This is a genomic window from Desulfogranum japonicum DSM 18378 (assembly GCF_000429945.1).
In the GTDB taxonomy this organism is placed as follows: Bacteria; Desulfobacterota; Desulfobulbia; order Desulfobulbales; family Desulfobulbaceae; genus Desulfogranum; species Desulfogranum japonicum.
Genome location: NZ_AUCV01000004.1, coordinates 1 through 56,289, shown reverse-complemented (window position 1 = coordinate 56,289; position 56,289 = coordinate 1). Strand labels below are relative to the sequence as shown.

The window sequence follows — 56,289 nt, the reverse complement described above, 5'->3', positions numbered from 1 at the left end:
TGTTCCTCCCTTGATTGTAAATAAAGAGGAAATAGATCAGGTCGTTGACATTCTGGCCCGTATTTTTTCAGATATTCAGTAAGCAGGACATATTGCAGTGAATTGGTGGGATATGATTGCCATATCCGTGGCCTTGGCCATGGATGCATTTGCCGTTGCAATGGCCGCTGGAGCAATCCTGCGGCCATTGACGTTTCGCCCCTGTTTCAGGCTTGCTTTTCATTTTGGCCTGTTCCAGGGGATGATGCCTGTAATCGGCTGGCTGGCCGGGCTGACTATTCATGGTTTTGTTCAATCCTGGAGCCGGTGGATAGCCCTTGGTCTACTGGTTGCCATTGGTGGCAGAATGGTCCACGAAGCCTTTCAGCTCGAAGAAGAGAGCGAAAAGCGTTCAATGGATCCAAGCAGGGGGATGACTATGGTTGGGTTGGCCGTAGCTACCAGCATTGATGCCTTGGCTGTGGGGTTGACCCTTGCCATGATTAACGTGCAAATCTGGGTCCCGGCGATGGTCATCGGAGTGGTCGCCTGTCTTTTCACCATATTTGGTTTATTTCTTGGAACCAAGGCCGGTGATCTGTTTGGAAAATGGGTCGAGGTTGCAGGAGGTGGTATACTTATATGTATAGGTCTGAAAATCGCCTTTTTTTCTTGATGTTGCCAGGATGTACGGAATGAATGCATGCCTGTGCGGGCTGTCAATGACAAGGAAATGTGAAAATCCTTTGCAAAAGCGGTGTTTTTTTGTATCAATTAAAATTTTTACCCTGTTCCTGGATGAATCTGCTGAAGAGACCTTGTCATAACCGCCCGCGATGAGTGCAATTATACGGTTTGACTGACCTTGTACAGAATTCTGCCATGGGCCTGTGATCGTCTGCCAACGGTCAGCAGTTTATCAGGACCACTAATGACCCGAAAAGGGGGCTTTATATGACAAATCATCTTTTGGCGTTATCCGACTTCAGCAAACAGCAGTTGCAATCACTGATTGTCCGGGCAATTATGCTCAAAAATGAGAGCCTTGAAGGTGTACGCCATCAGCAACTGGCTGGTCGTTCCGTCTGTCTGCTTTTTGAAAAACCTTCCACCCGTACCAGGGTGAGCTTTGAATCCGCAATGTACCGTCTGGGAGGGCAGGTGATTTTCATGTCTGCCAAGGAATCTCAGCTTGGCCGCGGTGAACCCCTGAAGGATACGGCCCGGGTTCTTTCCCGCTATGTGGATGGGATTGTGGTTCGTACGTTTGGTCAGGAGGTTGTTGAAGAGCTCTCCAAGTATGCTACGGTTCCGGTCATTAATGCCCTGACGGATTTGTATCACCCCTGTCAGGTGCTCAGCGATATTATGACCGTCATAGAGAAAAAAGGTGCACCCGAGAACCTGAAAATTGTATGGATCGGTGATGGCAACAACATGGCCAATTCCTGGATTGAAGCAGCTTCCGTGTTCGGTTTTTCGTTGACCCTGTCCTGTCCGGAAGGGTATGAGCCCAATGCGGCAGTGCTTGAGGCTGCCCGCAAAACAGGAGTGGGGGATATCCGTCTTGTCAGCGACCCTGCTGAGGCCATGGAGGATGCCGATGTGGTAAACGTTGATGTCTGGGCTTCCATGGGCCAGGAGAGCGAGCAGGAGAAACGGGTGAAGCTTTTTCAGCCCTATCAGCTCAATGCAGCACTGATGGGCAAAGCAAAAGATGATGCCATCGTTCTCCATTGTCTGCCAGCCCATCGCGGAGAAGAAATTACCGAAGATATCCTGGAAGGCACGCAGAGTGTGGTGTTTGACCAGGCTGAAAATAAAATGCATATTCATAAGGCCATACTGGAACTGTTTATCGGTGGATCAACAGAAGTAACAAACCAGTAGAATTGTTCCTTGAGCCTTGTATTGTTTTACATGAGGATAATAAAAAGCAACCATGACAGTGAATAAGATTGTGCTCGCCTATTCTGGCGGATTGGATACCTCGGTTATTCTTAAATGGCTGAGTGAAGAATACAAATGCCCGGTAATAGCTTATTCTGCAGATATCGGCCAGAATGAAGACTGGGATGCCGTACGTCGTAAAGGCATGACTACCGGTGCGGAAAAAGTCATTATTTCTGATCTGCAGGAAGAGTTCGTGCGCGATTACATCTTTCCTGCATTTCGGGCCAATGCCATTTACGAAGGCTCTTATCTGTTGGGCACCTCCCTGGCACGTCCGTTGATTGCCAAAGAACAGGTTCGCATTGCAGCCGAAGAAGGAGCAGACGGTGTGAGTCACGGTGCAACGGGTAAAGGTAACGATCAGGTTCGTTTCGAGCTTGGGTACCTGGCTCTGAATCCGCGGCTCAAGATTATTGCACCATGGCGTGAATGGAATCTCAATTCCAGGGCAAAATTGGTTGGCTATGCCCAGATGCATGGCATTCCCGTTCCGGTGACTAAAAAGAATCCATATAGTTCAGACGAGAACCTGCTTCACATCAGTTTTGAAGGCGGTTTACTTGAAGATACCTGGAATGAGCCTGATCCTGACATGTTCAAGCTGACGGTGTCCCCTGAAGAGGCTCCGGATAAACCCACTTATGTGGAGATAGACTTTGAGCAGGGAAATCCAGTTGCCATTGACGGAGTGCGCCTTGATCCCGTAGCGATTATGAAAAAGCTCAATTCGTTGGGCGGTGAAAATGGTATCGGTCGTCTGGACCTGGTTGAAAACCGTTTCGTGGGCATGAAATCAAGGGGTGTGTATGAAACTCCCGGTGGTACGGTGCTGCGGGCAGCACATCGTGACCTGGAGTCCATAACCATGGACAGGGAGGTCCTTCATATCCGTGATTCCCTGGTTCCTGAGTACTCACGGCTGGTCTATAACGGTTTCTGGTTCTCTCCGGAGATGAAGTTGCTTCAGAAAACCATGGACGAAGCGCAGAATACCGTAAACGGGACCGTTCGCCTTAAACTGTACAAGGGTAACTGTATCCCGGTTGGGAGAAAGTCAGATAATTCCCTGTATTCAGAATCCTTTGCGACTTTTGAAGAGGACGATGTCTACAACCAGGCCGATGCAACCGGTTTCATTCGGCTTAATTCTCTGCGATTGCAGATACAGGCACTTAATAGAAAATAAATCATGGCAGATCAGGATAAACCATCAGGCAAAATGTGGGGTGGCCGCTTTTCAGAGGCCACTGCCGCATCCGTAGAGGCATTCAGTGCATCCATTCAGTATGATGCACGGCTCTATCATCATGACATCATGGGCTCCAAGGCACATGCCAGGATGCTTGCCCGACAGCAACTGATTACTGAGGAAGAGTGCGAGGCAATCATCAATGGCCTCACTGCCATTGAAGAGGATATCGATCAGGGGCGATTTGAATTCAAATCTGAGCTGGAAGATATTCACATGAATATTGAAAAGGCCTTGACCGACCGAATCGGACCTGCCGGTGCAAAGTTGCATACAGCCCGGAGCCGAAATGATCAGGTCAATCTTGATTTCAGGCTCTATCTCCGTGATCAGGTTGCTGAGATGGATACATTGCTGGCTTCCGCACAGAGTGCTTTTGTTCGCCTTGCGCGTAAATACCTGGGCGCCATTATGCCAGGCTACACCCATTTGCAACGTGCGCAGCCTGTGCTCGTGTCGCATCATCTCCTTGCATATTATGAAATGTTCAAGAGGGATCGCGAACGCCTCCAGGCCAGTCTGCAACATATCAATGTCCTTCCCCTTGGTTCTGCCGCCTTAGCAGGAACAGGGTTGCCCATCGACCGTGAGTTTGTTGCCCGCGAGTTGGGATTCCCGGCTGTAAGTGCCAATTCCATGGACACTTCCGGTGATCGGGATTTCGCACTGGAGTTTCTTTTCTGCCTCAATCTGATTCACATGCATTTGAGCAGGCTGGCAGAGGAGTTGGTGCTCTGGTCATCCAAGGAATTTGATTTTGTGCGCATTGGGGACCGCTATTGTACAGGTTCTTCCATTATGCCCCAGAAAAAGAATCCTGATATCCCGGAGCTGATTCGTGGAAAAAGCGGACGTGTAACCGGAGCCCTTGTTTCTTTGCTGATGACTGTCAAAGGGTTACCTCTGACGTATAACAGGGACCTCCAGGAAGATAAAGAACCGGTTTTCGATGCCCTGGATACCGTGAAGGCCAGTGTGTCTATCGTTGCTGAACTGCTGGATAATACAGAATTCAATGTTGAACGTCTTTTGGATGCGACCCACGGCGGCTTTATGACTGCCACGGATATTGCTGATTATCTTGTCTGTAAAAATATGCCCTTTCGGCAGGCGCACGGTGTTGTTGGAAGAATTGTCGCCCACTGTCAGCAGCAGGATATGGAGTTAACAGAATTAACCCTTGCAGAACTCCAGGAATTCTCACAGGATATTGAAGAGGATATTTTTAAGGTCCTGTCTGTGGAAGGTTCGGTGAACAGCAGAACCTCACTGGGAGGTACCGCAATTGAGCGCGTAACAGAAGCCTTGCAAAAGGCGGAACAAACACTCGGGATAAAATAATGATCAAACGCACATGTTACCAGAGGAGTGTCCTTGGCTTGAAATCCCTGTTTGCCGGTTGCTGTTGTCTATTGCTGGTGAGCTGTGGCTATAAGGACAAGCCGGTCGCTCCGCAGACTGTTGTACCCAAACCGGTTACTGATTTGCGTTACCAGCTCAGCGAAAAGGGCGTATCCCTGTACTGGAGTTACCCCATTGAAACGGTAACAGGTGATGATATTACTGATATCGCAGAATTTGAGCTCTACCGGGCTGTTGTCCCAGTGGACTCCTACTGCGAAAATTGTCCTATTCCGTTTGGTCCAGCTATAAAACTTGATGGTGGCGCACTGCCCAATGAGGGCAAAAAAACAGCAAGTTATCAGGCAACCTTGCTCCGGCCTGGAAATTTATACTTCTTCAAGGTGCGCTCCAAGACCGGCTGGTGGGCTGAATCTGCTGATTCCAATATTGTGCAGTTTCTCTGGAATACCCCGGCTCTTGCCCCGGGAAATATTAGCATAGAGGCTGGAGACAAGAGCAATACCCTGCATTGGGATGCGGTAACCATGCGCCTGGATGAAACACCGGTTTCCGAGACAATCCAATACCAGGTGTATCGCAGTGTGAGCGGTAAAACCTTTGAGCCAGTGGGCAGTCTCACAGAGGACACCTCCTTTGTTGATACCCAGGTAGCCAATGGGCGAAAGTATTTTTATCAGGTGCAAACCGTCAGTCTGTATGAAGAAGGCACTGTTGGCGGAGGTGTAAGTGATACTGTCTCTGCCACACCCATGGATAAGACTCCGCCGGCAACCCCAGATGGGCTTCGCGGTATTAAGACTGAGGTCGGTATTAAGGTGTTCTGGAATCCAGTCAAGGACAAGGATGTTCGCGGTTACCGCGTATATCGTAGAGTGGAAGGGGAGAATGGTCCGCAGTTTGTAGGTGAAGTTCTCCTGCCCTACACCATGTTCATCGACCGCCAACCTCCAGGAGATGCTGCTCAGTTGTATTATTCCGTGACCTGTATAGATCAGCAGGAACCTGCCAATGAAAGTGCCCGTTCATTGGAAGTTATGATACGCAGATAAATGTAATCTGATCTTTGCTGCGGCTCCCAAGGCCTGACAGGCAAATTTGGGAGCCTGCAGAATAATGGAAAGATTTCGAATTGTTGTATGTCCATGTGAGAAAAATGCATGGAGCTATGGTAGTGTTAGTATCCCGGGCATTTGACGGGATGTTTTTTTCGGAGCATAGCTTTTTGCCCTCTGAAAGGCCTGCCCATCCACACTGCAGGAACCATCAGGGAGTCAGTCTTGCGTATGTTTCGGATGCTGTTGTCTGAGGAGTAGTAAAAATGCATCATTTTCAATTCAAGGATAAAGCTCTGCATTGTGAAGAGCTTGCCATTGAAGATATCGTTGAGATTGTTGGAACCCCTTTGTACGTCTACAGCAGTGCAACCATAACAAGGCATTTTGCTGAGTTTGAGAAGGGATTTGCCGGCATTGATCACCTGACGTGTTTTGCTGTCAAGGCCTGCTCAAATATTGCCATACTTAACCTGCTTGCCCAACAGGGTGCTGGCGCTGATATCGTCTCCGGCGGTGAGTTGTTCCGAGCTTTGAAAGCAGGTATTCCTGCTGAAAAAATTGTGTTTTCCGGGGTGGGCAAAACCGCCTATGAAATGCGTGAAGCGATTTTTGCAGGAATACGTTTCTTCAATGTTGAGTCTGCACAAGAGCTGGATAAATTGGAAACGGTAGCTGCTGAACTTGGCACCAAGGCAAGGGTTTCTTTCAGGGTAAACCCGGATGTGGATCCCAAAACCCATCCCTATATTGCAACTGGTTTGGCACAAAGTAAATTTGGCCTTCCCATGGAAGAAGCATACAGGCAGTATAAAAGAGCTGCCTCCATGGAGCATATCGAGGTGGTAGGCATCAGTTGCCATATCGGCTCGCAACTTACTGAAATAAGTCCTTTTGTTGCGGCGCTGCAAAAGATACGCGCCATGTACGAGCGGTTACGACAGGAAGGCATCATTTTGCAGTTCATGGACATTGGAGGCGGTATCGGGGTTACCTATGACCAGGAAGATCCACCCCATCCCCTGGAATATGCCAAAGCTGTGACTGCTGAGCTGGGAGGCCTTGACTGCACTTTTGTTTTTGAACCTGGCAGGGTTATTGTGGCCAACTCTGGAATATTGGTCACCAGTGTTCTCTATACCAAAACCAATCCGGGGAATGCCAACGATCCAGCTAAGACATTTGTTGTTGTGGATGCGGCCATGAATGATTTGTCAAGGCCCTCGTTGTATGGGGCACATCATACCATTCTGGGTGTCAGGGAAAGCAAAGGAGAAAAGCAGACCGTCGATGTGGTTGGACCGATTTGTGAAAGTGGTGATTTTATTGCCAGGAATCGTGAATTGGGGCCGGTGCAGCAAGGGGATCTCTTGGCTGTTATGAGCAGCGGCGCATATGGATTTTCCATGTCATCCAATTACAATTCCCGGCCCAGGGCTGCAGAAGTTCTGGTTCGAAATGATTGCTACCAGATTATCCGTAAACGAGAAGATTATGATGATCTGATTCGTGGTGAAACTCTACTGGACGAAAATTTTTGATGCAACTGATAGGACTGTCACTGCCTTTTATGAAAATGAGCGGTACCGGCAACGATTTTATAGTTGTTGATCATCGTCGCTCCGTGATTCCTGAAAAGGATATGCCTGAATTCGCCCGCCTTGTGTGCAGAAGGAAGCAATCCGTTGGTGCTGACGGACTCATTCTCCTGGAAGAGGACGAGTCCGTGGATTTTTGTTGGAAATTTTTTAATTCTGACGGGTCCATTGCAGAGATGTGCGGCAATGGTGCTCGGTGTGCAGCCAGATTCGCTTATATGCACGGTATGGCTTCGGCTAACATGCGTTTCCGTACCCTGGCAGGGATCATCGAAGCCAAGGTGGCTGATATCAATGTCACGGTGAAACTTACAGCACCCCATTCGCTGGCAACAGGGCATCAGGTCAAGATAGGGGACAGTAAATACGAGGTGCACTCTATTGATACCGGTGTTCCTCACGCAATTCACTTTGTTGAGGAAATTCATGGTGTTGATGTGGTCACCATGGGAAGGGCAATTCGTCATGATCCTCTGTTTCAGCCAGCTGGCACCAATGCCAATTTTGTCTGCGCGCAGGATGGCAAGCTGTATGTTCGCACCTATGAGCGCGGTGTTGAGGATGAAACCCTCGCCTGCGGGACAGGTGCCGTGGCCTCTGCTGTAATGGCAGCATGCCTGGACAGGCTTACTCCCCCCATTGAGGTTGTTACATCAGGAGGAGAAACGCTGCATATAGATTTTACCCTGTCCGGAGATACTGTGGAAAATGTGTATCTGAAAGGTCCGGCTCACATCATTTTTAAAGGCGAGCTGGGAGCTGAGGCATTGCTTTAAGTCCCTAAGGATGAGATACAAATCGGTTTTGCAACAGGTTCTCCGATATCAGACAGATCGGTTCAACGCTGTTTTAGAAAGAGATTCGTAGGTGAAGTAGCGCTTTCCAGGTGGTCATCCCATGGCTCGTATGTCTGCGAACCACTGAACTACCTTGGGATACTGCTGTCACATACGTGTTGGTCACCAAGTGCAAGGATTTTATAGAGGAGAGTAGAATGCACACAATTCAGGGAGCAATTACGGCTATCGTCACTCCCATGCTGAATGGCAAAGTTGATGAGCAGGGAATGGTCAACCTGATTGAAGATCAGATTGATCAAGGTATACATGGGTTAGTCCCCTGCGGAACGACAGGAGAGTCCGCCACTCTGGATCTTTTAGAAGAACATAAGCGGGTTATCGAATTAACCGTGAAAACCGTCAACGGGCGTGTTCCTGTTATTGCCGGAACCGGTGCCAATAACACGCTGGAAGCAATTGAGCTGACCGAAGCCGCAAAGGCAAGTGGAGCCGATGCAGTGCTTTCTGTCGTGCCGTACTATAATAAACCCAGCCAGGAAGGATTGTATCAGCATTTTAAAGCAATCCTGGACAGTGTCGATATTCCTATGATCCTCTACAATGTCCCTGGGAGGACTGTTACCAATATGGCTCCGGAAACAGTTGCCAGGCTGGCAAAATTGCCCAATGTTATCGGCATTAAAGAGGCTTGTGGCTGCCTCAACCAGGTCAGCAGGGTTATTCAGCTGTGTCCGGATGATTTTATTGTGCTTTCCGGCGATGACTTTACTGCGATGCCCACGGTTCTCATCGGCGGCAAAGGGGTTATTTCAGTGGTTTCAAATATCCTCCCCGGAAAGACTGCAGCAATGATGGAAGCCGCGTTGCAGGGAGATCTGGCAAAGGCCAGAGAACTGCATTACGAGTTGTTTAATCTGATGGGTGCCATGTTCTGTTATCCTAGCCCTGCGCCTGCCAAAAGAGCATTGAAACTCATGGGGAAAATTCAATCGGATGAGGTTCGTTTGCCCATGACTCAGATGGATGAGAAAAGCGAGGGCATATTGCGCAGCTGTATGCAGGAACTGGGATTGATCTGAGAAGCAGTTATTGAGGAATAGTTATGATAAACGTAATAGTTGCCGGGGCAGGCGGGCGCATGGGACAAAGAATATGTGCCATGGTCCAGCAACATCCACAACTCCGTGTCAGTGCGGCTTTTGAACATCCGGACAGCGCGGCCATAGGTGAGGATGTCGGTGTCATCAGTGGCTTGGGCAACCTGGGAATTCCCATATCAGCCGGACTGGAAGCCGTGATTGACCAGGGGGATGTGATCATAGATTTTACCTTTCATAAAGCCACTATGCAGTTTGCCGAAATCGCGGCAAAACATAAAAGGGCCATGGTCATCGGTACCACAGGTCTTGGCGCTGAAGAAGTCGAACAGCTTCGACAGCTGGCAGATGCTTCCTTCCCCTGCGTACAGTCTCCCAATATGGCTGTGGGAGTCAATGTGCTGTTCAAGCTGGTTGAAAAGACCGCTGCAGTACTTGGAGATGCGTATGATGTTGAGATTGTCGAAGCTCACCATCGCATGAAAAAGGATGCTCCCTCTGGCACAGCACTCAAGCTTGGAGAAATGGCAGCCAAGGCACTTGGCCGCGATCTGCAGCAAGTGGGCGTTATGGAGAGAAATGGCATTATCGGGGAACGTACTGACCAGGAGATAGGTATTCAGACGATCCGTGCCGGTGATATTGTCGGCGAGCACACCGTCTATTTTGCCGGCGCTGGTGAACGCATTGAAATTAGTCATCGGGCCACCAACAGGGATAATTTTGCACGGGGAGCAGCCCTTGCCGCTGCATGGGTTACCCAGCAGAAAAATGGCATGTATACCATGTTCGATGTCCTTGATCTGGCTAATTTTTAATCCCCTCCGGTGTGCTGAAGACTTTTTTGGGTAGTGACTTCATCTTTGTTTTTGCATCAGGCCTATATAGGTATGGGATCCAACCTGGGTAACTGCCAGGAAGTCCTGTTGACTTCCTGGGCCTGGCTGGATGCTGTACCCGGAGTATCATGCAAGACGCTTTCTTCTCCCTATGCAACTGAACCGGTGGGAATGTTGACAGACCATTGGTTTGTCAATGCCGTGGGATATCTGACTACCCGGCTTAGTCCTGTTGAACTGCTGGAGACTCTGCATGTGCTTGAGCAGCGTGCAGGCAGGGTGCGATCTCCTGGCGTTTCTGGATATCAGGACCGTACGCTGGACCTGGACCTCTTGCTTTTTGACGAGCTGATCGTACAGACACCAGACTTGAGTGTTCCCCATCCCCAGATAACCAGGAGGCTTTTTGTGCTCAAACCACTGTCGGAGATATGCCCGGACAATCTCCTGCATCCGCTAACCGGACTGAGCATTCATCATCATCTGCGTGATTGCCTCCGGGATAATCCCAATTATCACATCAGGCAAATGCAGTGGATAACAGATTGAAGCTCCTTCTGCTGAAGGTGTTTTCTCCTTGTTCTCGTGCTTGTGCTTTGCTATAGAACAACTGGAATGAACAATGTAGCACCCCGGATGACACAAACTTTTAATCGTAGAGTGTGTGACGTGTTTTCTCAGCCTGAAAATCTTTTTTTTAGACTTTTATCCTGCCCTGGATATAATATTTTTATGCGGATAATAGAAATGACACCACAGCAAGGCAATCGGAGAAATAACATATGACTCCTTTACGCCTGCTTATTCTTGCGAGTCTTTTTTATATCGGCTTTCGTTTGCTTCGTTCTATGCTCAGGGATCAGGTGGAAAAGGAGTATAAAGAATCCGAAACCCATCAAGAGGAGACAAAGGTGCAGGATACACTGGTTGAAGATCCTGTGTGCCATACTCTTTTGCCAAAAAAACAGGCTATTCGGTTACGCCTGGATGGGAAAACCTATTATTTCTGCAGTGAAAAATGCTGCGATATTTTTACTGGAGCTTCAGAGGAGCAATCATGAAATTTTTTATCGATACCGCAAATATAGAAGAAATTAAAAAGGCAAACGAGCTGGGTATGGTGGATGGCGTAACCACAAACCCTTCTCTGGTTTCTAAAGAACAGCGTCCTTTTGTGGAAATTCTCAAGGATATCTGTGCCGAAGTGGATGGGCCGGTAAGTGCCGAAGTCGTCAGTCTGGATGCCCCAGGAATGGTTGCCGAGGCAAAAGAACTGGTCAAAGTTGCAGACAACATTGTTGTTAAAATTCCCATGATCGAGGAAGGACTCAAAGCTGTCAAGCAACTGGCTGCCCTGAATATCAAAACCAATGTGACCCTGATTTTTTCCTCTGTACAGGCGTTGCTGGCTGCCAAGGCCGGTGCAACCTATGTGAGTCCGTTTGTTGGACGCCTGGACGATATTTCCATTAACGGATTGGATCTGGTATCCGATATAATGACAATGTACAGGAATTTCGGCTACGCTACTGAGGTTATTGTTGCTTCAGTACGTTCACCAATGCATGTTGCCGAAGCTGCTCTGGTTGGCGCTGATATTGCCACCATTCCTTACAAGGTGATAGGGCAGTTGGCTAAACATCCACTTACCGATATCGGTATGAAACAGTTTCTCGCTGATTGGGAGAAACGCCAAAAATAGCTTTTGGAGTTACCATGGCAAAACGCCTTTTTTTATCTCTGATACTCTGCTTGACAGTTTCGGTAATATCAGCTAATGCTGCATCTATCTATAGCTATCAGGATAAAAACGGAGTAATTCATTATACTAACGTTCGTGTTGATGGCAGAACAAGGATGAAGGAAGGCGTTAAGAAAGTACGGTATAACAGTGCTGCCACTGATTATCGGCAGCGACTCAGTTCTTACGACAGCAAGGCATACGGGGCACGTTCCAGTGTGACCCTGAAAGCCTTGAATCGCTACATAGAAAGAGCTGCGCTCAGGCATAAGGTTGATCCTCACCTGATCAGAGCAATCATTAAGACAGAGTCAAACTTTAATCCCCGTGCGGTTTCTACCCGAGGTGCCTGTGGGCTCATGCAGCTCATGCCTGGCACTGCAAAGGATTTGAAAGTTTCTGATCCGTTTGATATCCGCCAGAATATCGATGGCGGTACCCGCTATCTCAAGCGCCTTTTACAGTCCTACAATGGTAATGTGAAGTTGAGTCTTGCCGCATATAATGCCGGACCAGGGCGGGTGAAACCGAATGGGGTTGTTCCCAAAATCCCGGAGACTCTGGCCTATGTGGATAAAGTCCTGAAATACTACAGGGCGTATCGAGGTGATCTGGCTCAACTGACGAGTGTAAATATCCGCCAGATGGTCACAGTTCATTGAAAAAGCCTGCATCGAAAATTTTAACCGTCCCCAACATCATAACAGGTATCCGTTTTCTTCTTTCCGGGTTACTTGCTATATTTCTCATTTTTGAACAAACAACTACTATAGCTCTTATAGCTTTTGTTATTTTTGTTATAGCCGCTGTCTCTGACTGGGTTGACGGCTATTATGCCAGACGCTACCAGGCTGTTACGGTTCTTGGTAAGTTGATGGATCCCCTGGCAGACAAGGTGCTGGTTACCACGGCCCTTGTTATGCTTATTCCCACGGGCAGACTGCCTGCCTGGGTCGCTTTGGTAATTCTCTGCCGGGAAATCGTTGTCACTGGCCTGCGCGGAGTGGCATCCAGCTCTGGTATTGTGGTTGCTGCCAGTGGCTTAGGGAAACTGAAATCCACCTTCCAATACATAGGGTTGGGGGCGTTGATTTTTCCGCTTGGTGTACTCCCCATACCTGCATTGTACCAGATCGGTCTGTTTGTTGTGTATATTGCCCTGATTCTTACAGTCTGGTCCGGCCTTGATTACTTTTACAAACTCCGCAGGGTATTTCTCGAAGATTAAGTTTTCCTTGATCTCAAATATTACTGTTTTGCATTTGAATCCGTGAGAGATTCCAGGCGATTGCCTAAGGATCTCTCACGGACCATGATTGCCGGGGTTGTGAGTTATTTGAAATAATCCCTTGCACTCTACTGGTCATTTTGCAAGTTCAACACGTCACAGTATCATTAATATCCCCATTCCTATCAGAAAAACATAGACGATACGCAAGTATGCTTTCCGGGGAATTTTTCCAGAAAGCATTGAGCCAAGTGCCGTACCGGTAAGTACGAATGGCACGGTAGTGATGAAATAGAGAAGAGTCTGACTGGTGGTGGCACCTGTCAGGACATGGGCAATTGTGGTTACAATGGAGTTGACGGCAAAAAAGCCGGTAAGCGTGGCCTTAATTTCTTCCTTGGTCCATGATGTCAGAGTTGTGTAAATGATAGCAGGTGGGCCACCGGTACTGAGAAGGGCTGTGATGGTACCGGCAAAGAAACCAGCAATATATCCCCAGGTTGAAGAAGGGTTGAGAGGTTTTATTCGGGCAAACAAGGCATAACTGCTGTAACTGATGAGCACAAGGCCTATGAACATCCGTAAAACAGATGGATTAACTAACTGAAAAGAGAGAGCACCAAGTGCAACGCCTGGCAGGGAGCCGATGATGAGTGGTAAAATTTTCTTGTGGTCAAGATATGTTCGCAGCGCATATGCAAGATAACAGGTGATCATGATCCCGTTTAAAAGGCAGAGGGGAACTGCCTGTTTTACATCAATGACCATACAGAGCAGTGGAATGGCTACCAGCCCTGCACCAAAACCAGTAACCCCCTGCACAAGGCCAGCGAGTAGAAAAATGCAGCAGAGAAGAATAAAAAGCAACATGCAGATAGTTACGATGAGATTGGATAAGGGAGACCCCCTATCGTATACGTGTAGATAATAGGTGTACTCCACTGAGAAGGCAAGAAAAGAGTATGTATTTGGCAGAAAGACTTCCTTCAATTATTCTCAAACCATCACCTGAATGAATCAGGTGACGAATTCTCCTTGACATAGAAAACACCTTTCTGTAAATAGGGGGATACATTTTTGCCGGAGTGGTGAAACTGGTAGACGCACTGGACTCAAAATCCAGCGGGGGCAACCTCGTGTCGGTTCGACTCCGACCTCCGGCACCAGTTGATTCAACCCCAAAAGCCTTGTTTTCAATAGGCTTTTGGGGTTTTTCTTTTTGTGCTGGCAGCTGTCTGCTTTTTGCTCTATTTTGTTAGCGGGTGTTATGTTTTTCAGATTGTCTACACCCCATTTTACACCCCAAAATTTTGGGTGTCTAAAAAGAGCATGAGAGGGACAAGCAATGGCATGGATCAATAAGATTCAAAGGAAAAAGAAAGGCATTGGCTACCAGGCTGTAATTCGAAAAGCCGGTCTTGTGCGTAAAAAAACTTTCACCCGTAAACCTGATGCTGAGAGATGGGCGGCCGAGCAGGAAGAAATCCTGGAAATGAAAGCCAACCATGACCCACGTCTTGCCAAGAAAGTCACTCTGGAAGAAGCGTTTGACAAGTATTTTCAAATGATGGAAGTTCCAGGGAGTCCGTATTTCAATAAGCCCAATACCAGGGATCGGAAAAAATTCGCCCGCATCAACATTGAAAGCAGTTTTGGCAAGAATACTTCCCTTGCCGACATAACACCTGACAGGGTAGCTGAATACCGGGATAAAAGACTTGGGGTGGATAAACGCGGGGCCTCAACTGTTCGCAACGAGCTGTCACTGCTTTCCACCATGATGACAGTGGCCAGAATTGAATGGCGTTTGCCTGTGGACAACCCCATGGATGATGTGAGGAGACCTGAGCCGCCGGCAAACAGGGAAATTTCGCTTACCGAGGAACAGGCTGTACATGTTTTGAAAGAGTGCAGAAACTCGGGGAATAAGAAATTATATGCCTTTGTACTGCTCTTGATGCATACCGGCGCCAGGGCCAGTGAGGCTGCAGGAAGAAAAATAAGTGACGTTGACCTGGTCGACATGACCACTGTGATCCGGGAAACCAAGTCAGGCAAGCCAAGAACAGTGCCGATCACTAAAGCTGTGAAAAAAGCTCTGGAAGAGATCGAGGCCTCCGAATATTTTTTTCTGACAGATTCGCACCTCAAGAACGAACGGATCCGTAACAGGCCGGCAATCATATTCAGGGATGCCTGGGACCAAGCCCTGAAAAGAGTGAAAAAAGAGGATCCATCCTTCCCGCATATTACCATTCACGATCTTCGGCACACAGCTGGAACCCATTTACTTGAACAGGGAGCTGATCTGCGCACAGTGGCAGATATCCTGGGGCATGCAGATATTAGAATGACCAGCCGGTATACTCATCCATCAGAAGAGCAGAAACGGCTGGCCATTGAAAGAATAGAGCATCTGGGAATGGAGTCCTTGGAATGAACTCACAAATTATTTGCCTTGATTTGGCGGGTTGTATTTATTTTTTACTCGACGATCTTCTATACTGTTGATCAACTGGTATATGCGATCGTTCAGGTCTTCGATACGGGTGACCAGTGTATTGTAGCGATCATCAATCACTGCCTGTCTGGTGGCCATGGTGCTCACTCTGAGATCCAGCCTTTTAAGTTCAGCCTCCCAGGTTGAGTGCTTGAGTTCTGCGGATTCGATGTGAGTATAGGTATAGATGTAGCTCCCCGAGAGCACCATCATACCCAGCAGGGAGGCACCGGTGGCCAGGTTTTTGAAGGTGAGCAGGGAGCCTATATGTTGATTGTTCCTGGCTATGGCTGCTTTTATGTCGTCCAATTCACGGCTCTGGTTTTTTCGCCGTTCAACTTCCACGCCATGCATTGCGCAGGTTCCATCTTCGGTCACTGAACATTTGTCTATTTTCATTCCGGCCATGGGATCCTCCTGGTGGTTACTCTTTCGCAACATCGCCCCCGCTCACAGCATTGATCGCCTGAGCCGCCTGGTCTGCAGACAAGGTAACGCCTTTTACTTTTAACCAGGTCCTCAGCGCAGCATATCCCAGGGCCGTGATTAACAGCCAGGGCACGGACTGCCCACTATATTGGGCCTGGTCCAGCTTGTCGCCAACCTGCAGGGCTACGTCAGCCACCTCCTTAGCCCCGTTGCTGATTGTCGCCACCTGGTCTGGTGTTAAGTCAATGCCGAGTTGCTGCAAGACGGCCTGTAAAAAGTAGGGGCCCGCAGCTAGTGCGACCACCCAAAACTCTGAAGTTTTCAGCGATTTTGTAATGTTAGTCATGCGGTAAAGTCCTCAATGGTTGCAGGGGGGCCCCTTCTGGTTTGGTAGAAAGTATGGTCCTGGGCTGTCCGATAAAGGTTAAAATCGGGATCTCGTGCATTCCAATAAATCCTGCCCCGGGTTGCCAGAGTTCAAAAGTCAGCGACCTGATACTGATTTTTCGCAATATGCCGTCAATATAGGCGTCGCTGGTTGGGATCCGGCACCAGGTCGAGTCAATCCCCAGGCGTTGGTTTGCCAGTACCCAGCGCAGGGCGCTAAGTCGTGACAAATAATTTTTCAATGACAGGGCCAGGAAGAACACCAGGGCCGCAACAAAAACGCTGCAAAGCGCCTCGGCATTAATCCCACCGCTTGCCATGTTGTAAAGGGCTGATAAAATGTCCATTTTTTCTGTTTTCCTTTAGTTGTTTGTGGTGGTAGTTTCGTGTTTCTCTTCTTTGTATTCGTATGAGTCGTCAACGGGTGAGCCCTTGCCGAACGTCACCTTGTTATTTTCACCCTCCACTATTTGGGTAGTGCGTGTGCCTGCGCCGTCAATCAAGCGGTCGACTATAAAACCGTCCACGCCCTTTTTTACGACATCGCCGCCCACGTCCAGGCCTTTAATTGATACGTCGTACTTGTCTTTGCCGTAGTAAATAGCCTGGATAGCCTTGTCGGCGTCGTTATCCACTTTATCAATGGCCAACAAGCCAGCCGCCTGTTTCCAGGCCCCTGTGTCCGCTGGCTCGCCTTCGTAGACCGCTGTTTTTTCCATAATGGCGTCGATCTTCTTTTCTGCCACCTCGCGGGCTGCGATAATAGCCTGGCGCACAGACTCGTTGTATTCCGTCACCTTGTCGCCTATGGCGTGGGTGGTAGTGACGGTCTGGGTCTTTTCGCCCTCTTCGTTGTAGAAATCTGTCGTTGTGGTCCCGGTTTTGACAGGATCAAGTATTGAGCACGCTGGCAAAGTCAAAAGGGCCAGGGCGCCAACAAGTAAAAGTCTTCTCATTTTCATACCTCCTGTTCTGAATAGGTTAGGCTGGGCGCCTCGCCTTTAATTTCTCCGCCCTGGGCAAAGGCCTTGCTGTTGACAGCTACAGCTTGCCCGGGCAGCCTTGCGGATCCGCCGCCGTATGTTTCCACGGTGCTGGTGCCGTCGCTATTATGCGCGGTCACCGTGACTATTATCATGGGCTCGCCATCAATTAGCCGTTTGAATTGCCGCCATACATTAGTTGCCATGATATCTTTCCATGTTTACGGACTGCTCAACGCGCAGCCCTCTTGATCGTTTCACGGATATTCTGCAGCCGGTCACCTGGGCCTTGTAGGTGTCGCCGTCTTCTGAGAGTTCCACCATTGTGCCGGGATCCAATAAGCCAGGCAGATCCGGCGAAACGGTCAGCGGTAACAGCATGGTCTGCTTTGACCACTTGCCGGATTTTCCCAGCTCAACAATGCCGCGCTGGTAAGCTGGCTCGGTGGAAGTAATCAGGGCGTCGGTAACCATGGGGGCGCAGATATCGCCAGCCGTACCGGTTCGATAGACCTTGACCACCACGCCCTGGTTTTGCCCGGAAACAAACACCGCGTTGCACTGTTGGCTCTGGCTCCATTCATGGGATAACTGGCGGATAATGGAATCGGTCAACGCTATATTTGCTGTGGCGCTGTCCCAGGTCCATGGCTTGACCGCGTAGCGTGGGTTCGCGTAAAGCGTTTTTGTTAGCCGATCCGACTGCAGCACGCCGCCAGGTGTTTCAACTATTCGTTTGATCGCCTGCAGGGGAGACTGGTCCACATAACTGTAGGCACCACCAGGCACCAGCCAGTCGTCCAGGTTCCAGGTAATGGTCCAGCCGGTATTTACCAGCTCTGCCTCGCATAATTGCACGGCTGTCGCTGGGGATCCTTCAACATAGGATCTGGTCGGCGCATAGGGTGCGGCCAGCTCCGCCGACTGTGACCTGCCGGTAATAGTGTATGACCTGGTGCCGAATGCCCTGGACTCTCGCCACGATTCGATCCAGAATACCCATTCATAGCCATTCACATAGGCGCGGACAGCCACAGGGTTAGAGGTGCCCGTGCAGAGTTCCAGGGCCTCACGGCTGTGCAGCTCGCCAGTAAACGACCAGCACCACGAATCTATTTCTGTGGTTATTTCCATGCCCTTGATATCTATGGGCGCATTGTCGGAAACTCTGGTTAATAGTGCGTTATTCATAATCAGATAAACCTTTCTAACTGGCGTATACTGGGTTGAAATATCAATGCGCTGATAGTCGTAGCGGTCGCGGAATCCGGACGGCTCCCGGTGCCTGCAGCGTAAATCGTAGGTCAGTGAATCGAAATGCACCCGGATAAGCAGGCGGTCGTCAACCTCTTCTATTGGGGTGTCCAGGTGAAAGTCGAGGGCCAGACCTGCCGGTGGCTCGTAATCCCGGGTACAAATTTCGTCATAATATTTTTTACCCCACAAGGTCCGGTGGTGTTCGTCGTTGGGGTTGCCTTTGCCCCAGGGCGCCACGATATCCAGCGAGTCTTCCCTGGCGCTGTCGTCCCAGGTAACTGGCAGGTGGTCCGAATCTTTTGCCAGTGGGTTAGCCCAGGGGCTCGCCTGGTCTTCGTCTATGTGTCTTTCAAGGTCGCCGTGGGGCGCGTCCACTTTCAACTCTTGTGTAGCTGGCGATCCCCAGGGCGCTTGTAGTGCATTTTCATTCCTGGACAATCTCGACCAGGCGGCACGGGTTAATCCGGTCAGGCGTTTGACTTCCGACCAGGGGGCCCGTATGTCGTTTTCAATTGTTCCGGCATCGCCAAAAAGGGATTGCACCCATAGTTGCAGGGATCCGGCATCTTTCCATCTGGCCGTAAAATGTTCCTCTTTTGCTGGCGCATCGGTCCATAGTACCTGGGTGCCCAGGCGCATGACTGGCAGACCGTCCTCTATGTTGCCGCCTGGATCCTCTGGTATGGATCCGCCCGCCTCGGTTTTCGCCAGGTCAAAGTCTATGTGGTGCCCTGGGGGCGGCGTGTAACTTTCCAGGTCTATGGCTATGGCGTCACCTGCAGGCGGCGTATACGCCAGGTAAGTCACCTCTGCCTCGCCCAGGTCAATGGCCAGGGATCCCGCCGCCTGGTCTATGGGGTCAAGGTCAAAGATTATATTATCCCCTGCAGGGGCTCGGTAATTGGGCCGCATTATTCCGGATAGGCAGTCATAATCACATGGTCAAAGCACTTGCCATTGTAGGCGCCTGATTCGTCTTGACCTAAAACCAGCACAGGGCCAAAGGCAGGCAGGCCAGCCATGGAAAAGGATCCGTCTGCAGCCGTCACCGTTGCCGCCAGTATTTGCAAGGTTTGCCGGTCAGCTACTACCACGCGGCGAAATTCCCTGGCCGTGCCCTCAATGGTCAAGATTCCTTCAACCTTGTACCTGGTGGGCGGTGTATAGGTGCCGCAGATTTTGAAATCTGGAAAAATCATGGTTTATGGCCGGAAATTTTGCCCGAGGTCGATAAACACGCAACATGGGCGGCTGCTTCCAGCCCCATAAAATTTGATTGTCATGTACGTTGTGCCGTCCAGTGCCACCTCGGTCAATGAATCCTCAACATTGGCGGCATTGTGCGATGGGTGATAACAGCCTGGCAATTGACCGCGAAAGGTGTACCCCACGCCGTTGTTTATCAGGGTGGGGTTAAGGTATACCTGGCCATTGAACGGATAGGGTAAAAGCTGATACCCAACACTACCACCTCCAAAGGCGTAATAAGCCAGGGCTGGCTGTATAACTGTGAAATTTATAGCCCCTGGGTCGCCTGCCATGTTTCGCTGTATATGGTGGCCGGTTGCCGTTGCCACGTTGAAAGTCGAGAATGCACCGAGAAAAGTCTGACCGGATCCCGAGCCTTGCCCTATAATGGCGAACGTGTAGGCGTCTGAAGAGTCTGCCGGGATAACGTCGCCACAAAACATCGCTTTGGCAGCGAATGACCCCGCCGGGATCTCTGCTAAATCCTCATCTTGATACCACGCGAAAAAATAGAAACTCTTGTCGTCTGCAATAATTACCCATGGATAGGCGTAGGTATTGGTTGCGTAGTCTGATACCTGTATATAGCTATATTCCGACGCCGTTAACGGCATTCGTTCTGTGCCGGTGTTGATATCGGTCATAGCCTCAAAGGCCTCAAAAGCCATGGACCTGCCGCTATAACGCATAGCGCTAAGGTCATGGGTCACGCGCAGGAAAGCGCCCGAGCCAGCATTGCGAAAAACCGCCACACCGTTTGCCAGGTCCTCGAATGGCATAGACCAGCCTGCAGCCGGTTTGCCTCCGTATCCAGTGACCAGGCACGCCTGCAGGGTTGCAAGGCCGCCAGCTATACCGCCAGTGAGTCGTGGCGCACCGGTATCGGTCCATTTGTATACTGTGGGTGCTCCCATTGTTAAAAATCCTCCATGGTCAATTGTTCCATGGTCACGTGGTCGAATGGCACGGCGTTAAACTCTCCTGTGTCGTCTACTGCTACCACCAGCAATTTTCTGTCGCTAACTTTCGGGAAACAGGGCGACCGCCAGGTGCCGTCCTCCTGGCTCATGCTGGTACATAACAGGGCGCCACTTTGTCTGTGAAAAATCATAATGCGCCGTTTTGCTGCGCTTCCGTCTATGTCCAGGGTGCCGCCCACCGCATATTTTTCTTTGCCGACGTCTATGGACCTGGTGCCGTGGAAAATAAGCTCGCCGACAATCATGCCCTGAACCCTTCGTCTATACGGATAAGCGACTGTGATTTGTAGGTGTATGATCCTACGTAACAAATGCCGTGCGGTATCCCTAAAAACGTCATGTCGTCCTGGGTTACTTCGGTTACCACACTGTCACTCCATAGAAGGTCGGCGTGACATGGCATATAGTAGCCTGGCAGATAGCCGCGCATTGTGTAGTTTTTTCCATCGTTCATATATGGCCTGGATATTACCATCTGCCCGTTAAACGGATAGTTTAAGCCAAAACCATTTCCGGAGTGTGCACCGACAGGCCCGGTGTTGTACATTGAAAATACAAGACTTGTCGTAACCGTGTTGTCAGGCGGATAGCCTGCTGAAAATCTGGGTACATAGGTGTAGTTTGCAGACGCCGAACTGGGAGATTGGCCATAGACTAAAGCTCCCGTACCGTATCCGGATTTGCCAACCAGGGCGCAGGCATAGCTGTCCCCAGGGATAACAGATTCAAAATCGCCGAAAAACATGGTTGTCGTATATTGAGCCACATCCACTATGTCTGGCTCTGTCGCTGTACGTGAGTCAGCATTTGGGTACACAAACAGATAAAAACACCTGTTGTCTGCTATCATTATCCATGGGTGGGGAACGCCCTCGTAATTTTGGTTGGGCGCTTTGCAGATTGAAGCGTATTCCGATTCAATAGTTGGAAACCGATCGCTGCCTGTGTCAACATCGGACATGGTCATGTAGCCGCAACATTCGGTATATGATCCATATCCGAGTATATTGGTTTCGTCTTCATGTACCCGCAGGTAACAGCCCGTACCGTCAACGGGGTCGTTCCTAAAGGCCGCCGTCCGCTCAGTTATTGACACGCCGGTGTCAAATTCAAGTGACCAGCCAGCCGCCGGTTTGTCCCCGTAGCCATCCACAAGGCAGGCTTTTAAGAGTTCAATGGCGTAGCCGATCCCCAGCATTACCACCGGGGCGTCGGTATCGTCCCACCTGTAAACTGTTGGCGCGCCCATTAGTCAGCGTCTCCCCTTACCTGTATTGTGAACTGGTCGTTGGGCTCGGTTACCTCCCCGGAAAGGGTGGTCCGTGCAATCCATACATCCTGGTTGGCTGCTGTGGTATTGAATCGCAGGCAATAGCCGGTCGCCCATCCCGAGCCCCAGCCGTCGGCGTCAATGGTGAAATACGGCACAGCGGTCGCCGGATTGATCGGTGCACAGGTGGTGTATATGTCGCCCTGGGCAATTACGCCTACGTTTTCGCCTATAACATCAAAGGTGGTCGCGCTGGTGAACCTCACCAGCCAGCGCTGCGTAATTGCGCCTTTGTTGGTCACTGCTATGGGATAATTGACCGTGTTGTAGTTGGCCACCGTGGTGTTGCCAATTACCTCATTAGCCCACACGTTGGTCCAGGTTTGCTGGTCAAAAACATTGGTTACAGTCGCTGCCAGGTCGCCATACAACAGGGCGCTGCTCACATAGGATCCCGCCGGATAATCATGCTTTAATTGCGCCCCCACGTTAATGTTTCCCGTGATTTGAACGTCAGTACACAAAAGCATATCCTCGCGCCTGTGGTTGGCCACCAGGGGCTCGGTGTATCCTGTCAGGTCCAGGGGATCAGCCATTGTTACCGTGCCCGTGGCCAGGTCCACTGTGTATAATGTCTGCGGCACATACACGCCGTCAGCGTCGTAGAGTTCAATCAAACTCACATCACCCCGGGAAAGGTTGATAACCTGGCTTGCAGTCAGACCATTGGGCAGCACGTCGGCCAGGCTGTGGTGGACCACTATCACGTCACCGTCGTTGCAGATAGGCACCCGCCCGTCGCTTGGCAGGCGTACAGGATCAATGCCGATTAAATCCGCGTCAAGCGGCAAGTAACTGTACGCCACACAGGAATAAACCAGGCTTTCAGCCTTTACCCCGAAAGGCACCCACATATTGCCGTCTGGCTGGATCATTTCAGCGTCGTACCAGTCTTCGGACTCGTTGCCAGGCAGTTTTGAAGCCAGCATAACCACGCCAAAAATAAGGGTCACAATGCCGGTTTCATAGTCGATATAGCCTTGGCAAAAGTCGCCGGTAATAGCACCGGAAAAGTTACTGGTCGCGTTTACACTGGTGCCATCGAAGAGGGCCCCCTGCAGGGTAAAGGATCCCGGGCGAATCGGTGCGCTGGGTAGCCGGAAAGTAACGTCCGCAATGGGGTGGCCGCCAACCTTGGTAACCAGGCTGTGGATATTGATTGTTGCCTGGGGCTGCAGGCCTTTAGGCCAGTATGTTAGGGTAACTATGCCGGTCGTGTAGTCGATTTTCCCGCACTCGGTGCCCACGCCGCTGGTGGCGTTAATGGTGTGGTATATGTTCCCGTTGCGGTCGTAAAAGTAAAAAGTCCCACTGGTGGCCACCATGGAGAACAGCACCGAACCTGCCACGATTTCCTCTTGCCGGTTGGGTGTCAAATCAAAGGTTATTTCCGGTGCTTCTACGGTTTCGCTTTGGGTGGCTGCAGCGGATCCGGTTAAGGTGTACCTGGCGACTGCCGACCCGCCCAGGCCGAAAGAGGTATTGGTTTCGTTTACCTCGACGGCTTCCTGCACGGTTTTGGTAACCGGCCTGGTGGTTGTTACTTCCATGCTCAAAGCTGGGCTTGAGCTGGTGCCGCTTCCGCCTGGTGGGGAAGTCCATAAGAGAGACATGGCTTTTTCGTCCTTTAGTTGTTAATCGTTCCAGACAATAGTGGTTTCCGATGATTCGTTGCCGGTCCAGGTCGTGGTCGTTTCCGTGCCCTCTACGGTCACGCTTTCATATTTCACATACATAACGTCTGCCGAGCTGGAACCGTCCAGGGTAATCTCGCCGGTGTTATAGTTGATCGTCCCGGGCGTCACCAAAGCGGTTACCACGGCATTGCCCTCGGCGCCTGCATGACCCAGGGCCTCGTCTACGCTAAAATTTTTGGCCGTCAGGTTGCCGTTTCCGTCGTCTGTCAGCCAGACAGTTCGCTGATAGGTCCCTGCCGTGAATTGTGCCTCTATGCTCACTGACCCCGGCTCTATGGGATAATTGGCGAGCTGGATAATTCCTGGGCTGTTGCTGATCGTTATCGCTTCGGTTTCCCTGGTTGCCTTGCTGTAGGTAATGTTGATACTGGTTGCCGGATCCGCTGCTGTTGCAAAACAAACGCATATCTTCCCGGTGGCATATTCCACATAATTGTTGCCGGTCGCGTCTATGATTGCGTCGTGATCCACCAGACCGCCCGCGCCGTCGTCGGTAATGACATAGGTGGTATCCATAATGATGCACTCTATTTCCAGGGTGCCTGGCTGTATGGACTCGCCCGCCACGGTATGCTGCCACTCGACACCTATGCCGGTGGTGGTGCCGCCCCTGGTACGAAACTCTACAGGGGCCGACCAGTTAACTATTATCCTGGTGCCTACGTCCGGCAGGGCTCCACAGGTAACCACAATGGTCCCGGTGTTGTATTTCACCGTGCCGGATCCGGACGGCCCGCGCAGGATCCCCTGGCCGCCGTCTTCCAGCCGATACCATTTCCCGGCCACCATATAATCCACGACCACTGTGCCGGGCTCCGGCAATGGCTGCAGGTTCAAGGTGTAATTGTACCCACGGTTACCGAGGGTCACGTCGATGTATGTTGAATTGCCCAGGCGCCTGGATCCTGCCGCCGGTTGAAAGGTGGTGGTGCAATTGTAGTTTGTAATCAGGGTCGGACAATCTGCGTCAAAGGTAATGGTCGCGTCTGCATAGTTCAGCGTACCAACTTCCTGGCCGCCAACGCCATAGGTCACGCGCCCGCCGATGTCGTAGCAATAATGGCCACCGCCCCCAAAAATCAGGGTGCCGGGTACGGGCGAGCAAGGCAGGTATGCTATGGCACCTGGGCCGATGGTTCCCACAGTGGGCACGTTGACAACATTGGGGCCGCCCTGAAAAATCACAGGAATATTGCCTGGCGTCTGGTCTGCGATTGGTGTTTCACTCTGGGCACTTGGCACCAGGTGGGTATAGATTGAATCCACCACAATGGAGGTATCGCCAGCATTGGCCGCCTGGGCCAGCCCCATAGCCCCGTAATATTTGGCAGCATCGGCCACCAGGGTGGTATATATCAGGGCCTTGCCGGTTTTGTTCTGGTCGTCAAACTCGTACCCCTCAAAGGTATAGCGCAGCGGGTCGCCCAGCTCACAGGTTACGACGTCGTAGGTTTTGGAGCCGGAGGTGGTGGTGTTGGCCTCAACACTGGTCAGGCGAACGTATTGGAAAAGCTCGCTGTCTCCGTCCTCGCCGTTGGTCAGGTAAAGAACATCGCCCACGCCTGGCAGGTCTTCACCTACTGCCTGGAAAAACTGTATGGCCCTGGCGCCTTCGATCTGCTTGCCCCACAGGAAACCATTGTACCTGGTGCCCTGGACCACGTAGGACTCGATATGGTCCTTGGCATCGGCCCGCACGTCGGTGGACGACTTGGTGGTGAAAAGGGTGGTAAATACCAGGGGGTCGTCCGCTGGATCCGTTAAAAGCACGTGGGCCCCGGCATAGGTATCGGTGTTGTCTGTCATGACCGAGACGTAAGCTTTTCTTAAAGAAACGCGACCATATACGCGGTCTAGGCGTGAAATATCTGGAAACAGATTGTTGACGTTACCGTCTACCACCTCCACGCCGCTCATCATGCCGCCGCCGTCGCTGTTGTCGGTCAGGCGCTCGCTGGCCATAAGTTTTATGTCTGTTTTAGCAATCGCCATATTATGAAACCTCTATCAATCGCAGGGTTATTCTATACAGGTCGTCGGCTTCCTGCGGGTTCTGATGGTAATCTGGCTCGGCGTCCATGGCCGAGTTGCTGGACTTGTCAAATTTGACCGTAAAGGTCCGCCCGTCGTGTAATGTCAAAGTCATGTCAGCGTCGCCTGCGTCCTGAAGCGCCTGGATTTGCAGGACCACCGATCTTTTAACCAGGCCAAAAGCCCGGCCATTACTCTCGTCGCCAGATTTCAGGGTTATGGGTCGGCCTGCCTGCCTGGCTGACGCCTCTATCAAAAGGGATCCGGCGCAGGAATAATCTCTTTCATGGATTACCGGCGACCAGGCGAATTCATCGGCCCATTGTAAGGATCCGGGTAGTTCAATTGTTCCTAGTGTTATCATGCTCTCATTCCCGCCGCTTCGAGCTGGTTTAACAGGGCCTCGACGTCGCTTTCCGATCCGGTGACGGATCCGCCTTCGAATTTAAGCTCAACGACCTTATCCGCTTTCCGGTTGGAGTCGTTGACGGTCACCTGGGTGACTTCATGCTGGCCCGCTATGTTTTGCATGGCTGCCTGCATTTCCTGAATGCCTTTTATGTTGCCGGCGTCTACTTTTTCCATGGCACTCTCGATCCGCTCTGCAAGGGCGTCTCCGGCTGCCTGGTCAAAAGCGTTTTGAAACTTCTTGATATCTTCCTTTGTCCAGCCGTATTTTTCTTCCAGGGATAGCTCTTTCTTAGACTCGTCCTCTTTGGTGTCTGGATCGTCCTGGCGATAGCCGAAAACATTGTCATAGTCGTCTTTCGCGTAGTCCGGTATTTCTTCGTTAAGTTCCTTTATGGTCTTTTTACGGGCCTCAACTATGGCAGCCTCGCCGTCAATGATCTGCTGTTGTTGCTTGGCAATTTCTTTGCTTACATTGGCCACGGCCTGGGCTGTCTTTTGCTGGACAGCCACGTGTTTGCTGCCGGTCTGTTTGGCGCCGCTGTCAATGTCGGCGTACATTTCGGAAAAGATTTTTTTCGTGTCGTCGATTTCCTTTTGCACTGCATCGGTATCGCCGCCGGTTATCCACTTCCAGGCCTGTTTGATCCGCAGGGCGCCGACCACAAAAGTCTCGACCATGGCGGTGGCCGCTTTCTTCACGATGTCGAATTGGTTTAGCCAGTTGCCGATCATTTTGCCGACTTCCCAGGCCGCCAATAAAAGAAAGGCACGTTGCAGGCCTTTGACCGCGAAAGTCGCCCCTTGTAATCCGGTGGTCAGTTTCCCCAGGGTGCCGGTTAATGACACAGCATTAACGCCAACCAACTGCAGGGCGGAAAAAATCGGCGCGATACCCAGGCGCCAGGTTGCAAAGGCGACCGCAGCCGCACCCACGCCGGAAATAATCATTTTCATGGGGGCCGACATGTTGGAGGCCGCATCCATTAATTTGGTCAACCCATCGGTCACGGTCAGGATAGCCGGAGCCAGGGTTGAGATAATCTCTGTACTCAAGGTGAAAAAAGCCAACCCCATCCTGTCGATGGACTCATTAACATTTTCCACATTTTCACGATCCAGGGCAGAAATGGAGTCGTTCAACTCTGCGGCTGCAGCAGCCTTTTTCTTGAGCGCAGCCCCTTCATCTTTGAGCAAAGGGATCAATCTGGAAGCATCGTTGGCCAGGGCCTCCATATAGAAAATCTGCTGCTCGGCAGAAACACCTGTCTCATCCATAGCCTTCTGCACAGCTACAAAGGCATCCGGACCGGAAAGCTTTGCCAGCTCCTCGGCTGTCAGCCCGACCTGGGAAGCAACATTCTCGAAAAAATCGGCAAACTCACCGCCCCCGGTGGCTATAAAATCTCCGACCTTATCTTTAAGGTCCTTGTTCATGTCGGCAAACCCCTCAACCGAGATGCCAACCGACTTGACAGCCGTACCATAGGCCTGCAGCTCATTGGGAGCCAGCCCTGCAATTTTAGCAAAACTCTCCAGCTCGCGCTGGGCATCGCCAATTTGCTTGGCCATGGCTCCGATGCCGACACCCGTGCCAATAGCCCCGGCAAAGGCAAACCAGGAAGATTTCACTTTCTCAATCTGTGCTGTCCAGCCATTAGTACCTTCCCGCAGATCAGCAATCTGGCTTTTCATGCGCTCGTGGTAGGCTGCTAATTCTCGCTGCGATCTGGTCCCGCTCTCAGCCAGATCCTTGTACGCCTGCTCAAGCCCTTTAACTTCGACCTCGATGTCGGCAAAGGATCGAACGCCCAGGGCGTTTTGCGCAGCCAGTACTTTGGCCTGGCTTTTAGCCGCTGCCTCAAGTTTCTTTTCTTCGGCTGTCAGGTTGCCGGTGTCAATCTTGGCGTCTTTGAGTTTTGCACTCAGTTCGCCCAGGGCAGTCTCTTGTCGGCCAACCTGGTCGGCCAGCTTTTGCACGGCGTTGGCCTGGGCCTTATACTGCGCAGCTATTGCCGGGTCACTTGAATCATCGTAGGCGCTTTTCAGCCCGTTCAATTTGGTCTCGACCGCCTGAATGGTGGCTCGCTCTTTATCCATGGCCAGGCGCTTTTTATCTATGCGCAGGGTCAAGGCGTCCACGGCGTCGCCAGCTTTTTTATACTGGGCGGCCAGGGCGGCGGTTGGATCCTTTTGGTAGGCTGCCCCCAGGTCGGTATATTTTTGCGTGGCTGTTGTCAGTTCGCGCTCAAGGATGGAAAGGGCCTGGACCTGCAGCCCAGACTTTTCTGTTAGGTTTTCAAGGCGTGCGCTGGTCTTGTCGATACTGGCGGCCAGCTTCGGGTCTTTGGACTGCGAAAGGGCGGCAGCCAGGGCCAGGGCTTCCTGCTCGGCTGCAGCCAGGGCGGTTTTATTCTTTTCCAGCGACGCATTAAGCGACGTAAATGCCTGGACGTTTTTTAGGTCGTTAAGGTCGGCGGAAAAGGACTTGAAAGCGCTTGTGCCTTCATATTGCGCCTGTATTGTGTAGACAAATTTACTCGCTGCATTCGCCATAAATGGGCCGGAAAAAATACGTTGAAAGGATTGGGGCGGTCTATTTCTTCTTGCCGCCCCCTGCGCGTTTTAGCGCTGTCAGAAACAGGGAAAAGCCATAATCCCAGACTCTATGGTGGCCGCGTTCTATTAAGGCGCAGGCGGCCTCTCCAATGGTAAAGCGGCTCCTGCCAGCTTTAGCTCGATGATTTTTTTTAGTCGCCTCATCGCTGCGACTAAAATAGGGTTTAGTTCTTCCACCGCATCAAAAAGCGGTGCCAGGGTGCTTGGGGTCTTGCTTCTCATGGCCCCCAACGCAATGCCGGTTGACAGGGTGACGGCTCTGGCTGGTGCGTCCCGGTCCAGTAAGATATCCAGGGGCGTGGGCTGGTAGTTGTCCAAAAAACCCTCCATTTCCTCAACAGTCAGCTCTTTGACCGTCACCTCTTTATCCAACCAGTTAATAATTTTAGATTTTCTCATTACAGGGATACTCCGTTAATGCGACCAGGGGACGTTTTGCCGTCCAGGGTCTCAAAGGTGGTTGAAAATTGCAGCTCTTCGTAATCGGTGTCAGGATCCGAAATAAGGTTTATTTCCGTGCCGGACGCCAGGACCACAGAGTCAAATTCCGCGTTAATAAGTTCGCCTGAATACTCGTCCTCGCCGTCTATCAGGATGGCAACACGAATAAGGGTTTTGGTACCGATCTCGACCCGGTAACCACTCTCGGCGGCGTAGGTGTAGCCATAGCGAACCTTATCCCCTGCGGATATCTGGCCGCCCTCTACGGTGGTCCACATACCCAGGGCCGTGTTAATCAGATAATCGGTGCCAAGCACATAGGTGGCTGATGTGGTGTCTACGTCTTCGGTAATTTCCACGGCGCTGATATTCTGGTGGCCCATTGGCTCCCACTCGCCAGGCTTCGGCGCTGTAAGCGTGGTTCCGGCTGCTGCCGTGACCGTGCCGCCTGCCTCTGTCATTGCCACCTCTTCGCCAGACAATGCCCAGGCCAGGGTTTTCGCCAGCCACTGGTTAATGGTCAAGGATCCGGATATGGCCGAAAGGATGTTGCGCACGTCCAGGTTTTGCCCTGCGTTCTCTCTCATACGCGAAACATTGACTTTCTGTTCAGTCTCCACCTTAACAGTGAACGGATAACAGTTGCCGACCTTCATATAGCCGCTGGTCCGGTTTTTGTTTCCATCAAGCGTGGCCATATAAACCGTGCCGATAAAAGCTCTCGATTTTGCTCCCATGTTATTATTCTCCTGCCTTGTTACGGCATGTTGAATTGCAAAGTCCCGCAGGCGTAATAGTACGGGTGCGGCTGCAGCCCCTCACTTCCTGGGCGTGGGTTTGGTTCGCCAATCTCAAAAGAGAAAGGCGTCTGTAATTTATAGGGCGCAAAGCCCCGGTGGTCCGCCAGGCCGGAAAGGGCCCCGACCAGTTCCATTATGTCGTTGGTGCCGTCCTGAATGGTGCCGCCGGTGTAAATGCCTGCGCTTATTGCCACCTTGAAATTCCCGCGCCGTCTAAAATCCACTTCCATTTTGTAGATGGCAAAGCGGACAAAGGGGCACTCTTCACCTTCCTTCCAGGTCTGCGAGCGTGCCGGCAGCATGGTGTGTATGACCTGGGGAGCGATGGTTGTTCCAGTGGGTTTATGGTAGTAGCGCAGAGCCCCTGTCAATTCCTGGACTTTCGCAGTGAATAAAGCGGTAAACTCAGGGGTCATAGCTTGCCTTGCAGTTTGACGAAATAGTTCAGATTTCGCTCGAATTTGACGGTAAATTGATCTGCCAGAAAGGCTTCCTGCTCGCTGAAAAACTCTTCCACATGGGTAGCGATGGGAATTGCAGCTCGAACCACAGGAAATCTGCCGCGCAGTTCAGGCTGAGTGTCGAAACGGTCACCTTTTCGGGAACTGGTGGGGTACAGGTCAGGTGAATAATGTGGAGAATGCAGCCTGATCCATACTTTCTCCTGGGCACTGTAGATCGAGGCCAGAAATGCGCCTGGGTATTTCCTGCCGGCAACGGTTACTCCCTTGGCATTTTGTTGGGGTGAACCGATGGCAAAAGGAGAAATATCCCAGGTACCGACCCACACTTTCATGGTGCCGTCGTCTTTTCCCACACTGGAAAAAAACAACCTTTCGCCCAGGGCCCGTTGGGGTATACGCTCCGCCTTAGAAATCCGTTGTTTCAGGCCGGTCTCAATGGTGGTTTGTAATTGCCGTAGGGTGGCTGACCTGGCTTGTTTAATCTGTGCTTCGGTAGCCTCGATGGCAGCTGCAACCTTATCCAGACGCTTTTTATCTACCGCCAGCTGCAGTCTCATACCCGGTACCCTGTGATGGCTATCTGTAAAACTTCACCTTTCCAAGGCACCGAGTCCACCGTCCACTGGCTGCCATCAAGGATCAATTCCAACCCCGGAACCGGCATAAAACCCAAATCAGAACGTAAGACATACAGGTTTTGCTTTTCAGCCTGAACTATCTCCAGACTTGCATAAGGGGCATAGTCCCTGAGCTCGCGGATACCTTTAATGGTCCAGGATCCCTGGGCAGTACTGATGGTGATTTCAACAGCCGGCCCCGACGGATCAGCCAGGACCGCAGCAAAATCATTGATGTGCTGTATCTGTGCCGTTGCCACTTTGTGCTCCGGTTATGCATTAAGTTTGACCAGTACGGTCAAATCGCCGGCCGCTGCTGGGGCAAAGGCTTTACCTGCCGGCACATTGGTGTTGGTGGTGTCGATCTCGCCTGCAGTATCATCCCAGTACACCTGGGCACCCTGGTCAATGGCAAGAGCTGCCTCTTTGGGCAGTTCCCACACTTCACATGTTGCCAGGGATCCCTCTGCTCCGTTAGCGATGTCACCCAGCGCCAGACCGATCATGCCGGTAAATGCAACGATATCTCCAGATGCCACATCGCTTCCTGAATCATTTGTCCAGGGCATGACATCGCCTATCTGTACGTGTCCTCTAGCCATAATGTTCTCCAATCTTTTTCATCTGCGGGACAGAATTCAATTCTGTCCTCAGCTATCTTTTAAATCTGTGGGACGGAATTCATTCTGTCCTCAGCTGACTTTAACTGCGCGGAATTTTGTAAGCGCCGATATGATCGACCACACCGCAGCCGAAATCATGCCGGCACACATAGGTGATGGCACCTGTGCCGAATTCCATCTCATCATCCACAAAGGGTTGTTCATTGCCCAGCAACCAGGCTACCTCGATGATCGGCGCCTGGTTGGGATGGGCCAAAAGATAAAAAGGATCGTCACCATCAGAGAGATCAAGCAATGGATCAGTTACCGGGGTGAGTTTGCCTGCCCAGGGGTTATGCACGCCGCTGGAAAGATTGACATCCGGCAGGGCAGCGGAGCGAAGCAGGATATCTGCATTCATCTCTTCATCGGTACCAGCCAGAAGAAAGGCAGGGGTGACGTCCAACGTTTCGCCAGCCATACCTTTTTGCTTGCGCATGGCTGCACGGGCCTTGCCCAATGTCACTGCATCTATATCGCCTGCAGCAGCCAGGTTTTTATGGTCTGCATGAAACAAGGTCTTGCCATCATTCATGGCAGGGTTGGAAAGCAGGAGGCCGTAAACCATCTTGTTTTCCATGCGTTTGGCAGCCGTACCGATCATGGTCGGTATTCGGGTAAATGCCCGCAGATCGTCGTTAATCAGCATGACCCGGGTAAATTTGGCCTTGATGCCCTTGGTGATAACCTTGTAGGTCTCTCCGGCTTCGCTAAAATCAGCGGTCTTGAACTCTCCGTGTTCATCCAGCTCTTCAAGATCAGGTGAGTTGGAGAGCTTGAGCGCATGCAACTCCTTAAAATCGTTGGCATCGCCCACAGCAACCCACTGGCGATAAGTAGACGGCGCTTCTGTATAAGCTGCCTGCAGGTTCCGGTTGGCAACATTGGACATCAACAAAGGAAAGTCACTGGACCCAGCCGGAGAGAGTGCCCTGCTGGAAATCTGGTCAGGATTCATGCCTCTGCAGCGAATACCTGCACGCTCAAGGCATTCCCTGGCAATATCAGGTAATCGCTGGCCACGGAATTCATTGGCCCCGGCAGCTGGCTGCTCTATTCTGCGACCGCTACGCATGGCAAGACCGTCAACTACTGCGGCCCGGAATTTATCGCGATCTTCGGTACCGACCTGAAAACCTACGCTTGCCCCGGCGCCGATGGTCTGCTGACGTTGCTGCAGGGTATCAAATAACTCGGAACGGGCCTGTTCAATACTAAGGCCGCGATCAATCATGGACCTGGCCTCTTCAACTCCCAGACCGGCAACGGCACAGGCATCTTCGATGGCCCTTGAGCGTTGAGTTTCCTGGGCGATCATGGCCCGCACTTCTTCAGAAGACATTCCCGCAGCAGAAGGCGGTTCATTATCGTCGCCGCTATGCTGACGCGCACCGGCAGCAGATCTGTTTGCCTGTTGCCTGCCTTCTGAAGAACGCTCACCGCCAGGATCCTGGTCGGCCCGTTCCGGCCCGTTATAGGCAACGTCATCAACCTGGAGTTGTTTATATAATTCCCACGCCTCTGCTTCGGTTGCGTCGGCGCGGAGCCCGTTTTCGATCAAAAACTTTCGTAACTTGGGATGCATAATATCTCCTGCTTGGTCCCGGTTAGATGTTTACCAATCGGCATCCGCCGGCATCACAAAGGCTCCGAACCTTGGCCAACTTATCCGCGCCGATGGGCGTGTTTGAAAATTCTTTCAGGTGCCACTCGTAGCTCACCTTGAGCGGACCTGTGAAAATCTGATTTTTAACTGCCGCTTCTTCACCATCAGGAATCCAGACTGATTTCGTTACAGCGTAACCCACCGAGCCGTCGGTTAGATGCCCGTCCAGCACCTTCTGCCTGGTGCGCTGGGATTTTTCATCCGCGCAATAACTCACCAAGCCGTCAATGGCAGGGTATCCACCTGCTTCCAGATGCTGAAAATCTCGTACCGAGCCCAGCACGTCGTCCACGCTCCAGCGAGAATGGGAATCCAGCAGCGGCACCTGGCCGTTTTCAGGGATCATGATCCCTTCCATCAGCAGGACCTCTTCCACAAAATCATAGCGATTCCAGTCAAATACCGTTGCCGGCATTTCTGTGGTAAGCACCCAGCGAATGGCATTTTCTGTTGATTGCATCTGTCTTTGCAGAATGGAATTAAGCTCACCCCTCAGCTGACTGGACAAGTTTTGCATGATAGAATCCAATTCTGCCCTGAGCTGACTAAGCAAATCATTCCCCTCAGAACGTTCACCGTTAGTCGTTTTAACAAGTGGCGCTGTGTACGATATGTTTCTAGCCTGCATGCCAGGACGAATACCTGCAACCTCAAGCTCTTGCCTGATGGCATTTCGTATCTCCGCCCTTGTGATCTGCGGGGCAGAATTCAATTCTGTCCTCAGCTGACTAAATCTCGGCATTACTCTGCTCACTCAGTTGTTGGTTTTGAGCCCGTGCCTGCAGCAGCGGAGTCAGTTTGGCTTCGCAGTCAATGGCCTCGTCCACCAGCTCGTCCCAGTCATATCCTTGAGCTGCAGCCTCTCTGCGATAGGTGGAAAGCACCTTGTCTATCTTCTTACCGCTTGCCTGGGAATCCTTGAGCGGCTCCACCCAACCCCAGCCAGGATTCTGGTGGCTCACAGCCTCCAGGTACGGCCATGGGTTGGTGCGGAAACCGGGCATGCTGCAGGGAGCAAGCCCGGCCATCCAGGCGGCCTCAATGAACCAGGCAGCGACTTTTCGGTTCATCTTTTCGTTTAAAAACATCTGCATGCCGCCATATGACAAACGTTCTTCCAGAGAGGCTGAACGGGCAGAAGAGTAGCTTGCATCGGTATAATCGTTGGCATAGGCTTCGTAGCTCATGCCGAATCCTGTGGACTGGGTACGGCGGGATTCCTTTACATACGGTTCGTACTGGGTGCCGGGGCGGTTATGGCTGGCAATGGTAATGTCAGCGCCATAGGGAACGGCCTGAATACGGCCCGGATCGATGTATTCCGGCATATTGTCCCAGGTGGTGGGCCAGTTGCTGTTCTCACCTGTTTCTCCGGCCTGGATGCCGATGCCTGGATGCCCCATATCTGCATAGTTGGATTTCACGAAAATCCCGAAAGCCGCAGCCAGCTTGGCGCCTATACGCTCGTAAGCTCTATAATCCTCAAGGTCGTAGGCTTCCATCACCACAGCCACTATCCAGGGAATACCGTGATACTGGCTTATCCTGTCCCGCTCGAACACATCGACAATCTCACTGGCAGGTATACGAATGGATTGCTGCACCATGGAGGTATAACCGCTATCTCCCGGGTGCTCAGGAAACAGATGATAGGCAACCACCTTGCCGGTACGCGGATCAAGCTCCTTACCCTGTCGGGCAATGTTGCCGTTTTTCAGTACACCGTCCATGGAGGTATCCAGATGATCTCGTTCCAGCAACTCAAGCCGTAAGGGGACCACGCCAGGGATAGAGGTATCCCAAACCCGGTGGATAAAAAAACCGCCGTCAAACCACATATGGCCCAACCCGAGCCGTTGTTGCGCCCAGAAGGAATCGTGCCCGGAAATATCCGCATACCCGGCCCAGCGGGAAAACAGTTTTTCCCAGGCCCTATTGGTTGCAGTATCCAGCTTGTCACCCTTATCCCGAAACTGAAACTGGGGACGAATACCGCTACGTACAGCATTGTTGACAATGCGGCGAATGCCTCCCCGCACAGATGGATTGTTCTGCGCTTGATCCCTGCACCTGCCGATAATGGTCTGCATGGTGCGCTTGCTGTCGGCATCGGCTGACTTGGGGCGTGGCCGAAAATTCTGGTTGGAACCGGTCAATTCACCCGCCACATAGGTTCGATACAAATCACGGTGGTAACGGTAGCGGGCAGCCCTGGCAGGACTGCCCAGAGCAAGAATGTTGGCGGTAAGGGAAGTGAATGCATTATAGAGCTTCGCACTGGTCGAGGCTTTCCCGACTGCCAGCTGCATCAGCGGCGTCCCCCGAACACGGCTGATGCATGGGATAACCGACCGCTGCGGGAAAGAACTGCAATGGTGGCCTCCAGCCTGCGGATCTCGGCCTGTATTGGAGCAAGATCGTGCTTGGTATACGTCTGATTACCAACGGTATACGTTTGGTTCGGACTCGTCAGAACAGCTCGTTCGGCTTCCAGATACAGCGCCAGTCTCTCTTGTGCTTGGGTCAGGGTCAAAGTCGTTCCTCGCGTAAAAGAAAATTCGTGTTTTGATTTACGCAAAGGATAGAGCAGGAAATTTCAGAAAAAAAGCACCTCAGTACCACCGGTAGTATTGTACTACTGGTAGCACTACACATATTGTACTGGCATGGGAAATGCTATTTATACAAGTGAAAATGAACTCTGCCTGAATAGGCGTGTTGGTGGTTCAAATCGTGTGGGTGAACAAATAGAACCCCTAAGGGAACTATAAAACAAATCGTTTGCCATAAGCGTACAGGTCAGCAGATTTTTAGAACTGAGGCTGTTTTGACGCGCTTAAGGAGAGTGATTATTGTATAAGCCGTAATAAGGGGATATAAGCGCCTACATTTGACAATGGACGTCAAATCATGCTATTCTGTGCAATAATTGTTGCATAATTCAGTTTTCACGTTATTTTTGACGTCCATGCAACAATCAGGCATTGCTCAAGTACGAGCTTACCCTTTGTCTTACAACCGCAAAATATACAGGAAAGGAAAACCAGAATGCCTTTACATGAAGAAGTTATGGCTGGAATAGCCCGAAAAACAGGGCTGTCTCCAGAACAGATCAGGAAATCCTCTCCGGAAGAAATCAGAGCCCACTTAACCAAGAAAACGAAAAAAGATTTCAAAATCACTTCAGCGTTTCCTTTTATCGGCAGGGGTAATGTCTTGCGCGACAAACTAAGATCCTCTAAAGACATCAACCGGGAAACAGATAAAATCCTGGGGTTGTAAGTGGGAGCTGAAGAAACGGGAGAGGTGAAAGATGCCTTTGCATTTTACCTCGAATATGTCAAACCACTGTATTGTGAAATAGAGGCAATCGATAACACCCTTCCTGTAGAGCTCCTTTTTGAAATTCATGCCGCTTTTGATCACTTGCGTCGTTTTTACGTGGACGGAGAAGATGAAGCAAAGTCGACCCATAAAGCCATCAGCCACCTGAAACGTGGTGCCTTGGATGCCTTTAAAATCAAACTCAAATATTTCAACACCGAGCTGGAAAGTCTATTGACCAGCAGCGCTGATTTAACCCTGATAGACAGTGGAGAGTTTCTCTCGAATCTGCTCAGAGATAGATACGAAATAATCAAGCTTGGAACACAGGCGCGTCTTGCAGAAAGCAGGAACGATCATATTGATGCCTTTGGCAAATGGTCACAGGTCTCCATTGCCATTAATAGATTCTGCGAAAACTATCTGCACAATTCAAAGAAACTCAGTTGGGCGAAAAGGAAATCAATTTGCTTAAAATCGAAAGCAACGGTTATTGCCTTTTTGATAGGTTGTGCGTCTTCTTTTATTGTTTCTTGGCTTATGACATTTTCTTCTCAACATTAGTTTAGCGTAAAAAAAACAGCGCCCCTACCAAGATCTCCCCCAATGACGGTTGAATAGTTCTGCGCACCTGACCGTCCCACCGTATAGCGTTTTTTTGTTCACTGGAAACACTCCCTTGTTTTTTTATAAGCATGGCATATAATGAGTCTGACGTCAGTAATGGGGTCAATCTTCATCAAACCCTCCCCTCTGCCGCTCCCGCTTCACTCCATAAGCAGAGGGGACCTTTCTCAGGTCTAAAAAACGACAGGGCAACAATCGCGTTATCCTACCGTTCAATTCTGAGAGATTTCTTGGTCGTCTGTTTTAAACTGTGACTCGGGTCCCTTCGTCAGTTCATATGTATTCGTTTTACAGGTTTTGGTTGTTGGTAATATACCGATCAAGAAGAATTAGAATTACCTGGCCGGTTTGACAAAGTCTTTTCTGTATAACATTACAAAACAGGCGTTACACAGATCCGTATAATTGCTTGTTAAATTTTTAAACAATACTGACTGATGGATTTATCTATGACCACTAAAGAGTGGATTGACTTTATAAAAGAAGAAGTGGAAAGCTCACTAACACTGTTCTATGGATATGCAGCTTTCTCAGAGAAATTGAAAGATCAAAGTTGGGTCAATTTAATAAATAGAAATGTAAGATTCTGGAAAATATATGCTGCCTCTACCCAACGTTCTTTATTTCTATCATTAGGCCGCTTATCAGATGACGGACCAGACTGCAAATCATTTACGGATTTTCAAGCCATCTGTTTCACACAAATAGCTGATTTCTCGAAAGAGGAATACTTGATTAGAAATCCGGATATTATGAAAATAAATCCCAACTATTTTGACAATGCTTACTTCCCAACAAAGGAAGACTTTGCGACACTATTTAAACAAACGAGTCAATACAACAAGTATTTACGAGATGAATGTAAAGCAATTAGAAGTAAAGTTTTTGCTCATGCTATACTCAACAAGGAAGAAGAATATTTAGAACTATTCAAGGCTGTTACTCTTGATGATATAGAAAAAGCATTGTTGACATACTATTCAATTATTCGTGATATTTGGGATTTATTTCACAACCTTAGAAAACCAAAAAACAAACCGTATAAGTTTGATGAGAAAGACGCCATTTACGACTCAATAGCTTTAGCGATTAATGAAAAATAATTTAACAAAACGTTCCAGCGGAAGCCGAAACAGCCCGGCCCCCGCTGAACTCCACGTTGTGCTGAATAAAGGAGACAAGGTTATGGCAAGGAAAACACATCATGTTGTGCCTGGTGGGGAGTCAGGTGGATGGGATATTAAAAAAGGTGGTGGACAAAAATCGATTAAACATTTTGATACCAAGCAAGACGCTGTGAAGCACGCAAGAGAAATCAGTAAGAATCAAAAGTCAGAACTCATCGTTCATAAAAAGGACGGTACTATTCAGAACCCAGACAGTCATGGGGGAGATCCTTGTCCACCCAAGGATAAAAAATAATAGGTTCCTTATTATCCATTCTCTATTTTTAAAAATAGTCTTTCTGGGAGGTGCCGGTGAAATTAAGTGAAAGATTTGAACTTAACAAAACCCAATTCGAACTTGATTTTGTAGACATCGACCTTTCTACGGATATTCCTTTATTCATTGACCCTTACTTTCTGGCACAACGAAATGACCCATGGTCCATGGGTGCCAGCAGAACGGTTCGTAGTTTTTTCCAGCAATTAATTAACTTAATTAGAGCAGGCGCCACAGCGCAAGCCCGAGAACTTTTTACACATTTGGGCGAGCCAAATGAAACTTGTTTAGGCCTTTCACAAGGTCCACCTAAGGGAAGAGGTGTTGGGACAGAAGATTCAGATAAAATTTTTGAGAGCCTTCTGGAAAGTGCTGCGGTTCAAAGTGGTATTGTTGAGGACATTGAAGACTGTAGGGTTTTTGTACCTGGAATAGACAAAGACAAAACTTCTGATATGGCAACAAATATTATCAGAAGACATCTTATCGAATACACTCAAAATCAATGTAGACTGTGGGGGATGCCACTCCAGGAAAATGTCCCGTCTGGTTATGGGTGGGACAGACATAGTCGAGAGTGGATAAATGATTACACAGAAATGTTTGTTGTAGATGGTAGAAAAATATTGCTCACACCTAAGGCCATAGTTTCATTTGTAAAAGACTACACCGCAAATAAATACCTACAGCATTTCGTGTTGAATTTTCTGCAGAATGAACACCTTCGTCTTAATACTGCCCTTGTCCAACGAAAAATAAGAAAAGACGGAAGTGAGAGAAGATGGGTCACAAAAAAAAGCATTAGGGAACACGAACACCCTATTACTAAAGAATTTCTTGCCAAATTCACTCAAGATCATCCAGAAATCTTCGCTAAATTCAGAGAAGAAACAGCAATTGAGGTTACATCTCTTAAAAATGAAGATCTTACCCCTGAATCACTAAATGGCATAATTGACTATCTGATAACAGAATTAACAAACACACCTCCTGGTAATGAAAACGCAACCCGATACCATAGATTGACTGTCGGTATTCTAGAATTAATTTTTTATTCTAATCTAACATCACCACAGGTTGAACGTGAAATTCATGACGGCAGGAAAAGGATTGATATTACCTTCGATAATGCCGCCCCATTTGGTTTTTTTCATCGCTTACACACAACTTACAACACTCCAGCACAATACATTTTTGTCGAGTGTAAAAATTATTCCCGAGATGTCGCAAATCCTGAATTAGACCAGCTTTCCGGACGGTTTTCTCTTCACAAAGGTAAATTTGGTTTGCTTTTGTGCAGGACAATAGATGATTTGAATACCTTCTTGGCAAGATGCGGAGATACTTATACAGATGGTCGGGGAGTAATAATTCCTTTAGTCGATGACGATTTAATATCAATACTTGATAGCCTAAAAGAGGGAGTAGAGCGCCCCGAAGAGGTCTTGTTGAGTGATCGGTTCCGGGATATTGCGCTCCAATAACTAAGGAAAAAGCACAACAATTTAATACAGCGGATGGCGTTATCGTCGGTGGCGCTGACGCGGCAAGTTCATTGGCACCACCGCTTATCAAGACGTTCATGGCGACTTTGTCGCCATGAATCGCGATGCCTACTACGGTACCAATCAGGCCGGTACGGTAAAATTAATCTTACCCTGTCTGGGTAAAGGTATAGTTATGCGGCACTCCTGAGACCAAGCAGGAAAGTACACTGTACACGGGCGCCAGTTCTTTTTTTGGTACCCGTCTCAGCATATCGATGATCAGGGGATCGATATCCTCACAGCCTTTATAGGATTGCTTGTTGTTGGCAATCGCCTTGCGTAGCTCGGTCCGGATCTCCTTTCGGATGGCTTGAGTAACAGCTTCCATATCCAAAGCCGGTGCTTGCTGCTCACCAACATAGCAGCCTGTCCTACGGATCTCCGGCAGCACCTCCTCAAACACCCAACGCTCGAACTTTTTCGCTGATGGCAGCTTGGAACCGATCATCATGCGGTAAAGGTCTGGTTCATAGATGACACGAACATCCTTCGCTCTACCATTTGCGTCAATCAAGGTACGGTGTTTCGCCGTACCTTGACAATGACGGTTTATCGCATTGTTAGGGTGTTTGTATCCCAATGCAGTAGCCACATCTGTGGCCACAAACAGGATACTGCCGTCTTCATCGATCAGGGTGCGGAATTGTTGGGACTCGAAGGAAAAGGGGATAACTGCGAGGTGCTTACTCATAACATTGCTCCTTTGGTAGGGGAGACGGTGCCCCGTTTCGGGGCACCGTCAATAATCCACCCTTTTCCATGCCAAAGAAAAAGGGCGAAGCTGTGCGGGTTGGCATACCGGACCAAAGGAAACCGGCGGGCACGAGGCCCCCACACACAGCCCGCCCAAGATAGAGCAATGCCGTGTTACGGACACAAAAATACCGCCAATCAGAAAAAGAGGCGGTGCATCCGCCTTTGGTTTTCGGGATGCCAATCCCGGTTGCAGATTTTGCAACAACACCATCACCGTACCCGAAACCCATCTTTTCCGTCAACATGATTTTACCACTCGCCCTGCACCTTAAACACCTGCTCGATAAACGATTCAAGACGCAGGGCAAGAAAATCCTCAACCGCCTCGCTGTATGGAAAAGGACCAGATGAAGTTCCAGGGGTGTCACCGGTCATCATTTTGCAGAGGAACGTTTCCTCGTCAAAATTACCCTGAAACTCGATCTCTTTGTTCAGCAAACCGTTATCACCTGGAGTCGTGCTCACTTTCAGTTTAACGGCAATCAACCTGGAGAGTCCGTCACCAACCACATAATCAGGCTTATTGATCTCTTCAATCTCTGCTTTGAACCCATATGACTCAATGGTTTTCCGGCAACTGTTCAAGGCAGGTAAAACAGTGTTGCGCAAAAAATCCTCCAACGAGGAGGCAATCATTTTATGCCGCTCTATTTTCAGCCGTTTCTCTTCTTCAGCGGCCAGTTTTTTAGCTTCCAGTTTATCTACAACCTTGCGCATTATGTCATCAATTCGTGCTTCCATATGCCTCTCCGTATTATTTTTCTATATATCAAAACTGTAACAGATTGCGGACCTCTTCACAGCAGCATTGCTTGCAAAAATCTTAGTTCCCAGGTTACCAATCAAAATTCCGTTATTGATCATGCTGTTTCTACTCCTGTAACGTCTTCCTCAACGCTTTTAATAGTCTTCCCTGCCCGGCAGAGAAAGCACTGTGGGTTGGAACATCGGTGGTAGCGGATCCGCACAGAACCTTCCCATGGTCTGGTGGAATAAATCTTTGCCCGTTGATTGCAGGCCGGGCATATGGCCCCGTGGCGCTGGGAAAACACCACCCCTGCTTCCGCCTCCTCCTGTATTTGCAGCAACCAGACTGTGATCATTTGGCTGGACATATTTTTTGCAATCCTCTCATCCGAACATTCTGCGGCCGCCGGTGAACGGGTTGGCTGCAGGCTGCTCCTTTTTTTTCTTTTGCGCCTGGCGCACGGTCTTTTTCCAGAACTTGATCCGTAATATGTCGGCAGCCACCAGCGACATGAAGCTGGCATCCCAATAATGCTGAGCTTTCCCTCTTGGCTGCTGCCACAAACCCCGTTCATCCACATATTCTACGCACAGATGTTTTGCATATTCTTCGGTTGCTGCAGCATGCAAACGCCATCCACCAGGATCCAAAACCTTGATGGCTAGTTTTCCCGCAAGCATGTCTTTGTAGTGGTGAGTATCACAGGTGTAGAGGCGTATGCCGCCTGGAATTGGTTTGTTGGTTCCGGGGTAACGATCCACATTGGTGACCGTAAAGGGATTAGCCCTGCGGCCTGAAGCTCCCTTGTAGGGTACGATCTTGCCTGGATGGGCCAGGCAGAAATCATATACCTCTGAGGTACGATGCCCCATGGCATCCTGTATAGTTAGCGCTATGGGGTAGATATTCCCTGCGCTGTCCTTATATTCATCTTCCCACAGGATTTTTGCCAAGGCCTGAAAGGTGACTGCAACTCCGCTGCTTATATGCCAACAGGTTTGCTCCAGTCCCCATCCCAAGGCATTGATGTAATAGACAAACCCATCGTCCTGGGTATCGACTCCAGCCACAAGAGTAGCAACCTGGTTATCTCCAGGTACCAAGCCTTCAGGCCGATCATCACGCAACGCCAGGATCTGATCCTCTTTACGTTGAACTTCGTAATCATAATACGCTTCCGCAGCATATTTATTGGCAAAGGTGTGTGTCTCTTCTTTTGAGCTGCGAGCCTTTACCATGGCCGCTGCCAGTTCAGAGAGTGAAACCAGGGGAGAGATCCATCCGGGAGAATGGAAACAGACTTTTTCTGGCCGCTCGGCTTTCAAATATTCAAACCGTGGGCGTGAATCATGGGTAAAAGGTTTCCCTGCCTCCTGGAGCTGACGCCAATTTTTACAGCGTGCATACCATTCGCCATCCTGTAGGGCCTTGTCCCGTTTACGATCATCCCATTCAGATCCACAGACAGTACAGATATACCTGCCAAGTTTTTCCTGCAGGATTTTTTGGGGATCCTTTTCATCGTTACAGCGGATGTGCTTGGATTCCATATAAATGCGTTTCCCACAATCCGGGCAGCGGGGAAAGAAATCAAACACAGCATCGGCATTCAGCAGGTATACCCAGATAGGACCAGAGGGCAGGGATGGTGTGGAATTGAACCAAACCTTGGAACCGAACTTAAATGCACGAACACGTTCAAGAACCAGCTCCATGGTCGGGGCTTCCTTTTTGCTGGCCCGCTCCGGATATTTATCCGTTTCATCCAGGAAAAGATATTTGGCTGAAACATTGCCCATTGAGGTAACCGAGCCAGCCCAGCCCATGTAAATAAGCATGGTCTGCAGCTTAATTCGGAAGGAAGCCACATCATCCTGCACACCGGTCAACAGGGAGCGCAACCGGGGTGAGCCCTTGAATACCGGTGCAAGATAATCGTTGGAGCGTTTGCCGGCAGTGTCACGATCCGGGTAGACCACCAGGGCAGAGCCTGGATCAATGTCTGCCAGGTAGGCAAGGCAGGTTTCCATACCTGCAGAGGAACCTGTCTGTGCGACTTTGCAGTTTCCCAGTTGTTTGATGAACGGCAGCACAAAGGTGTCGATAATACCGTTCATGTGCGGGATAAAGTTGGAATCGTAATACGAACCTTCCAGCGGCCCATAGGTGATACGCCTGTTCTTCGGGGCCCATTGCGATGGCGGTATACGCTTACGCTTTCTGTATACCTTGCGCTCACCAGCTAAGGAGCGAAAGCGAATACGGACCCGTGATGAACGGTTACGGAATTTTTCCGGCAACCACTCCAGGTCCGTTCGCAGTCGTACAACCTGGGTTTTACCGATATCTACAGCGGGGCAGGCCATAACTTACTTGCTGCGTAAAAGTTCCAGCTGGTCGGCAATGACCTGACCATCCCCGCGGATCACAGCCAGGGCCATATCAAGAAGTGCTGATTCTTCATCGGTTGATGAAATACAGGCTTCCAGTGGCAGCACCTGTTCAGGCACGTTTTCCAGAACGTGTTCATTGCTGGTTTCACTTTTTGGAAAGTATGCATCGCCATGAAATTCTTGTAATGCCTTAACTACAGACTCCGGGAAGTTACGTACATAACTCCGCATACCGGAACATCTGGAGCATACCTGTTTATCAAAATGATTTTTCAGGCGCATATTTTCGGTACCGCATTGCGCACACTTTCCAACGTTGCTTTTTGCCATGCTATTCTCCGTTTTTACTGAATCGCTTTGTGTTGATTGTTTATCTTTCCACTGCTTGTATTGGGCCATCAGGTCGTACAAGCGATTATTCTTTTGCAGTTGTTCGTCTGTCACGCTGATAACGGAAAGAGAATTCTGGGCCATTACTCTGCCTCCAGAATGACATCAAACTCCACATCCCTGGCAAAAGCAGAGCAGCGTTCCTCGATGTCAATTTCCATGGTTGAAACCAGATCGCCTGCAAGTTCCTGGTTGCCGTCAACCAGCTCCACATAATCTGCAGCCCTGGTGTGCACCATGTGTTTCAAATGGGCAAGCAGGGCTACAGCCCGGCCAACAACTGCCAGTTCAAATTCATCCCTGGGGATGAACTTTTTTTGTTTAATCCCAAGGTCATGTTTCTCCCGGGCCAGCTTTACTTCGGCCTGTTCGACCTCCAGGCGCGCCTTTTTCTCATGAAGCCTTTCCAGCTTCTCGTTTACCTTTTGGTCAGTCTCTTCTCGCTTGAGGTGGTTGCGTGCATATTTTTCCACCTTTTTCAGGCTGTATTTGCCGCCTGTGTCAGGCCGTAACAGGCCTTCGCTACAGTGCTCGTAAAACTGAGATCTGCCGATTTTCCACCCATCAGCCCGCAGGAATCTCCAGGCATCAAGCTTGGTTGCAAAGAGGTCTTCTTCAATTTGCTGTTCAGCATCTGGAGAAATGTTTTCGACCACGTTCAAGCATCCTCCAGTTCATTGAAATAGGTGTTTGCCAGTCGGCTCAGAAGTGGGTAGCGATAAACAGCGTCCGGCAGGTGCTCAATGAATTCCCCTGCTTGATCTGCTGAATGGATCAATTGCGTTATACGGGCCCGTTTCTCTGGGTTTCTTGCTGACCATTCATCGGGAATTACTGGGCCTACGCCCATGCCCTGGTCATAAATTTTGACAGCTCCCCCGGATTGGAGAAACAGATCGAGCAATTCTGCCACTTCATCAGGAAGCGTGTGCGCTGCTGGTGGCGTGGTTTCCTGTACGATTTCATCAGTTAGCTGCATGGCTGCAGGCAGTCCAGCCAGAATCCATTCATCAATATCAAGCCCTTGTTCGTAAGCTTCGCCAGGATCCTTGCCAACCGGTACCGGCCACCGTTTGCATTGCGGGTAATTATCCATCCACCATTGTAGTGCCTTGGGTGCCTCACCGTCATAATCCAGGGCAAGCAGAATGGAGTGGGCTTTGGAAAGGGCAGTGGCTGTTTCTGTATCTGGCTTCATGGCCAGCGCCCCCAGGGCAACTATGCCTACCCGGTTTGTGAATCGATCTATCATGGCGCCATCAAGCTCTGTCTCGACCACAACAAAAGCCTCGCGCTCTGGATGCTGCAGCCAGGTGTCCATGGCTGAACCTTTGACAACGTGATATTTTTTCTTGGGATTCTGCTGGTCCTTTTTTGCCAGGCGGATGCGGATCCGGCGCAGGCCGTGACCGTTGAAATACGGAATCACAATGCCGGCAGGCAGAATAAATTTCTGTGGCTTACCGTTTTTTTGTTCGTCAACCATGCCCCAGCTTTTCTGAGGGCGGAAGGATGGGAGCCATTGCTTGTCATCCTTTTCTTTTCCAAGATGGATCCCCAGGCGATATTTTTTTACCTGGTCAAGGCCTACGCCCCGTTGCTCAAGGTAAGCCAGGGCAAGCGGACGATTCAAAAGCGTTTCATGGCAGATATCGACAAATTTCTGTGCATGCTGCTGCCACATATCAGGATCAACCACATAACCTGGCCAGTCACATCGACGAGGATCAAATGAATGGCGGCTTACAACTTTTGGTGGCTTGGGGCTGCGATACTGCATGCTATTTGAGGGTCTGGTCGTTTCGATACCCAGAGCTGCACAGGCGTCGCCAAAACTCATGCCACGAATCTGCGTGAGGTAGCTAATGGCGTCTCCGCCTTTGCCGCAACCAGCTCCACCTTTGCCATGGCCACAGTGGAATGTACCCAGGCCGGCAGCTTTGCCTTCACCCTGGCCAGGATACAGACAAAACCGATCATTACCTCCGCACAGCGGGCAGGGGCCTTGCAGTTCCCGGCCCGACGCACGGCGCGGTTCAAACCCATCTTCTTTGTACAGATCAACAATGTTCATGATGCAATCCAGTAAACAGGATGATTGTTTTGAAAAAAATGTCGTGATTTAAAAGACATAAAAACAATCCTCCCTTTTTGAAATAATCGTCCTGGTTGTATATATCTGTTTCTTCTTTCTTTTTTTATATAGCAGGATGAAGGGAGGATTATATAAGGTCTACATGTGTGAGAAAAAAAGGGTATTTCCTCATGTAAGCTCTCAATAAAAATCCTCCCTCCCTCCCTTCGTCCTGATTTCAGTCCGCAGAAAGGCGCAATCCAAGCCCCAAATACTTCATCACACCGCCGGTTTTGATGGCATCGAACTTTTCTTTGAGCAAAATGCCGAATTTCTTTTTGGTCAGGCCTCTGCGGCCACCACCAGATGCCTCCCACCAGGCCTGATAATTTTGATAGAGATATTTAAATTCAGTCTCCAATCCCGGATCCAGTTCGCAATTTTCATCAATCCAATCCTGCAGTACATCTTCATTGCGTCTGTATTCCTTGGATGCTTCAATCACGCATTTCTGGGCAGCCAGCCCATGTTCGACATATTTCAAGTAGCCGCGAAGCAGCCAGGCAAGGATTCCTGAATGTTCCCTGGCCAGCTTCTCTTCAAGCTGCAGATCCGCAGGCCGTTCGTATGGTTTTTCCAAAGCTCGGTTTACAAATGACAAAGGGAAATCAATGATCCGCAGCCTTTCAAAGAACGCATTGTCATTGGCTGGGGCATATGGTTTGTGATTGAGAATCAGGAAAAGGGTATGGGTAGGGTGAAAGGTGGTAAAATCTTTGTCGTTGATGCCTCGACCTGTAAGGGGTTCGTTGCCAGTCAGATTTTTGATTTTTCCAACAGCAAATTTGGCATTTTCTTCAACTTCAGAGGCCCATACAGCGCGTTTACCTTTCAGGCCCAGAATTTCAGGTGACGGACCGGAACCGCTTTTTTGAATGGTGGATGTCAGAAGCATTTCCGATTGAATGGGGCCGCACAGATCACCAAGTACTTCAAAGACTTTGTTCATCAGCGTTGATTTTCCGTTGGATCCATACTGCCCATAAAGCACCAGGAAGATGCGCTCCTTTGAAGATCCGGATGCGGCATACCCAAGAGCCCTATGCAGGTACTCGTATTTCTCTTCATTATTATCAAGGGAGGCTCTGACAAATTTTTCAAATTCAGGGCAGGGTTCATTGAGCCCCTTCCATTCAGTTGGTGCTGCCATGGTGAGCCAGTCATCTGGTCGACCTGGGCGCAGTTCACCGGTGCGCATATCCACAACACCATTGGCCACAGGAAGTAAAAGAGGGTGCTGATCTAATTGAGCGGGAGCCACTGTGAGGGGAGAAGAGTTTGAAACAGCACAGCTCAGGCAACTTTTCCTGCCGGTAACTGATCGGAGTTTTTCGATTCTTGCCAGGATCCTGGCTTTTTCTTTTGCCATTTTTTTGATGTCTCCTTCGCCGGTTTGGTCTGCCTTTCTGATTTTTGCCTCTTGCTCTTCCAGCAGGCGGAGATATTCAGGAATAACGGTTTTCTCTATTCCTGCCAGAGCTTGACCATCGTTGTCCTGTATCCAATGAGGGCCTACAAATTTCAGCCAGCGTTTTGAAACGTTGTTATGGGCAAACTTCCCACGACTTTTATAATTATAGAGTTCGGAATCTCCGACTTCGTTTGCCCGGTAGCATTCCCAGACAAATTTCAGGGGCACATCCGATCCATTGCCTCCGCCCGACTTTTTTCCAGAATTATCCTTGTGAGCTGAGCGGGATTTTTCTTCCTCTACTCGCCTGGCTACTGCTGCCTGTATGCTAACGACTGACATGGATATCCCTCCGGAAACCATACACCCAGGACCTGGATGCATGCCCCTGCAGGACTTTGACAATTTTTGGAGTGTCAACACCCTGTAGAATCATGCGCTCCGCGAGTTCAGCAACAATTGGTGCAACTCCGTCAGGATCGATTACAAAATAGCGACCGCATATTCTGCATTGATACCTTTGCTTGCCGGCTTTTGTTCTTCCTGATTTAATGACCTGTACTCCTCCGCACCGAGGACACTCGCAATCAATCATTTTGGTTCCTCCTTCAGTTATTCTGTTGGCTATGCTGATCTGCATCCCTTTGACTCCATGTCAGATGTTCCGGTTTTCCGCCCAAATATATTTTTTCTCCGCGAGAGACCATCGAGGTTCGTTCCACCCGTGAAAGGGAAGGCCTCAGAAGGACCCGCGGTAGTGCAGGATGGTTTATTTTTTATGGTCTGGCTTTTGGGGAGGGTCGGGGAGGGGGATCGCCTGGGGAGCCAACCGGCTTCCCTTAACGAGCCATGTCCGGCAACCTGGATGGTCATTGGGCAGCTCCACGTTGGCTCACACATAAGGAGCCAGGCGCTGCTCCGTTTATGCTTTTCGCCTGGCTTATCCTGCCGGATGGTTGAACTGTATTGTGTTGAGTGGTGAAAGAGGGTTGGTAGGCGGAGGGAATAGTGAGATGCGCAACGGAGAGCGACGCGACCCTATCAAGGGTTAGAATGAATTGGAGAATGCAAAAGCAAAAGATCGCCACAACGAGTACAGATGGACTGTATTTCTTGATCCTGGTAACCATGAGTCTTTCCCTTTCTGTTAGATGATCTTTATGCCGCTTGCTTTACGCCCAGGGCGGCCTGGTTTTTTCTTTGCTTCCAGGAAGGCAATGAGATCGCAGCGTTTGATCAGTATGTTGCCCTTGGGACCACAGGGACGTGAATGCTTCACCAGCTTTCTGTCCACCACCATGCGCCTGAAAGAGTGGTAATTCATCTTGGCTTCTGTAGCGGCTTCCTGCACGGTGAGGAATTCTCCGCTATCCTTTTGTTCGGATCCTGCATTATCCAGGTGAAGAAGCAATTCTTCTATCCTGGCAAGCCGACGTTCGATGTTTATCAGGGTAGCTTGGTCAGTCATCACAACACTCTTTTTGCTTTGTTTGCTCTTGTATATATTTGGCCACTGTGCGCTGAATTTCAGCTTCGGCTTCATGACCAAGGAACACGATGGTATCTATGGATTTTCTTTCATCAATGGCATCTTTGAGAGTGGAAATAGCCGTGTAGTCTGCCAGGATTTCTTCTGTTATGGTGGGCAGGGGCTCTTTGAATTCAGATGCATCAACATCATCGATCGAAGAGGCCAGGAAAGTTAAAGCATCCTGAACCACATAGGCCATTCCCCTTGCATCCAGTTCTGTAAAGAGCGCATGAAGGGTATCCAGGGGATTCTTGCATCGGTGTTCTGTGAAGGCAGGATTCTGTGCCCAGCTGTAAGCGCTGCGTACCTTTCGATTGAATATCCGAGCAACACGTTCTGCGCCGATGTATTTCCTTGCAGCCTGGAACACCTGCCAGGACTGCAGCTCTGGTGAATTCATTGTCATGGACTTGATTTACCCCTGTGATATTCTGTGGATATGGAAAAGCAAAATCCTGATATTTTCTGGACAGACAACGCCCTCCCCGCTACTATGGATGTGCGACCAAACACAGGGCCGAGAAGGCCGATGGAGAGGGGCTGCCTGTTTCATGCCGTTTTTTCCTTTGAGCTGGGACATACACCATGTACCGGCTGCCCCAAAAAGTCTGCTATTCCCTGCAGGACATTCTTCTGTCGTCTTGCGCCACTGATATTCATAGTGACAATCGTTGCGCTATTAAGGCCGAGTAATTCAGCAAGGCGGTTAATTGCACCCCAGCCACCGCCTTTTTTATGAATGGTTTGCCGGATCTCATCATGGCTCGTGAGGTTTTTTGTTTTTGTGTCCATGTCAATAAGGAGGGGAAGATGAGAAAAGTTATATATTCTGAAAAGTTGTATTTTTGCCCTGTCACAAATAGGGAAGAAATACTTTCCATCAAAACAACTACCTTGAGCGTGGAAAGCCGGATGAGAGAGAATGCAGGAGAAGAGATCGCGCGGAAAGAAACGTGCACAATTATCGACTGTAGTGGTTTGAAGGATTGTGGTGTTAGAATCGTTCATGGCAACTCACTCAGTCACGATTGGTCGCAATGTCCGGCGATAGAGATTTTAAAGACATCGAGAAAGATTTCTCGATCTTGATTGCCGCTCATCAGATTGATTTCAGCTATTTTTTGAAATCCTCCTGTTGTTGTCATTTTCTTGATGATAATCTTTTCTGGAATCTCAATGTCGCACGGAGGATCAAACAAATCGAATGTGCAAATTGTATGTTCATTTGTGGTTTGTTTTGTCACAGGCCATCCTCCTGTTAGTAATTATTTGCTAGGAAGTTAGCATCTGATTTTAGCGTTTGTCAATTAGTAAATACTAGCTTAATTAGCAAGTGAGTTAGCATGAATATTTTTTTTAAACGATTACAGTATGTTGCTGCGGTAAAAAAAATCAACCAAGTTGATATTGTAAAAGGAACAGGAAAGGCTTCGAGCACCGTGAGCAACTGGTGGAACGGAAACATTGTCCCTGGAAAGAGAAACACAGATGCCATAGCACATTTCATCGGTTGCGATCCAAACTGGCTGAGAACAGGCGTAGGCGAACCGTTCCCAGGTGGACATGGCAACAGTATCATCAGTGGCAGCAAAATTACCGGATCACAGATAGTGCAATCTAGCACCACAGGGAATCTCACCTTTAGTGATGGGAATACGGAGCAACTACTCGTGAGCACTCCGTTTCTTGTGGAAATTGATGAATGGCTCGAAGAAATGGAAAAAGATGAACCAGGGTTCAAGACCTGGTTCAAAATAGAATTTCAGAATAAATTTTTGAAATTTGCTGAGTGGAAGAAAAAATAAATCAAAACAAGGTTTAATAAAAATACCACCACTACATCGTGGTGTTTTTCCGATAATCTGAACTAACAGGGGCTTGCCGTCGCTGTTAAGTTGTGTTAACGCTTTTTTATTTTTTATCCTTTATTGCGAGGGGTTATGGGAGAAAGCGTTATACATCAATCCCACCTATACAGGTCGATTTCTGTTCAAAACAGCAGCATAGAACAACTGATCTACAAGCTGAACGAGACTCAACTCGAAACAGCTGAGGATATCGAAAAAGCCCAAGATTTAAATGACCAATGCATCCATAACCTAAGAAAAAAGCTTGATTTCCTAAAGCTAAAGCACTGGTGCGCAAGTATGGTCAGCCTTATATGCGGTGGACTCATCCTCATGGCTGCTCTGTTCTTCTTTGCGATCTATTTCTTCGGCGTAAAGGCAACCAATGACCATCCATATCTAGCCATCTTCATCGCTATCGTACTGGCTCTTTCGTCAGAATATTTTATTCCAACAAAAAAACTTGAATATGAAGTCAAAGACTTAGAAAATATCATAGATGGCCATCTGGAAATAAACCGCCATCTTATAAAATGCCGAATTGTAAAAAAAGTGGTTGATAGATAGGTGTTTCACTCTGTTGGTGAGGGGTTATTCATGAGTTTTAACATACAAAAATAGCAAGAATCATGAGGGGAGGATGCATGGACTTTGTAGACCAATTACAAGCGTTGGCAAATAGGATGGAGAAACAACTCTGCAATATTTCAACAGAAGAAGCTACAAAGAATGCGTTTGTAATGCCATTTATTCAGGCTTTAGGTTATGACGTTTTTGATCCCTCAGAGGTCGTTCCTGAACTAACAGCTGATGTTGGTAGCAAAAAGGGAGAGAAAGTTGATTACGCCATCTGTATTGATGGGAAACCGTCCATGCTATTTGAGTGCAAATCTTGCAATGCTAACTTGGATGAAGTCCACGCTGCTCAGTTAAGAAGATATTTTCATGTAACAGAGGCCAGAATTGGTGTTCTGACAAACGGACGACTTTACTATTTTTTTTCTGATCTTGAGGAAGCAAACATTATGGATCAGAAACCGTTTATGGAAATCGATATTCTCAATCTGGACCCTCAACTCCTGCCAGAATTAAAAAAGCTCACGAAGTCATCATTTGAACTCGATAAAATGCTGACAACCGCAAATGAATTGAAATATGTACGAGCGATTAAGAACATTTTGGCCGAAGAAATGTCTGAGCCTACAGTCGAATTTGTCAGGTTTTGTGTCTCCCAGGTGTATTCTGGAATGAAAACCCAACAAGTGCTCGACCAGTTCACCGTTATAGTTAAAAAAGCATTTAAGCAATTTGTGAACGATCAAGTTAACGATAGGCTAAAATCTGCTCTTGGCGGAAATTCTAAAGAGGAAAGTTCTGTAAGTGATGAAGCCGAAGATGACAATACTGAGGATACCCGTAACGGTATTGTCACAACTGAAGAAGAATTGGAAGGCTTTTATGTCGTCAGGGCCATATTGAGAGAAGTGGTGGAGATTGAACGTATTTTTCACCGAGATACAAAAAGGTATTTTGGCATCATTTTAGATGATAGTAACCGCAAACCAATTTGTCGCCTCCACCTGAATACCGCTCAAAAATATATAGGCCTGTTTGATGACGAAAAAAATGAAACAAGGCACCCGATTGAAAGCTTGGATGATCTCTATAAGTTTGCTGACGAAATAAAATCGAGAATCGTTTTTTATAATGAAGATGCGTAAATGAACAATTGTATGGCGATGGGGTGCGATACTTTTAACTTCCAAACGATGCAGGAATATACTGTGATTGATTGAAAAACTGGTGAAAAACGATCAATTTTAGACCGGACAAGAGACAATTATTTCCTACCACACTTATAACTGCGAATGGTCAATTATCATAGCTGTCATGCTATTTATTTGCCACTTAATAATATGTAGCTAAGCAGTTAGTTATATACGTCCAAGGAAAGGAGAATAACGAAATGAACGTTATAGTCATGCTAATGGTGATTGGTTGTGCTATATGGGTCTATTACGATGCTACAACTTTAGGAATAAAAAGAGGCAACACTTCTGGATTTTTTAACCTTGGCCCTCTAGGATGGGCGGTATGCGTGCTCATGATTTGGATAATAGCCTTTCCTCTTTATCTTTTTAAGCGTGGAGACCTGAAGGACGATTCAGATTGGGATTATGATGAGATCGAAAACGATGAAAAACCATCGGCGATCAATAGGACCGCAAAATTTATTGCTATTGGATGGACGATTCTTTGTTTTATTGGCGTTATAATTGGACTCGTAGCAGTAGGTGAGCAGACCTATGGTATGACAAACGAATATGAGCTTGCTGGCGCTAGTATAGGGGCTACAATCGGCATTGGAATATGGTTCATGATATGGGCATTTCTAACTGTTCCAGCCACTATTATATATTTTCTAACACGTAAAACAGTGGTCACTGTTAGAGATACGGTGGTATCCGGCAATAGGAAAATTTCCGGCGCTACTAAAAAATGCCCATTCTGTGCAGAAACAATCAAAAAAGACGCGATATTCTGCAGGTTCTGCAAAAAAGACATCTCGAAAAGAAAAGATCCACAAGTTATACACAATGTCTCACCACCAGTTCTCCCTAAAAAGACGATCAATGTTACCGACCTGGTAGCAACCGCAAAACAACATATAAAAAAGGAAGCGTATAATGAGGCAGTAGATGCTGCGTCAAAGGCGATTGATGGCGATTCCGAGAATGGCGAGGCATATTTTCTACGAGCTGCAGCCTTCTCGAAACTTAAAAACAAACAACGAATGCTTGCAGATCTGAAAGTATCTGCGGCTCTGGGGAATGAATTGGCACATAAAAATCTAGCAAAATTGAAAGTTGCATAAAGGATGTAGGTTGTTTTTATATATTTGGTTGTTTGCGGCCTAGATCTGTATAATATTGTAGGAATAGTGGCGTGACTAAAAAGAGAAGAAAAAACATACAGCACCAAGGTTCAGTTGACGGAGAGTTTGCAAGCAGGGTAGCCCTTGGAAAATATGTTGCAGATACCCTGACAACGCTAATAAGATGGGCTGGCATTGTGATTTGCGTTTACTTCGTCTACAAGTCTATAGAGGCTTTGGCAGGGAAAGAAACCATGAGCAAGATTTCCTTGACCGGAAAGCTTGGTACGGATATAAGCTTTAGTCCACCATTCTACCTATCTGTGGCGCTTGCTCTTTGCCTTGCCGGAATTACTTATGGTTGGTTTCAGCGGAAAGAAAAGCAACGTGTCATAGCCCATTTTGAATCAAGAAAAGTACAGTGGGAAGAATCGATAGATCCTGGAAGAAAATCCAGCCAACTCAATGCTGACGGAACAACCAGAATCGGAGATTTATAATGTATACCGTATATCTTACCCCAGTTCTCTTTTTTGCCTCACTGGCATTGCTTTGGTTAGTATACCATTGGTTGTATAAAGATTATCTTGTCGACAGGTTCAGGCAGAGGATGTTTGAACTGAGAGACGAGTTGTTTGACGAGGCACATAACGGCCTGATCGATTTCAATCATCCAGCCTACGGTGTTTTAAGAAGAACAATGAACGGCAGCATCAGGTTTGCCCATGAATTGTCTGTTTTGCAGTTTTTCTGCACTTCAATATGTGTCGGTAATACAGTTGAAGAGAAAAAGGAAGAACGATACAATTTCCAGCGAGAGTTCTCAGAAGCGATTAACACTCTCGATGAACCGACCAAAGAAAGGATCTTGGAATACAGAACCAATATAAACAGGCTGATTAGTGAACACCTTATTCTTGATGGATTAGCCTTCTTTATACTCATAGCTATTATATTGGTTATCCCAGCTCTGCTTGCCTATGCTTGTTATAGGCATGTGTTTAGCAAAATGAAATCGCTCATAAATAGAGAATTGAACGCTCTTGAGTCGACAGCGCTTTCCGTTGGTAAGCTCTAAACAGATGTAAAATCTATCGACGTTGAGCCGACACAATTAAATTTGTTACACCCGTTTTTACACCCAAAAAATATTTCCCTCCCAATAAATCACGAATAAACGTTAGTTTGAAATGTTTTTGTGCTGGACTCAAAATCCAGCATGGGGATAACTTTGTGTCGGTTCGGTTCCAACCTCTACGATAATGGCCAGAGATGTAAAACAGCAGCAAGGATGGGGGCTGGAAACCAATTGAGACAGTCTGAACAAGAGGCTGCTCGCAACATTCAAAAACGATTACGAATTTTAAACGAAAAAGGAAAGGCCTTCCCAGGTGGTTATTTTATAAAGCTAATTGTGATGAGCTTGAAAAATTATTTATGTAATATCAGTATTATGTATGGTTTATGCAGGCAGTAAAGCCGAATTCTAGCATGCAAGCCTGTGATATACCGGTGAGCAAGAAAGCAATGACTAAGCCTATTCCTGTGTGTCATACAGCGATTACACCGGCAACTACCACAGATCATTAAGTCGATCAATATCTTAATGCCCAACTACGGCAGCATGTCCTAATGATGTGTTGGCTATAGAGCAGCGGTCAAAGGCGTATTGATTGTCTCTCAATTTACTGCTCAGATGTCGAGTAAGTCGCAACGGGAGCATCCGATGACTATGGCATCATTTGACGACGCGGAGTCTCTTTTCTCTGGTAACTCTTTTGCCTTTGGTCTTTTCCTCATATCCATCAAAAAATGAGTCAAATTTAGAATTGTATTTGGCGCA

The 56,289-nt window shown here is 49.0% G+C and carries 66 protein-coding genes and 1 tRNA gene (1 of these 67 only partly in view); 28 read left to right on the top strand and 39 right to left on the bottom strand.

Features of this window, described 5'->3' with window-relative positions; genetic code table 11:
* The 15 genes from G493_RS0104770 to pgsA all read left to right on the top strand — a co-directional run.
* A protein-coding gene (locus G493_RS0104770; RefSeq protein WP_028579463.1) for an acetylornithine transaminase crosses the window boundary here: on the top strand, positions 1–82 show its final stretch. The gene continues 1,115 nt to the left of window position 1, outside the view; only the last 82 of its 1,197 coding nucleotides appear in the window; its start codon lies beyond the left edge, outside the window; the stop codon is at positions 80–82.
* A gap of 15 nt (positions 83–97) precedes the next feature.
* Positions 98–655 (top strand): manganese efflux pump MntP, encoded by a 558-nt coding sequence (locus G493_RS0104765; RefSeq protein ID WP_028579462.1) that lies wholly within the window; start codon positions 98–100, stop codon positions 653–655.
* A 278-nt stretch (positions 656–933) separates the two neighbouring features.
* A complete protein-coding gene (gene argF, locus G493_RS0104755; protein WP_028579461.1) occupies positions 934–1,869 on the top strand; it encodes an ornithine carbamoyltransferase in 936 nt (311 codons plus the stop codon).
* 52 nt (positions 1,870–1,921) lie between these two features.
* A complete protein-coding gene (locus G493_RS0104750; protein WP_028579460.1) occupies positions 1,922–3,118 on the top strand; it encodes an argininosuccinate synthase in 1,197 nt (398 codons plus the stop codon).
* Between the two features lie 3 nt (positions 3,119–3,121).
* Positions 3,122–4,522: an argininosuccinate lyase gene (argH, locus tag G493_RS0104745; protein ID WP_028579459.1), complete on the top strand. Its 1,401-nt coding sequence runs from the start codon at positions 3,122–3,124 to the stop codon at positions 4,520–4,522.
* Positions 4,522–5,595: a fibronectin type III domain-containing protein gene (locus tag G493_RS0104740; protein WP_028579458.1), complete on the top strand. Its 1,074-nt coding sequence runs from the start codon at positions 4,522–4,524 to the stop codon at positions 5,593–5,595. The genes argH and G493_RS0104740 overlap by 1 nt, the downstream gene beginning before the upstream one ends.
* Positions 5,596–5,864: 269 nt before the next feature.
* Entirely contained in the window at positions 5,865–7,139 is a 1,275-nt protein-coding gene (gene lysA / locus G493_RS0104730) for a diaminopimelate decarboxylase (protein ID WP_028579457.1), read from the top strand.
* Positions 7,139–7,972, top strand: coding sequence for a diaminopimelate epimerase (gene dapF / locus G493_RS0104725; RefSeq protein WP_028579456.1), 834 nt, complete (start codon positions 7,139–7,141; stop codon positions 7,970–7,972). Before lysA ends, dapF begins: the two co-directional genes overlap by 1 nt.
* A gap of 218 nt (positions 7,973–8,190) precedes the next feature.
* Positions 8,191–9,075, top strand: a complete 885-nt coding sequence (dapA, locus tag G493_RS0104720; RefSeq protein ID WP_028579455.1) for a 4-hydroxy-tetrahydrodipicolinate synthase — start codon at positions 8,191–8,193, stop codon at positions 9,073–9,075.
* Between the two features lie 23 nt (positions 9,076–9,098).
* A complete protein-coding gene (gene dapB, locus G493_RS0104715) occupies positions 9,099–9,911 on the top strand; it encodes a 4-hydroxy-tetrahydrodipicolinate reductase (protein ID WP_028579454.1) in 813 nt (270 codons plus the stop codon).
* Positions 9,912–9,944: 33 nt separating this feature from the next.
* The gene (folK, locus tag G493_RS0104710; protein WP_153306430.1) at positions 9,945–10,481 is read left to right on the top strand and encodes a 2-amino-4-hydroxy-6-hydroxymethyldihydropteridine diphosphokinase; all 537 of its coding nucleotides are present in this window, start codon (positions 9,945–9,947) and stop codon (positions 10,479–10,481) included.
* 233 nt (positions 10,482–10,714) lie between these two features.
* Complete coding sequence (locus G493_RS27810; protein ID WP_035273646.1) at positions 10,715–10,993, top strand: YHS domain-containing protein; 279 nt, start codon at positions 10,715–10,717, stop codon at positions 10,991–10,993.
* Positions 10,990–11,634: a fructose-6-phosphate aldolase gene (gene fsa / locus G493_RS0104700; RefSeq protein WP_028579452.1), complete on the top strand. Its 645-nt coding sequence runs from the start codon at positions 10,990–10,992 to the stop codon at positions 11,632–11,634. Before G493_RS27810 ends, fsa begins: the two co-directional genes overlap by 4 nt.
* 14 nt (positions 11,635–11,648) lie before the next feature.
* Positions 11,649–12,335 (top strand): lytic transglycosylase domain-containing protein, encoded by a 687-nt coding sequence (locus G493_RS27805; protein WP_051309012.1) that lies wholly within the window; start codon positions 11,649–11,651, stop codon positions 12,333–12,335.
* Positions 12,332–12,901, top strand: coding sequence for a CDP-diacylglycerol--glycerol-3-phosphate 3-phosphatidyltransferase (gene pgsA, locus G493_RS0104690; RefSeq protein ID WP_028579451.1), 570 nt, complete (start codon positions 12,332–12,334; stop codon positions 12,899–12,901). The genes G493_RS27805 and pgsA overlap by 4 nt, the downstream gene beginning before the upstream one ends.
* A 156-nt stretch (positions 12,902–13,057) precedes the next feature.
* Here the strand turns inward: pgsA and G493_RS0104685 are convergent, their stop codons facing one another.
* Positions 13,058–13,891 (bottom strand): sulfite exporter TauE/SafE family protein, encoded by an 834-nt coding sequence (locus tag G493_RS0104685; protein WP_232363713.1) that lies wholly within the window; start codon positions 13,889–13,891, stop codon positions 13,058–13,060.
* A gap of 89 nt (positions 13,892–13,980) precedes the next feature.
* On the opposite strand from G493_RS0104685, the gene G493_RS0104680 reads away from it, so the two are divergent.
* Together G493_RS0104680 and G493_RS0104675 are read left to right on the top strand one after the other, a co-directional pair.
* Positions 13,981–14,067, top strand: a tRNA-Leu gene (locus G493_RS0104680).
* Positions 14,068–14,246: 179 nt separating this feature from the next.
* The gene (locus tag G493_RS0104675; RefSeq protein ID WP_028579449.1) at positions 14,247–15,341 is read left to right on the top strand and encodes a tyrosine-type recombinase/integrase; all 1,095 of its coding nucleotides are present in this window, start codon (positions 14,247–14,249) and stop codon (positions 15,339–15,341) included.
* 9 nt (positions 15,342–15,350) lie between these two features.
* On the opposite strand, the gene G493_RS0104670 is transcribed toward G493_RS0104675, so the two are convergent.
* From G493_RS0104670 to G493_RS27785, 24 genes are all read right to left on the bottom strand, one after another.
* Complete coding sequence (locus G493_RS0104670; RefSeq protein ID WP_028579448.1) at positions 15,351–15,809, bottom strand: hypothetical protein; 459 nt, start codon at positions 15,807–15,809, stop codon at positions 15,351–15,353.
* Positions 15,810–15,825: 16 nt separating this feature from the next.
* Positions 15,826–16,176, bottom strand: coding sequence for a hypothetical protein (locus G493_RS0104665; protein WP_028579447.1), 351 nt, complete (start codon positions 16,174–16,176; stop codon positions 15,826–15,828).
* A complete protein-coding gene (locus G493_RS0104660) occupies positions 16,169–16,564 on the bottom strand; it encodes a hypothetical protein (protein WP_028579446.1) in 396 nt (131 codons plus the stop codon). Before G493_RS0104660 ends, G493_RS0104665 begins: the two co-directional genes overlap by 8 nt.
* A gap of 15 nt (positions 16,565–16,579) precedes the next feature.
* A complete protein-coding gene (locus G493_RS0104655; protein ID WP_035273644.1) occupies positions 16,580–17,173 on the bottom strand; it encodes a hypothetical protein in 594 nt (197 codons plus the stop codon).
* Between the two features lie 2 nt (positions 17,174–17,175).
* Positions 17,176–17,406 carry a hypothetical protein gene (locus G493_RS0104650; protein WP_028579444.1) on the bottom strand — a complete coding sequence of 77 codons (231 nt, stop codon included), beginning with the start codon at positions 17,404–17,406 and terminating at the stop codon, positions 17,176–17,178.
* Positions 17,396–19,369, bottom strand: a complete 1,974-nt coding sequence (locus G493_RS31805) for a hypothetical protein (RefSeq protein ID WP_051309011.1) — start codon at positions 19,367–19,369, stop codon at positions 17,396–17,398. The genes G493_RS0104650 and G493_RS31805 overlap by 11 nt, the downstream gene beginning before the upstream one ends.
* Entirely contained in the window at positions 19,369–19,656 is a 288-nt protein-coding gene (locus G493_RS0104640; RefSeq protein ID WP_028579443.1) for a hypothetical protein, read from the bottom strand. Before G493_RS0104640 ends, G493_RS31805 begins: the two co-directional genes overlap by 1 nt.
* A 3-nt stretch (positions 19,657–19,659) precedes the next feature.
* Complete coding sequence (locus tag G493_RS31800) at positions 19,660–20,619, bottom strand: hypothetical protein (protein WP_028579442.1); 960 nt, start codon at positions 20,617–20,619, stop codon at positions 19,660–19,662.
* A gap of 2 nt (positions 20,620–20,621) precedes the next feature.
* Positions 20,622–20,930, bottom strand: a complete 309-nt coding sequence (locus G493_RS0104630) for a hypothetical protein (protein WP_028579441.1) — start codon at positions 20,928–20,930, stop codon at positions 20,622–20,624.
* A complete protein-coding gene (locus G493_RS0104625) occupies positions 20,927–21,934 on the bottom strand; it encodes a hypothetical protein (RefSeq protein ID WP_028579440.1) in 1,008 nt (335 codons plus the stop codon). Before G493_RS0104625 ends, G493_RS0104630 begins: the two co-directional genes overlap by 4 nt.
* On the bottom strand, positions 21,934–23,628 hold the full coding sequence (locus tag G493_RS0104620) for a hypothetical protein (RefSeq protein ID WP_153306429.1): 1,695 nt from the start codon (positions 23,626–23,628) through the stop codon (positions 21,934–21,936). The genes G493_RS0104625 and G493_RS0104620 overlap by 1 nt, the downstream gene beginning before the upstream one ends.
* A 21-nt stretch (positions 23,629–23,649) precedes the next feature.
* Entirely contained in the window at positions 23,650–25,374 is a 1,725-nt protein-coding gene (locus G493_RS0104615) for a hypothetical protein (protein ID WP_153306428.1), read from the bottom strand.
* A gap of 331 nt (positions 25,375–25,705) precedes the next feature.
* Positions 25,706–26,107, bottom strand: coding sequence for a hypothetical protein (locus G493_RS0104610; RefSeq protein WP_028579437.1), 402 nt, complete (start codon positions 26,105–26,107; stop codon positions 25,706–25,708).
* Positions 26,104–28,707 carry a GumC domain-containing protein gene (locus G493_RS31795; RefSeq protein ID WP_051309010.1) on the bottom strand — a complete coding sequence of 868 codons (2,604 nt, stop codon included), beginning with the start codon at positions 28,705–28,707 and terminating at the stop codon, positions 26,104–26,106. The genes G493_RS0104610 and G493_RS31795 overlap by 4 nt, the downstream gene beginning before the upstream one ends.
* A gap of 129 nt (positions 28,708–28,836) precedes the next feature.
* Entirely contained in the window at positions 28,837–29,169 is a 333-nt protein-coding gene (locus G493_RS0104600; RefSeq protein WP_028579436.1) for a hypothetical protein, read from the bottom strand.
* Positions 29,169–29,948, bottom strand: coding sequence for a phage tail tube protein (locus G493_RS0104595; RefSeq protein WP_028579435.1), 780 nt, complete (start codon positions 29,946–29,948; stop codon positions 29,169–29,171). Before G493_RS0104595 ends, G493_RS0104600 begins: the two co-directional genes overlap by 1 nt.
* A 20-nt stretch (positions 29,949–29,968) precedes the next feature.
* Positions 29,969–30,427: a hypothetical protein gene (locus G493_RS0104590; protein WP_028579434.1), complete on the bottom strand. Its 459-nt coding sequence runs from the start codon at positions 30,425–30,427 to the stop codon at positions 29,969–29,971.
* Positions 30,424–31,032, bottom strand: a complete 609-nt coding sequence (locus tag G493_RS0104585) for a hypothetical protein (protein WP_028579433.1) — start codon at positions 31,030–31,032, stop codon at positions 30,424–30,426. The genes G493_RS0104590 and G493_RS0104585 overlap by 4 nt, the downstream gene beginning before the upstream one ends.
* Positions 31,029–31,352 carry a hypothetical protein gene (locus G493_RS0104580; RefSeq protein ID WP_028579432.1) on the bottom strand — a complete coding sequence of 108 codons (324 nt, stop codon included), beginning with the start codon at positions 31,350–31,352 and terminating at the stop codon, positions 31,029–31,031. Before G493_RS0104580 ends, G493_RS0104585 begins: the two co-directional genes overlap by 4 nt.
* Positions 31,353–31,364: 12 nt before the next feature.
* Positions 31,365–31,694 carry a DUF2190 family protein gene (locus tag G493_RS0104575; protein ID WP_028579431.1) on the bottom strand — a complete coding sequence of 110 codons (330 nt, stop codon included), beginning with the start codon at positions 31,692–31,694 and terminating at the stop codon, positions 31,365–31,367.
* A 100-nt stretch (positions 31,695–31,794) separates the two neighbouring features.
* A complete protein-coding gene (locus G493_RS0104570) occupies positions 31,795–33,339 on the bottom strand; it encodes a phage major capsid protein (RefSeq protein ID WP_028579430.1) in 1,545 nt (514 codons plus the stop codon).
* Between the two features lie 22 nt (positions 33,340–33,361).
* Positions 33,362–34,162 (bottom strand): hypothetical protein, encoded by an 801-nt coding sequence (locus G493_RS0104565; RefSeq protein WP_028579429.1) that lies wholly within the window; start codon positions 34,160–34,162, stop codon positions 33,362–33,364.
* A complete protein-coding gene (locus G493_RS0104560) occupies positions 34,149–35,729 on the bottom strand; it encodes a phage portal protein (RefSeq protein ID WP_028579428.1) in 1,581 nt (526 codons plus the stop codon). The genes G493_RS0104565 and G493_RS0104560 overlap by 14 nt, the downstream gene beginning before the upstream one ends.
* The gene (locus tag G493_RS27785; protein ID WP_035273639.1) at positions 35,729–35,953 is read right to left on the bottom strand and encodes a hypothetical protein; all 225 of its coding nucleotides are present in this window, start codon (positions 35,951–35,953) and stop codon (positions 35,729–35,731) included. Before G493_RS27785 ends, G493_RS0104560 begins: the two co-directional genes overlap by 1 nt.
* Positions 35,954–36,468: 515 nt before the next feature.
* Between G493_RS27785 and G493_RS0104550 the strand changes: the two genes are divergently transcribed.
* The 5 genes from G493_RS0104550 to G493_RS0104530 all read left to right on the top strand — a co-directional run bounded on the left by G493_RS0104550 (position 36,469) and on the right by G493_RS0104530 (position 40,298).
* Positions 36,469–36,702: a hypothetical protein gene (locus G493_RS0104550; RefSeq protein ID WP_028579427.1), complete on the top strand. Its 234-nt coding sequence runs from the start codon at positions 36,469–36,471 to the stop codon at positions 36,700–36,702.
* A complete protein-coding gene (locus G493_RS0104545) occupies positions 36,703–37,308 on the top strand; it encodes a hypothetical protein (protein ID WP_028579426.1) in 606 nt (201 codons plus the stop codon).
* Between the two features lie 512 nt (positions 37,309–37,820).
* On the top strand, positions 37,821–38,474 hold the full coding sequence (locus G493_RS0104540) for an AbiU2 domain-containing protein (RefSeq protein ID WP_028579425.1): 654 nt from the start codon (positions 37,821–37,823) through the stop codon (positions 38,472–38,474).
* An 82-nt stretch (positions 38,475–38,556) separates the two neighbouring features.
* Entirely contained in the window at positions 38,557–38,793 is a 237-nt protein-coding gene (locus G493_RS0104535) for a DUF2188 domain-containing protein (protein WP_028579424.1), read from the top strand.
* A 56-nt stretch (positions 38,794–38,849) separates the two neighbouring features.
* Positions 38,850–40,298, top strand: coding sequence for a hypothetical protein (locus G493_RS0104530; protein WP_028579423.1), 1,449 nt, complete (start codon positions 38,850–38,852; stop codon positions 40,296–40,298).
* A 169-nt stretch (positions 40,299–40,467) separates the two neighbouring features.
* Here the strand turns inward: G493_RS0104530 and G493_RS31790 are convergent, their stop codons facing one another.
* The 14 genes from G493_RS31790 to G493_RS0104450 form a co-directional block, all read right to left on the bottom strand.
* Positions 40,468–41,052 (bottom strand): BRO-N domain-containing protein, encoded by a 585-nt coding sequence (locus G493_RS31790; RefSeq protein WP_051309009.1) that lies wholly within the window; start codon positions 41,050–41,052, stop codon positions 40,468–40,470.
* Positions 41,045–41,362 (bottom strand): hypothetical protein, encoded by a 318-nt coding sequence (locus G493_RS0104520; protein ID WP_028579422.1) that lies wholly within the window; start codon positions 41,360–41,362, stop codon positions 41,045–41,047. Before G493_RS0104520 ends, G493_RS31790 begins: the two co-directional genes overlap by 8 nt.
* 4 nt (positions 41,363–41,366) lie before the next feature.
* Complete coding sequence (locus G493_RS0104515) at positions 41,367–41,858, bottom strand: hypothetical protein (RefSeq protein ID WP_028579421.1); 492 nt, start codon at positions 41,856–41,858, stop codon at positions 41,367–41,369.
* A 119-nt stretch (positions 41,859–41,977) separates the two neighbouring features.
* Positions 41,978–42,232 (bottom strand): ogr/Delta-like zinc finger family protein, encoded by a 255-nt coding sequence (locus G493_RS33715; RefSeq protein WP_028579420.1) that lies wholly within the window; start codon positions 42,230–42,232, stop codon positions 41,978–41,980.
* A gap of 16 nt (positions 42,233–42,248) precedes the next feature.
* On the bottom strand, positions 42,249–44,231 hold the full coding sequence (locus G493_RS27775) for a terminase gpA endonuclease subunit (protein WP_051309008.1): 1,983 nt from the start codon (positions 44,229–44,231) through the stop codon (positions 42,249–42,251).
* Between the two features lie 3 nt (positions 44,232–44,234).
* Complete coding sequence (locus G493_RS0104495) at positions 44,235–44,732, bottom strand: hypothetical protein (protein WP_028579419.1); 498 nt, start codon at positions 44,730–44,732, stop codon at positions 44,235–44,237.
* The gene (locus tag G493_RS0104490; protein WP_035273635.1) at positions 44,732–45,304 is read right to left on the bottom strand and encodes a hypothetical protein; all 573 of its coding nucleotides are present in this window, start codon (positions 45,302–45,304) and stop codon (positions 44,732–44,734) included. The genes G493_RS0104495 and G493_RS0104490 overlap by 1 nt, the downstream gene beginning before the upstream one ends.
* A gap of 2 nt (positions 45,305–45,306) precedes the next feature.
* Positions 45,307–46,722 (bottom strand): hypothetical protein, encoded by a 1,416-nt coding sequence (locus G493_RS27770; protein ID WP_035273633.1) that lies wholly within the window; start codon positions 46,720–46,722, stop codon positions 45,307–45,309.
* Between the two features lie 238 nt (positions 46,723–46,960).
* Positions 46,961–48,535: a DNA primase family protein gene (locus tag G493_RS0104480; protein WP_028579417.1), complete on the bottom strand. Its 1,575-nt coding sequence runs from the start codon at positions 48,533–48,535 to the stop codon at positions 46,961–46,963.
* Positions 48,522–48,833, bottom strand: a complete 312-nt coding sequence (locus G493_RS0104475) for an IS1/IS1595 family N-terminal zinc-binding domain-containing protein (RefSeq protein ID WP_028579416.1) — start codon at positions 48,831–48,833, stop codon at positions 48,522–48,524. Before G493_RS0104475 ends, G493_RS0104480 begins: the two co-directional genes overlap by 14 nt.
* Positions 48,834–49,340: 507 nt before the next feature.
* On the bottom strand, positions 49,341–49,661 hold the full coding sequence (locus tag G493_RS0104465) for a MerR family transcriptional regulator (protein ID WP_028579414.1): 321 nt from the start codon (positions 49,659–49,661) through the stop codon (positions 49,341–49,343).
* Entirely contained in the window at positions 49,654–50,130 is a 477-nt protein-coding gene (locus G493_RS0104460; protein WP_035273630.1) for a hypothetical protein, read from the bottom strand. Before G493_RS0104460 ends, G493_RS0104465 begins: the two co-directional genes overlap by 8 nt.
* A 143-nt stretch (positions 50,131–50,273) precedes the next feature.
* Positions 50,274–50,732, bottom strand: a complete 459-nt coding sequence (locus tag G493_RS0104455) for a hypothetical protein (protein ID WP_028579412.1) — start codon at positions 50,730–50,732, stop codon at positions 50,274–50,276.
* A 14-nt stretch (positions 50,733–50,746) separates the two neighbouring features.
* Complete coding sequence (locus G493_RS0104450; protein WP_028579411.1) at positions 50,747–50,968, bottom strand: hypothetical protein; 222 nt, start codon at positions 50,966–50,968, stop codon at positions 50,747–50,749.
* 99 nt (positions 50,969–51,067) lie between these two features.
* Between G493_RS0104450 and G493_RS0104445 the strand changes: the two genes are divergently transcribed.
* From G493_RS0104445 to G493_RS31780, 6 genes are all read left to right on the top strand, one after another.
* Positions 51,068–51,529, top strand: coding sequence for a helix-turn-helix domain-containing protein (locus G493_RS0104445; protein WP_028579410.1), 462 nt, complete (start codon positions 51,068–51,070; stop codon positions 51,527–51,529).
* 135 nt (positions 51,530–51,664) lie between these two features.
* Complete coding sequence (locus G493_RS0104440; RefSeq protein ID WP_028579409.1) at positions 51,665–52,138, top strand: hypothetical protein; 474 nt, start codon at positions 51,665–51,667, stop codon at positions 52,136–52,138.
* A 77-nt stretch (positions 52,139–52,215) separates the two neighbouring features.
* Positions 52,216–53,292 (top strand): type I restriction endonuclease, encoded by a 1,077-nt coding sequence (locus G493_RS0104435; protein WP_028579408.1) that lies wholly within the window; start codon positions 52,216–52,218, stop codon positions 53,290–53,292.
* Between the two features lie 245 nt (positions 53,293–53,537).
* Entirely contained in the window at positions 53,538–54,446 is a 909-nt protein-coding gene (locus tag G493_RS33815; RefSeq protein WP_051309007.1) for a hypothetical protein, read from the top strand.
* Positions 54,447–54,517: 71 nt separating this feature from the next.
* Positions 54,518–54,946, top strand: coding sequence for a hypothetical protein (locus tag G493_RS0104425; RefSeq protein ID WP_028579407.1), 429 nt, complete (start codon positions 54,518–54,520; stop codon positions 54,944–54,946).
* On the top strand, positions 54,946–55,524 hold the full coding sequence (locus G493_RS31780) for a hypothetical protein (protein WP_028579406.1): 579 nt from the start codon (positions 54,946–54,948) through the stop codon (positions 55,522–55,524). The genes G493_RS0104425 and G493_RS31780 overlap by 1 nt, the downstream gene beginning before the upstream one ends.
* Positions 55,525–56,289 lie beyond the last annotated feature (765 nt).

Bases quoted from the DNA above. Each gene is read 5' to 3' on its own strand.
- G493_RS0104475 (WP_028579416.1), bottom strand. From the start codon at position 48,833: ATGCAGATCAGCATAGCCAACAGAATAACTGAAGGAGGAACCAAAATG.
- G493_RS0104495 (WP_028579419.1), bottom strand. From the start codon at position 44,732: ATGGCCCAGAATTCTCTTTCCGTTATCAGCGTGACAGACGAACAACTG.
- G493_RS0104535 (WP_028579424.1), top strand. From the start codon at position 38,557: ATGGCAAGGAAAACACATCATGTTGTGCCTGGTGGGGAGTCAGGTGGA.
- G493_RS0104540 (WP_028579425.1), top strand. From the start codon at position 37,821: ATGACCACTAAAGAGTGGATTGACTTTATAAAAGAAGAAGTGGAAAGC.
- G493_RS0104660 (WP_028579446.1), bottom strand. From the start codon at position 16,564: ATGGACATTTTATCAGCCCTTTACAACATGGCAAGCGGTGGGATTAAT.
- G493_RS0104650 (WP_028579444.1), bottom strand. From the start codon at position 17,406: ATGGCAACTAATGTATGGCGGCAATTCAAACGGCTAATTGATGGCGAG.
- G493_RS31780 (WP_028579406.1), top strand. From the start codon at position 54,946: ATGTATACCGTATATCTTACCCCAGTTCTCTTTTTTGCCTCACTGGCA.
- G493_RS33715 (WP_028579420.1), bottom strand. From the start codon at position 42,232: ATGTCCAGCCAAATGATCACAGTCTGGTTGCTGCAAATACAGGAGGAG.
- G493_RS0104520 (WP_028579422.1), bottom strand. From the start codon at position 41,362: ATGTTGACGGAAAAGATGGGTTTCGGGTACGGTGATGGTGTTGTTGCA.
- G493_RS0104750 (WP_028579460.1), top strand. From the start codon at position 1,922: ATGACAGTGAATAAGATTGTGCTCGCCTATTCTGGCGGATTGGATACC.
- G493_RS0104515 (WP_028579421.1), bottom strand. From the start codon at position 41,858: ATGGAAGCACGAATTGATGACATAATGCGCAAGGTTGTAGATAAACTG.
- G493_RS0104560 (WP_028579428.1), bottom strand. From the start codon at position 35,729: ATGCAGCTGGCAGTCGGGAAAGCCTCGACCAGTGCGAAGCTCTATAAT.
- G493_RS27805 (WP_051309012.1), top strand. From the start codon at position 11,649: ATGGCAAAACGCCTTTTTTTATCTCTGATACTCTGCTTGACAGTTTCG.
- G493_RS0104630 (WP_028579441.1), bottom strand. From the start codon at position 20,930: ATGATTGTCGGCGAGCTTATTTTCCACGGCACCAGGTCCATAGACGTC.
- dapB (WP_028579454.1), top strand. From the start codon at position 9,099: ATGATAAACGTAATAGTTGCCGGGGCAGGCGGGCGCATGGGACAAAGA.
- G493_RS0104455 (WP_028579412.1), bottom strand. From the start codon at position 50,732: ATGAACGATTCTAACACCACAATCCTTCAAACCACTACAGTCGATAAT.
- G493_RS0104665 (WP_028579447.1), bottom strand. From the start codon at position 16,176: ATGACTAACATTACAAAATCGCTGAAAACTTCAGAGTTTTGGGTGGTC.
- G493_RS0104740 (WP_028579458.1), top strand. From the start codon at position 4,522: ATGATCAAACGCACATGTTACCAGAGGAGTGTCCTTGGCTTGAAATCC.
- G493_RS33815 (WP_051309007.1), top strand. From the start codon at position 53,538: ATGAACGTTATAGTCATGCTAATGGTGATTGGTTGTGCTATATGGGTC.
- G493_RS0104465 (WP_028579414.1), bottom strand. From the start codon at position 49,661: ATGACTGACCAAGCTACCCTGATAAACATCGAACGTCGGCTTGCCAGG.
- G493_RS27775 (WP_051309008.1), bottom strand. From the start codon at position 44,231: ATGGCCTGCCCCGCTGTAGATATCGGTAAAACCCAGGTTGTACGACTG.
- G493_RS27770 (WP_035273633.1), bottom strand. From the start codon at position 46,722: ATGAACATTGTTGATCTGTACAAAGAAGATGGGTTTGAACCGCGCCGT.
- G493_RS0104590 (WP_028579434.1), bottom strand. From the start codon at position 30,427: ATGACCCCTGAGTTTACCGCTTTATTCACTGCGAAAGTCCAGGAATTG.
- G493_RS0104595 (WP_028579435.1), bottom strand. From the start codon at position 29,948: ATGGGAGCAAAATCGAGAGCTTTTATCGGCACGGTTTATATGGCCACG.
- G493_RS0104565 (WP_028579429.1), bottom strand. From the start codon at position 34,162: ATGCCGAGATTTAGTCAGCTGAGGACAGAATTGAATTCTGCCCCGCAG.
- G493_RS31795 (WP_051309010.1), bottom strand. From the start codon at position 28,707: ATGGCGAATGCAGCGAGTAAATTTGTCTACACAATACAGGCGCAATAT.
- G493_RS0104670 (WP_028579448.1), bottom strand. From the start codon at position 15,809: ATGGCCGGAATGAAAATAGACAAATGTTCAGTGACCGAAGATGGAACC.
- G493_RS0104625 (WP_028579440.1), bottom strand. From the start codon at position 21,934: ATGGGCGCGCCAACAGTTTACAGGTGGGACGATACCGACGCCCCGGTG.
- fsa (WP_028579452.1), top strand. From the start codon at position 10,990: ATGAAATTTTTTATCGATACCGCAAATATAGAAGAAATTAAAAAGGCA.
- argH (WP_028579459.1), top strand. From the start codon at position 3,122: ATGGCAGATCAGGATAAACCATCAGGCAAAATGTGGGGTGGCCGCTTT.
- G493_RS27810 (WP_035273646.1), top strand. From the start codon at position 10,715: ATGACTCCTTTACGCCTGCTTATTCTTGCGAGTCTTTTTTATATCGGC.
- G493_RS0104600 (WP_028579436.1), bottom strand. From the start codon at position 29,169: ATGAGAAAATCTAAAATTATTAACTGGTTGGATAAAGAGGTGACGGTC.
- G493_RS0104640 (WP_028579443.1), bottom strand. From the start codon at position 19,656: ATGATTTTTCCAGATTTCAAAATCTGCGGCACCTATACACCGCCCACC.
- argF (WP_028579461.1), top strand. From the start codon at position 934: ATGACAAATCATCTTTTGGCGTTATCCGACTTCAGCAAACAGCAGTTG.
- G493_RS31790 (WP_051309009.1), bottom strand. From the start codon at position 41,052: ATGAGTAAGCACCTCGCAGTTATCCCCTTTTCCTTCGAGTCCCAACAA.
- dapF (WP_028579456.1), top strand. From the start codon at position 7,139: ATGCAACTGATAGGACTGTCACTGCCTTTTATGAAAATGAGCGGTACC.
- G493_RS0104435 (WP_028579408.1), top strand. From the start codon at position 52,216: ATGGACTTTGTAGACCAATTACAAGCGTTGGCAAATAGGATGGAGAAA.
- G493_RS31800 (WP_028579442.1), bottom strand. From the start codon at position 20,619: ATGGGAGCACCCACAGTATACAAATGGACCGATACCGGTGCGCCACGA.
- G493_RS0104480 (WP_028579417.1), bottom strand. From the start codon at position 48,535: ATGTCAGTCGTTAGCATACAGGCAGCAGTAGCCAGGCGAGTAGAGGAA.
- G493_RS0104575 (WP_028579431.1), bottom strand. From the start codon at position 31,694: ATGGCTAGAGGACACGTACAGATAGGCGATGTCATGCCCTGGACAAAT.
- G493_RS0104550 (WP_028579427.1), top strand. From the start codon at position 36,469: ATGCCTTTACATGAAGAAGTTATGGCTGGAATAGCCCGAAAAACAGGG.
- G493_RS0104445 (WP_028579410.1), top strand. From the start codon at position 51,068: ATGAATATTTTTTTTAAACGATTACAGTATGTTGCTGCGGTAAAAAAA.
- G493_RS0104440 (WP_028579409.1), top strand. From the start codon at position 51,665: ATGGGAGAAAGCGTTATACATCAATCCCACCTATACAGGTCGATTTCT.
- G493_RS0104610 (WP_028579437.1), bottom strand. From the start codon at position 26,107: ATGATAACACTAGGAACAATTGAACTACCCGGATCCTTACAATGGGCC.
- G493_RS0104655 (WP_035273644.1), bottom strand. From the start codon at position 17,173: ATGAGAAGACTTTTACTTGTTGGCGCCCTGGCCCTTTTGACTTTGCCA.
- G493_RS0104620 (WP_153306429.1), bottom strand. From the start codon at position 23,628: ATGTCTCTCTTATGGACTTCCCCACCAGGCGGAAGCGGCACCAGCTCA.
- lysA (WP_028579457.1), top strand. From the start codon at position 5,865: ATGCATCATTTTCAATTCAAGGATAAAGCTCTGCATTGTGAAGAGCTT.
- G493_RS0104570 (WP_028579430.1), bottom strand. From the start codon at position 33,339: ATGCATCCCAAGTTACGAAAGTTTTTGATCGAAAACGGGCTCCGCGCC.
- G493_RS0104460 (WP_035273630.1), bottom strand. From the start codon at position 50,130: ATGACAATGAATTCACCAGAGCTGCAGTCCTGGCAGGTGTTCCAGGCT.
- G493_RS31805 (WP_051309011.1), bottom strand. From the start codon at position 19,369: ATGCGGCCCAATTACCGAGCCCCTGCAGGGGATAATATAATCTTTGAC.
- dapA (WP_028579455.1), top strand. From the start codon at position 8,191: ATGCACACAATTCAGGGAGCAATTACGGCTATCGTCACTCCCATGCTG.
- G493_RS0104675 (WP_028579449.1), top strand. From the start codon at position 14,247: ATGGCATGGATCAATAAGATTCAAAGGAAAAAGAAAGGCATTGGCTAC.
- G493_RS0104585 (WP_028579433.1), bottom strand. From the start codon at position 31,032: ATGAGACTGCAGCTGGCGGTAGATAAAAAGCGTCTGGATAAGGTTGCA.